The sequence below is a fragment of the Rugamonas violacea genome (assembly GCF_016461825.1).
In the GTDB taxonomy this organism is placed as follows: Bacteria; Pseudomonadota; Gammaproteobacteria; order Burkholderiales; family Burkholderiaceae_D; genus Rugamonas.
In genome coordinates this window covers 11,202-57,298 of sequence record NZ_JAEMNU010000149.1, presented here as the reverse complement: position 1 = coordinate 57,298, position 46,097 = coordinate 11,202, and the positions used below count along the sequence as shown (strand labels likewise).

Sequence of the window (46,097 nt, the reverse complement as noted above, 5' to 3'; positions counted from 1 at the left end):
TCAAGCGGATGGCTTACGGTTTCCGGGACTCCGCATACTTCTTCCTCAAAATCAAGGATGCCTTCCCCGGCAAACCGCGATGAACCTTTTTTTATTGGCGGCGAGGCGGCGCCGGGGCGAAAAAAAAAGCGGCGAGCCCAAGCTCGCCGCCGTGTTGCGGCGGGCGGCGCGAGCCGCCCGCAGTTTGCTGCTGAGATTACAGGGTGCCGCGCACGCCCAGGTAGTAGCGACGGCCGATCGGATCGTACACGCTGGCGTTGGTTTCGGCGCCGGTGGTGTTGCCGCTGATTCCGGTGATGATCGGTGGCGCCTTGGCATCGAAGGCGTTGTTGATCCCCAGGTACAGTTCGACGCTCTTGTTGGCGGCATAGGTGAACTGGAAGTCGTTATAGGTCTTCGAGCCGACCTTGACCGAACCGGCTGGCAGGTGGTTGCCGGCAAGCCATTGGTCATCCAGCGCGCTTGGGCCGGTGTAGGAAGTGGTCGAGGTGACACCCCACGCACCCCATTTGTAGGCCAGGTTGATGACGGCCTTGTTGCGGGCAAAGCCGACTTCACCGGTGCCGGAGTCTTCTGGCACCCCTTTCAGCGGAATGTCATAGAAGTCCTTCAGATAGGTGTAGGCGACGTTGGCGCTCAGACGTCCCGGGCCGACCTTGTCCGACCACGACAGGGTCATGTCCACACCTTCGGTGCCACGGCCACCGTTGTTCTCGGAGCTGGCGTCGATATAGGTGATGGCGCCGATGTTGGTGTCGCCCGAGGTGGAGGTGCGGCGGGTGATGAGTTTGCACAAGCTCGTGTTGCTGCCGCCATAGCATTGGGTCAGGGTCACTGTGCGCGGCGTGGTCACGATGGCGTCGGCAATCTTGATGTTGAAGTAATCCGCCGTGAAGGTGAACTTGCTCAGCATCGGGATGGAGCGCGGAGTGATGACGACGCCGAGGGTGGTCGAACGGCCTTTTTCCGCCTTCAGGCCGGCATTGCCGCGGTCATAGCCGCTGATGCCTTGCTGGTCGGCCTGGCTCAGCGTGAACGTGCCGCCGTTGCTCTTCATGTTGGCCAGCACGTAAGGGTTGCTACGGCAGGCATCGGCGGCCGCGCCGACCGAGGTCAGCTTCAAGCCGTCGCAAGGGTCGGTCAGATCGTTCGGGAAGGTCTGGCTAGGCGGTTGGTACAACTCGCTGATGTTCGGCGCGCGGGTCGACAGGGCACGGGTGCCGCGGAACTTGATGTCGGACACGGGCGACCATTCGAGGCCGGCGTTCCAGCTGTTGGTGACGCCGACGGTCGAGTACTTGCCGTTGCGGAAGGCGCCGGTGAAGGCCAGCGACTTGGCGAACGGTTGGTCCTTGAGCAGCGGGACGCGGGTTTCGGCGAAAAATTCGCGCACGTGGAAGCTGCCCACGGTCGGCGGGATGGCGTTGCCGGCGTTCAGGCCGGCCTGGGTCAGCGGGTCGGCGACACTGCTCGACGTTTCCTCGCGCCATTCGAAGCCGACGGCCAGGCCGACCTTGCCGGCCGGCAGATCGAAGATCTCGCCGCTGATCGAACCGCCGGCCAGTTTCTGGGTGACGGCCGTTTCCAGCGAGGACGGCGCGATGATGTATTTCAGCGCTTCCGGGCTGATTTTGCCGGCGCCGAAGATATTGGCCGGAACGCAACCGAGGGCGCGGGCGTTGGCGTCGGCGCAGATCACGTCGGTGGTGCTGTTGTTGTGGTTGTCGTCGTTGACGTCGGTCACGGCCTCGAGGGCGTTGCGGAAGTTCAGCACGTTGACCTGGCCGGTCGAACCCTGCGATTCCTTGGTCTTGCCGTAGACGATATAGGTATCGTAGTTCCAGTCCTTGACCGTGCCTTTCAGGCCGGTGGCGATGCGGAAGGTGTCGCGTTCGGCGCCCGAGGTGCGCAGGCCCACTTCGGACATGCGGCGGGTGAAGCTGTAGTCGCGCAGGCCGTCGCCGTCGTTGTCGGTGATGCGGTCGAACAGGTACTGCGGCACCAGCGGGTTGCGCATGATGGCGCCCTTCTGGCCGCCGATCAGCATTTCGGCCGGCACCTGGCCGCCGGTGGCTTTGTAGATGTCGCCCGACTTCAAGGCGAACGGTTCGGTCGCGGTGCGCGTCTTGGTCGAGGCGAAATTACCCTCGAAATAGGCGCTGACATTGTCGTTGAACGTGTGGTTGCCCGTGGTGGCGATCAGGAAGCGTTCGGTCGGTACGGCGATGGTGCGATAGGCCGAGCGATTGAAGCCGGTCGGCGCGCCCTTGGCGCCGTTGGTGTCGACCGGGATGACGTTGCCGGCGGCGTCGTAGGTGAACTTGCCGGTGTCATGGAAGAAGGTGCCGGCCGGAATGTAGCTGGAGTAGAACGGACGGGTCGGCTTGAAGACGCCGGACGGGTCGCCGTCTTCGACCGAGGTGAACTGGTCGACCGCCGAGGCGGCGCGGTCGCGCGAGAACACCGCGCCTTGCTTGGAGTAGCCCAGGTGGCCCATGACGTTGCTGGCGCCGTCGGCGCTGCTGGTGCCGAAGGTCAGCGAGAGTTTTTTCTTGAAATCGTCGCCTTCCGAGCTGCGGCCGGTCTGCGCGTCGAAGGCGACGCCGTTGAAGTTGCGTTTGAGAATGATGTTGACGACACCGGCGACGGCGTCCGAACCGTAGGTCGCCGAGGCGCCGCCGGTCAGCAGTTCGACGCGCTCGATGAAGTCGGTCGGGATGGTGTTCAGGTCGACGGCGCTGCTGCCGGGCACGCCGGAGACGAAGCGGCGGCCGTTGACCAGCACCAGGGTGCGTTCATCGCCGAGGTTGCGCAGGTTGACGGTGGTGACGCCGCCGCCCGAGGTCAGGAAGTTCGAGTTGTTGCGGCTCAGCGTGGGCGTGCCCATGGTTGGGTTTTTTTGCAGCAACTCTTGCAAGTTGGTGGCGCCGGACGCGGCGATGTCGGCCGAGCTCAGGATCTGCAGCGGGGTGGCCGAGTCGGCGTTCGGGCTCAGCAGGCGCGAGCCGGTCACCTGGACTTTTTGAATCGCCTGCGGGGCTTCTTGTGCGAATGCCGCCTGCATGCTCAGTGCAACGCCGCCGACGCAGATCATGCGGACCGAGCGTGCCAAAACCGTTTCCTTCATCATTCCCAAACTCCTCAAAGATGTGTAGAGTATTTTTTGCTATTGTTGTTAAAATTTTTTTTAACGATGCACTGTACCGAGCGTGGATGGGGCTGTAAATATAAAAAACCAATATTCGCGAAAAAGCAACAGTAATTTTATTGCATTGAGTTATTTGTAATTTTCTTGGCGGGCGGCGCGCGGGCGCAGGGCGGGCGACAGCTCACACCACCTTTTATCAGCATGTGCCGATGCCAATCCGCCATGCCGTTTTTATCTCCGGATGTCGCGGTCGGTGGGGTTGTTACGACTGCGGCATGGTGCGCGACTATTCAAAGAAGAAGAATATCGTCCACGAAGTTCACACACATCCATCGAATATGCCGAGGCGACGGAATTGGATGGAGCGGCGGCGAAAAATTCCACCATGCGGCGCGTCAGGGCACTTCGAAAAACCACCAAGTTGTCGTTCCGCATCGGCGGACCGCGTAGGCGGGAACCCATGCTGAGCCAATGGAGATGCGGGGTATAGATTCCCGCGTGCGCGGGAATGACGGTTTTCGAGGTGGCCGTTATTGGATGGTCGCGATATTGCTCGAAAAATCACAAAATATTTGATTGGGCAATATTCTTTGCTCACTCGGCCGGCCTGCGCAGGCGAGTGGAGGGCAATATAAAAGTTGCTATTGAAACCGCGCCGCAGCTTGCCGTCATTTCCGCCGAAATATTATCTTGTCGCCTCCCGCGCGGCTTGCCGGCGCGCCGTGCCGTTTCCTTGCGGTGCCGGCGGGGCATGACTGATAAGCCAAATTGTTGCTTGTACACGCCAAAAATTGGCATGTGGAAGGCGCAAAAACGCGTCTGCGCTTTGCCATTTGTCTAGGCAAGCAAATACCCGGGTGGTACGGGAGAGGTCGTTGGGGAGGCCGCCGGGGGAGCGCGCGGCGGTGGGCCGGGGCGGCCTCAGGAACGCTGGCGTTTCAGCCGCCAGCGCAGGCGCAGATCGTGGAATATCGGGCCGGCGGCCATCACGGCCAATAAGGCGGCGGGGAATATCGTGGCGGAGAAACCAATGTGCTTAAAACCCAGGGCGCCGCTGACGCCGCCAATGAAGAAGAAGCCGATCAATAATCCATGGGCGCGCAATTTAAGGTGGTTGGCACGCACCTGTAAATCGGGTAATTGCAGATGGTTATAATATATGAGCTTACCCAGTTCTATGCCGACATCGGTGGATAAGCCGGTGATATGGGTGGTGCGGATGGTGGCGCCGGAGGCCTTGGTGATAATGGCGTTCTGCAGCCCCATAATAAAGCACAATAATAAAACCGTCACCGGTGCGAGAATGTCGCCGAGCGCGGATAAAAAGCTGCCGGCGAGGCCGAACAGCAGCAACAGGCTGGCCTCGACCATCAGGCTGAGCGCGTATTCGCTGCGCAGGTGTTTGCGCCTGGCCCAGTTGACCATCAGGGCGGTGCTGGCGGCGCCGGCCAGAAACGCCAGCCAGGCGGCCAGCGCGGCCAGCACCAAGCTGAGGTGGCCCAGTGCCAACTCGTCGGCCATGCTGGAGACGATGCCGGTCATGTGTGAGGTGTAGCGACCGATCGCCAGGAAACCGCCGGCGTTGACGGCACCGGCGACAAAAGCCAGCAGGCAGCCCAGATGCAGATCGGAGCGGCGGTTGCGGCGCCGACTGCTCAGGCTGGATATATAGTGCAGGGGCATGCGGCGGCCTCCGGATGGCAGGCCGCGCCGCCGGCCTGTGGGATTACTTGTAGATGCCCGAGCCGACCAGCATGTCGTCGACCTTCTCGACGTAGCCGGCCTTGGCCTCGACCGCCTTGGTCACCGGATTCGGCCATTTGAACTCGACCCAACCCTTGCCCTTGGCCTTGGCCAGATCGATCATTTCCTTGATCATCGCCTTGCCCTCGTTGTCCTTGAGGCCGATCAGCGGCTTGCCGACCATCTTGGGATTGTTGCCGTGGGCCAGGGCCACGCCGTTCAGGTCGTAGACGTAGATGTACAGGTCGCGGTCGTGAAAGGTGGTGTTGCCGGTGTCGGAGAAGGCGGCGAAAGCCTTGTCCTTGCCGTCCGACTTGATCAGGGCGGCGGCCTTCTTGACCATCGCGACGGCCTCGTCGGCCGAGCCCTTGTCGGCGGCCGAGGCCGCCAGTGGCAGGGTGAGCATACTGAAGCTGATGGCAAGCGCGCCGAATACTGCTTTCATGTCCGTCTCCTGGCAAATATCAATGGTGTAAGTGGGTGGTGGCGGGCCGGCGCGACGCGCTTCTTTTCCCTACGGCAAATATTACTCGCATTGATATATTTCCACTGTTGTTAAATGGCAACGTCCTGTTCGAAGATGCTCAACCACAGTTGGCGCACCTGGGCCGCGTGCGTCGCCACCAGCGCCGGGTCGACGCGGGCCAGATCCTGGCCCTGCAGGCGCAATTGGTGTTGCAGGCGGCGCAGCTGGCGGTAGGCGTCGCCGACCCCGGCGGCCAAGCTCGGGGCGATCAGGGCGAGCTCGCCGCACATCTTCAACAGGGCGATATTGCCGTAGTTCGCCGTGAGTTGCGGGTAGTTGGCGGCATATTGCAACACCAGATATTGGACGATGAACTCGATGTCGATCATCCCGCCGGCGTCCTGCTTGAGGTCGAACAGCTCGGAGCGGTGGGCGTGGGCCTGGGCCATCTTTTGCCGCATGGCCAGCACCTCGCGCTTCAGTCCGCCGTCCAGCGGGCGCCGCTTGCGCAGCACCTGCTGGCGGATCTGTTCGAAGCGTTCGCCGATGGCGGTGTCGCCGGCGCAGAAGCGGGCCCGGGTCAGCGCCTGGTGCTCCCACATCCAGGCGGCGTCGTTCTGGTAGCGTTCGAAGGCGGCGACGCTGGAGACCAGCATGCCGCTGGCGCCGTCCGGCCGCAGCGCGGTGTCGATGTCGAACAGGATGCCGGCCGAGGTGTGCGAGGTCATCCAGGTGATGAAGCGCTGCGCCAGCTTGGCGTATTGGCCCGGCGCGTCCTGGTCGTCGTCGTCGAACAGGAAGATCACGTCGAGGTCGGAGACGTAGCCCAGTTCCTTGCCGCCCAGCTTGCCGTAGGCGATCACGGCGAAGCGCGGCACCTCGCGGTGGCGCGTCGCCACCGTGCGCCAGACCGCCTGGACGGTGGCGGCGACGATGGTGTCGGCCAGCGCCGACAGGTGGTCGGCCAGCTTTTCCACCGTCAGGTCGCCGGCCAGGTCCTGCGCCAGCAGGTGGAACAACTGGGCGTGGTGGACCTCGCGCAGGATGTCCATCTGCCGCTCGGTGTCGCCGGCGGCGCCGTCGAGCTGGCGTTCCAGGTCGAGCGCCAGCGCGGCCTGGTCGAACACGGCGTTGCGCACGCGGTCGTCGAGCAGCTCGTCGAGCAGGATCGGGTGCTGGCTGAGGAAGGTGGCGGCCCAGCCGCTGGCGCACATCATGCGGATCACCCGCTCCAAGGTGTGCGGGTATTCGGTCAGCAGCGACAGGTAGGCCGAGCGGCGGGCGATCGCCTCGAAGAAGTCGAGCAGGCGGCCCAGCGTGGCCTGGGCGCTGGCGCCGCTGGACTCGGCGCTGCAACGGGCGATCAGCGGCAGCGCCGTGTTGACCAGGGCCAGCAGGCGGTTGCGGCTGGCCTCGGGCATCGACTGCAGGCGCGGCGCCTGCCAAGTGGTGATCAGGCGCTTGGCGGCGCCGGCCGGGTCGGCGAAGCCGAGGGCGGCGAAGCGCGCCTCGATGGCTTCGCGGTTGTCGGGATCGGCGCACTCGTTGCTGGAACCGGGGTCGATGTCGCCGTCGGCGGCGGCGCTCTTGTCGGCGAACATCTCGTCGAACTGGCCGGCGACGAAGCTGCGGTGGGCCTCGATCTGCGCCAGCAGGCTGGCGGTGTCGGCCAGGCCCATCATGCGCGCCACCAGCAGGCGGTCGTCCTCGTTGGCCGGCAGGGTGTGCGTCTGGGCGTCGTCGAGGTATTGCAGGCGGTGCTCCAGGTTGCGCAGGAAGGTGTAGGAAGCCAGCAGTTGATAGACGATGGCGTGGCTTAGCAGGGATTTGTCGGCGATGGTGCGCAAGGTGGCGCGGGTCGAGCGGTCGCGCAGGTCGGCGTCGCGGCCGCCACGGATGAGCTGGAACACCTGGGCCAGGAACTCGATTTCGCGGATGCCGCCACGGCCCAGCTTGACGTTGTTGCTGCGGTCCGGGTGCAGCCGCTCCTGGCGGTTGACCTCGGCGCGGATCTGCGCGTGCATGTTGCGGATGGCGTCGATGACGCCGAAGTCGAGGTAGCGGCGGAACACGAAGGGGCGCACGATGGCGTCGAGCGCGGCGATGTCCTCGGCGGCGCCGCTGACGGCGCGCGCCTTGACCCAGGCGTAGCGCTCCCATTCGCGGCCCTGGACGATCAGGTAGCGCTCGACCATGTTCAGGCTGGCGGCCAGCGGGCCGGAGCCGCCGTTCGGCCGCAGCGCCATGTCGACGCGGAAGGTGAAGCCGTCCTCGGTGATCTCGGCCAGCGCGGCGATCAGCTTCTTGCCCAGGCGGACGAAGTACTCGTGGTTGGACAGGCCGCGCTGGCCCGGCCCGGCGGCGGTGTCGCCGTCTTCCGGGTAGACGAAGATCAGGTCGATGTCGGACGACACGTTGAGTTCGCCGCCGCCCTGCTTGCCCATGCCCAGCACGATCAGCTGTTGCAGCCGGCCCGACTCGTGGCCGATCGGCGCGCCGTGGGCCGCCGTCATCTCGGCCTCCAGCTCGGCCAGGTGGCTCTGCACGGCGAAGTCGGCGAAGCGGGTCATGGTCGTCACCACCTCGGCCAGGTCGGCGCGGCCCTCCAGGTCGCGGCGGATCAGGCCGCACACCAGCAGATTGCGCAGCCGGCGCATGGCCCGGCCCAGGGGCAGGCCGCCCTCGGCCTCCTTTGCCAAATAGTCAGCAAAATTCAGCTGGGCAAGCGATAATTGCGCCAATTCATCGGACTTGGCGGCGCGCCCGGGCGCGGCGGCCAGCCAGCGCTGGTAGAAACGGGAGGCGGAGGTCAGGGAAATGGGCGGGGTGGGGCTCATGGAATCCGGAAAGAACACATAACACATCGTGGGCGCGGGATTGCACCGGGTATGCGGTAAAATTGCCGCGCAGGCTGAAAACGCTTGCACCCCGGCACCACCGCAGTCCGAGGGCCATTGCTTGGATGCAAGTGCGCTATTGATTTTAGCGATTTATTTTACGCCGGGCCTGATTTATTAGCTTATTGATGCAAAAACCGGAACCGACCAGCGTGACAGACGAGGGACCATTGGCCCAGCGCTGGCACCGGCTGCGTGCCGCCTATCGGGTGTGCAACCTGGCCACCCACCACGTGCTGGGTTTCTGCGTCAAGCTGGTGCTGCTGCTGTATTTCCTCTTCGCCGTGCTGTTCCTCAGCCTGCGCTATGCCGTGTTGCCGAATATCGACCATTACAAGGGCGACATCGAACGGCTGGCCAGCCGCGCCGTCGGCAACCCGGTCAGCATCGCCCGCGTCTACGCCTCGTGGACCGGGCTGCGGCCCAATCTCTTCCTCGGCGACGTGGTGTTGCGCGATGCCCGGGGCAATCAAGTGCTGAGCCTGCCGAGCGTCTCGGCCACCCTGTCGTGGTGGAGCGTGCTGGCGGCCGACGTGCGTTTCGATTCGCTCGAACTGATCCGTCCCCAGCTCGACGTGCGGCGCGAGGCCGACGGCAAGCTGTACGCCGCCGGGATGTATTTCGACCCGGCCAAGCCGGGCGACGGCAAGGGCGCCGACTGGCTGTTGTCGCAGCGCGAGATCGTCATCCGCGAGGGCCGGCTGGACTGGACCGACCGGCAGCGCGGCGCCGCGCCGCTGACCTTGCAAAACCTGCGCCTGGTGCTGCGCAACCAATGGCGGCGCCACCAGTTCGCCCTGCAGGCGACGCCGCCGGCCGCGCTCAGCGCGCCGCTCGATGTGCGCGCCGACTTCGTCCACCCGGCCTTCGCCAAGCGCCTGTCCGACGTGGCGCTGTGGAAGGGCGAGTTGTACGCCGACCTGCGCGACGCCGACCTGGCGGCGTGGAAAACCTATCTCGACTATCCGCTCGACCTGCGCTCGGGCCGGGGCTCGCTGCGCGCCTGGCTCAGCCTTGACCACGCCCGCCTGGCCGGCTTCACCGCCGACGTCGGCCTGGTCGACCTGGCCGCCGTGCTGGGCCAGGACGTGCCGCCGCTCGACCTGCTGCGCGTGCAGGGCCGCGTCGCGGCCAAGGAAGAGATCGCGGCGGCGCCCAGCGGCGGCCAGCCCAGCGGCAAGCCGACCTTCGGCGCGCGCGGCCACAGCGTCAGCCTGAACGATTTCTCGCTGACCACCCGCGACGGCATCGCGATGGCGCCGACCACCTTGACCGAGCGCTACATCGCCGCCAGCCCGAGCAAGCCGGCCCGCACCGAGCTGAGCGCCAGCGTGCTCGACCTGCAAACCCTGGCCAGCCTGGCCGACAAGCTGCCGCTCGCCGAGCAGCAGCGCGGCTTGCTGGCCGAGTTGGCGCCGCGCGGCCGCTTGCTCGACGTCGCCGCCGAGTGGAGCGGCAGTTGGCCGGCGCTGCGCAGCTACCGCGTCAAGGGCCGCCTCGACGGCCTCGGCCTGCAGCCGCTGGCGGCCCGCCCGGCGCAGGCGAAGTCGGCCAAGACGCCGGCCGTCGCCGGCACGCCGGCCATGCCCGGCTTCGACAATCTGAGCGGCAGCATCGACGCCAGCGAGCAGGGCGGCAGCCTGAACCTGGACTCGCAGCAACTGGTGTTGCGTCTGCCGGCCTATTTCAGCGAGGCGGACATGCCCTTCGACAAGCTGGCGCTGCGCGCCCGCTGGTCCTTCGAGGGCAAGGAGGCGCTGCTGCTCCAGCTCGACGCGATGGATTTCGTCCAGCAGGGCCTGAGCGGTTCGCTCAGCGGCAGCCACCGCCTGCCGCTGGGCGGCAAGGGCGCCGGCGTGGCCGACTTCAGTGGCCGCCTGAACGGCTTCGAGCTGAACAAGATCGACCGCTACCTGCCGCTGCAGACCCCGCACGAGCTGCGCCACTGGCTCAGCGGCGCGCTCGAGGGCGGCGTGGCGCAGGACGTCGCGCTGCGCCTGCGCGGCGACCTGGCCCACTTCCCTTTCCGCGGCGACACCCCGGCCGAGCGCGCGCGCGGCGAGTTCCGCGTCGCCGGGCGTTTGGAGGATGGCAAGCTGAACTACGCGCCCGGCCAGTTCGCCGCCGACGGCAAGGCGCCGCTGTGGCCGCAGGCCGAGCATATCAAGGGCAGCTTCGTGTTCGAGCGCACCCGCATGGAAATTCGCGGCGACACCGCCACCACCGGCGGCGTCGCGCTGAGCGGCGTGAAGGCGGTGATCCCCGACCTGGGCGTGCACGACATGGTGCTCGACATCGACGGCGCCGCCGCCGGCCCGATGCAGGAATTCCTCAAATACGTGGTGGCCAGCCCGGTGCTGGAATGGATCGCCCACTTCACCGACGAGACCCTGGCCAGCGGCAACGCCAGGCTGGGCCTGAAGCTGCACCTGCCGCTGAGCCACCTGATCGAATCGAAGGTGCAGGGCAGTCTGCAACTGGCCGGCAACGACATCGTGTTGTTCAACGATCTGCCGCCGGTCCTGGCCTCGCAGGGCAAGATCGAGTTCAACGAACACGGCGTCAACCTGAACGCGCTGTCCGGCTATTTCCTCGGCGGCCCGGTGGCCATCTCCGGCGGCAGCCAGCGCGACAACAGCATCGCCGTCAAGCTGGCCGGCAGCCTCACCGCCGACGGCTTCCGCAAGAACTACCCGTCGCCGATGATGCAGCGGCTGGCCGGCCATTTCTCCGGCGCCACCCGCTACAGCGGCCTGGTGACGGCGCGCGAGCACCAGGTGACGGTGACGGTCGACTCGACCCTGGCCGGTCTCGGCCTGGACCTGCCGGCGCCGCTGCGCAAGGCGCCGGCCGATCCCTTGCCGCTGCACTTCGTGCTCAGCGGCGGCGGCGCCAATGAGGCCGGGCTGATGCGCGACGAGATCCGCGTCGCGCTGGGCGGCAATATTTCGGCGCGCTACCAGCGGCAGAAGCAGGGCAAGACGCCGTGGCGGCTGAGCCGTGGCGGCATCGGCGTCAACACCCCGGCGCCCGAGCCGGACAGCGGCATGGCCATGTCGCTGAGCCTGCGTTCGCTCAACGTCGACAACTGGCTGGACTTCGGCGCCGAAGTGGCGGGCAAGGCGGAACCGGCCAGGGCCGGCGCCGCCGAGGCCGCCGACATCGCCCAGTACGTCCTGGCCGACAGCATCGCGGTGCGCGCCGGCGAGCTGCTGATCGGCGAGCGCAAGCTGGAGAACGTGGTGCTCGGCGCCAGCCACCAGAAGGGCATGTGGCAGGCCAACATCGACGCCACCCAGGCCTCCGGCTACCTGACCTGGAACGAGTCGCCCAGCGGCGTCGGCCTGGGCAAGGTGACGGCGCGGCTGTCCTCGCTGATCATCCCCGAGTCGGCCGCCGACGACGTCAAGGAGCTGCTCGACGGCAAGAGCGCGGTGGCCACCATCCCGGCGCTCGACATCGTCGTCGAGCGCTTCGAGCTGTTCAACAAGCCGCTCGGCCGGCTGGAACTGCAGGCCAGCAACGCGCTGAACAATGTGCTGAACACCGGCGCGCGCGACTGGCGCGTCAACAAGTTGTCGCTGAGTAACGCCGACGGCGAGTTGAGGGGCACCGGCAAGTGGCTCGGCCGGGACGGCGTGCAGAACAGCAGCCTGAACTTCGTGCTCGACATCAACGACGCCGGCAAGCTGCTCGACCGTTTCGGCTTCGCCGGCACGCTGCGCAACGGCAAGGGCAAGCTCAACGGCGACATCGCCTGGAAGGGCCTGCCGTACTCCTTCGACATCCCCAGCCTGTCCGGCCAGATCAGCCTGAACGTCGAGAAGGGCCAGTTCCTCAAGCAAGACCCGGGCGCCGCCAAGCTGCTCGGCGTGCTCAGCCTGCAAGCCCTGCCGCGCCTGCTCAAGCTCGACTTCCACGATGTCTTCTCCGAGGGCCTGGCCTTCGACGGCATCACCGCCAACGCCGCCATCAACCACGGCATCGTCAAGACCGACAACCTGAAGATGCACGGCGTGGCCGCCACCGTGTTGATGGACGGCACCGCCGACATCGCCAACGAGACCACCAATCTGCACGTCGTGGTGATTCCCCAGGTCAACCTGGGCACCGCGCCGCTGGTCTATGCGCTGGCGGTCAACCCGGTGATCGGCATCGGTAGCTTCCTCGCCCAGCTGTTCCTCAGCGCGCCGGTGATGAAGGCGCTGACCTACCAGATGCAGATCACCGGACCGTGGAAGGCGCCGGTGGTGACCAAGCTGGAAGGTGGTAAATTGGAGGCCGCGCCGAAGGCCGGCAATTAGCCGCCGCGCCGCCGCGCCACATATAAGAACAGCCGATAAAAACCGCCCATAAGAACAGCCGAATAAACCGCCCATCGAACAGGACCGCTTTATGACCCCAATCGCCGCAATCCAAATGATTTCCTCGCCCTCGGTGGCGGACAACCTCGCCAGCGCGCGCCGGCTGATCGGCCAGGCCGCCGCACAGGGCGCCAAGCTGTTGCTGCTGCCCGAGTACTGGGCCATCATGGGCCTGTCCGACAGCGACAAGGTGGCCCACGCCGAGCCGCTGGGCAGCGGCCCGATCCAGGATTTCATGGCCGGCATGGCGCGCCAGCACGGTGTCTGGCTGATCGGCGGCACCTTGCCGCTGGCCAGCGACCAGGACGGCAAGGTGGTCAACACCACCCTGGTCTACGACCCGCAGGGCCGCCACGTCGGCCGCTACGACAAGATCCACCTGTTCGGCTTTTCCAAGGACGGCGAGTCCTATGACGAAAGCAAGACCATCGTCGCCGGCGCCGGCATCGGCACGGTCGAGACCGACTTCGGCAAGGTTGGCCTGTCGGTTTGCTACGACCTGCGCTTCCCCGAGCTGTACCGCGCCATGGGGCCGGTCGAGCTGATCGTGGTGCCGGCCGCCTTCACCCACACCACCGGCCGGGCGCACTGGGAGGTGCTGTTGCGCGCCCGCGCCATCGAGAACCAGTGCTATGTGCTGGCGGCGGCGCAGGGCGGCCTGCACCAGAACGGCCGGCGCACTTGGGGCCACAGCATGCTGATCGACCCCTGGGGCGAGGTCAAGGCTGTGCTGGCCGAGGGCGAGGGCGTGGTCTGCGGCGAACTCGATCCGGCCTTCACGGCCGGCGTGCGCAGCAGCCTGCCGGCGCTGAAACATCGCACCATGTGAAGACGCCGCGCCGGCCATCCACTACAATGGCATCCAAGCCAAGAACCGACACTGAAGAACCCTACCATGACTCCATTTGAACCCAACCTCTCCACCCTGGCCGTCGCGCGCGAACTGCTGCTGACGCCGTTCGGCCTGGACGAAGCCAAGCTGCTCAAGGCGCTCGGCAGCATGTTCACCCACAAGGTCGACTACGCCGACCTGTACTTCCAGTTCACCAAGAACGAGGGCTGGAGCCTGGAAGAGGGCATCGTCAAGACCGGCAGCTTCTCGATCGACCAGGGGGTCGGCGTGCGCGCCATCTCCGGCGACAAGACCGCCTTCGCCTATTCCGACGAGATTTCGGAGAGCGCGCTGCTCGACGCCGCCGCCGCCACCCGCACCATCGGCCGCTCCGGCGCCGGCAAGATCAAGGTCGCCGGCGCCATGCAGCAGCAGGGCGGCCGCGCGCTGTACCTGCCGCACGACCCGCTGGCCTCGCTCGACGCCACCGCCAAGGTCAAGTTGCTCGAACGGGTGGAAAAAATGGCCCGCGCCAAGGATCCGCGCGTGGTGCAGGTGATGGCCGGCCTGGCCGGTGAATACGACGTGGTGCTGGTGGCGCGCAGCGACGGCGTGCTGGCGGCCGACATCCGGCCGCTGGTGCGCGTCTCGCTGACCGTCATCGTCGAACAGGACGGCCGCCGCGAGATGGGGTCGTCCGGCGGCGGCGGGCGCTTCGATTACGCCTACTTCAGCGACGCCCTGCTCGAACAGTACGCCACCGAGGCGGTCAACAGCGCGCTGGTCAACCTGGACGCGCGGCCGGCTCCGGCCGGGCCGATGACCATCGTGCTGGGACCGGGCTGGCCCGGCATCCTGCTGCACGAGGCGATCGGCCACGGCCTGGAGGGCGATTTCAACCGCAAGGGCTCGTCGGCCTTCTCCGGCCGCATCGGCGAGCGCGTCGCCGCCAAGGGCGTCACCGTGGTCGACGACGGCACCCTGCCGGACCGCCGCGGTTCGCTGAACATGGACGACGAGGGCAACCCGACCCAGTGCACCACGCTGATCGAGGACGGCATCCTGAAGGGCTACATCCAGGACACCATGAATGCCCGCCTGATGAAGATGCCGGTGACCGGCAACGCGCGGCGCGAATCGTTCGCCCACCTGCCGATGCCGCGCATGACCAACACCTACATGCTGGCCGGCGACAAGGACCCGGCCGAAATCCTCGCCTCGGTGAAGAACGGCCTGTACGCGGTCAACTTCGGCGGCGGCCAGGTCGACATCACCAACGGCAAGTTCGTCTTCTCGGCCAGCGAGGCCTATATGATCGAGAACGGCAAGGTGACCTACCCGGTCAAGGGCGCCACCCTGATCGGCAACGGCCCCGACGTGCTCAACCGCGTCTCGATGATCGGCAACGACATGCGCCTCGACCCGGGCGTTGGCGTTTGCGGCAAGGAAGGCCAAAGCGTGCCGGTCGGCGTCGGCCAGCCGACCCTGCGCATCGACGGCGTCACCGTCGGCGGCACCGCCTGAGGCAGCCGTCCCGGCCGCACCGAACCGCCCGCCAGGGCGGTTTTTTTTCGCGCGGGCGGTTGCGCTCTTGTCTGCAACGCTTGTCTTTATTACTTTTTTTTATGTCTATCTTGCCGTCCAGTTATGTTGACGGCGTAGAATCGACAGCTTGCCGTAGCCACCGGGAGGCGCGATGAAACTGTCCTTGCAACGGGCTTTGAAGCGGTCGGCGCAGCGCGCCGTGGAGCATCCGGCGCGGCGCGGCCTGCCGGGCCGGGCGGCGGCCGGCGTCCCGGCCACGGTGGCGCCGTTGCGCGCGCCGGCCGGGCGGTCCGGCGTTGCCGCCGCGCCGGGCTTGGCCGAGCCGCCCGAGGGCGCCCCGCAGGAGCGGCGCCGCTTCGCCCTGCCGGGCAAGCTGCCGCTGATCAGCCAGACCTATCGCCCGGCCAACTTCGAAACCCCGGTCGAATATTTCCGCACGGCTATCACATCCAACCGGGCCTTTTTCGTGCGCAACCACCTGACCGGGATTGCCCGGACCAAGGCGGCCGACTGGTCGCTCAGTGTGGGCGGCGAGGGCGCCGCGCGCGCCGCGCATTTCACCTTGGCGCAGTTGCGCCGCGACTTCCCGCTGTGCGAGATCACCGCCGTCTGCCAGTGCGCCGGCAACCGCCGCAGCCTGTTCCAGCCCCGTGTGCCGGGTCTTCAGTGGGGCGTCGGCGCGATGGGCAATGCGCGCTGGCGCGGCGTGCGCCTGCGCGACGTGCTGGCCGCCGCCGGCCTGCTGCCGGAGGCGCTGGAGGTGGCCTTCGGCGGCGCCGACCATGCCGTGCTGGAACAGACAGCCGATTACGTCAAATCGCTGCCGCTGGCCGTGGCCCTGGACGAGAACACCCTGCTGGCCTTCGAGATGAACGGCCAGCCGCTGCCGCGCTGGAACGGCTACCCGGTGCGCCTGGTGGTGGCGGGCTGGAGCGCGACTTATTGGGTCAAGCAACTGGTGGCGATCCGCGTGCTGAACCGGGCCGAGGACGGTTTCTGGATGAACACGGCCTACCGCTTGCCGCTGGGCAAGTTCGACACCCCCCGTTTCGCCTCCCAGGTCGGCCGGGACGACGAGCCGGTCACCACGCTGCTGGTGAATTCCCTGATCACCGCGCCGCGCAGCGGCCAGCGCTGCGCCCGCGGCAGGCCGATCAAGGTGGCCGGCATCGCCTGGGACGGCGGCGCCGGCATCGCGCTGGTCGAGGTGTCGGCCGACCTGGGGGCGACTTGGCGCGCGGCCCGGCTGGGGCCGGACCTGGGCCGCTTTTCCTTCCGCGTCTTCACCCTGGCGCTGCGGCCCGGCGCGCCCGGTTCGCTGGTGCTGATGGCGCGCGCCGTCAACCGCGCCGGCGCCGGCCAGGCCGAGCAGCTGGTCTTCAATCCCGTCGGTTACCACCACAATGTGATCCAACGCGTCTACCTGGAGGTGCTGTGAGGCCCTGCTCGCGGGCGACGGGCGGCGCCGGGCGAAACCGGCCCCGAGCGGCAAACTGGCGTGAAGTCGAAGTAAATGCTTGCCAAGTTCGGGCTAGTGTTGTTATAGTCATTCCAACACTTACGGACGCGATCATGCACAGCTTCATTTTCTTTACCGGCTATTTTTACTTTAGCAATTCCAACCTCAAGGCGGTGGAGTAGCGGCCGGTTCACGTAGCAGCACAACGAGCTCCCAGCAGATTCCTAAAAACCGCCAGTGATGGCGGTTTTTTTTATCCCTACCAATAGTTCGACTTAGGAGAAACAGTATGCCCCGTACCGACGACTTGCGTATCCGTGAAATGAAGGAACTGACTCCGCCAGCGCATCTGATCCGCGAGTTCGCGTGCACCGAGCAGGCCGAGCAGACCGCTGCCGGCGCCCGCATCGCGCTGCACCGTATCCTGCATGGCCAGGACGACCGCTTGATGGTGGTGGTCGGCCCTTGCTCCATCCACGATCCGAAGGCGGCGATGGAATACGCCCACCGTCTGGTCAAGCTGCGCCGCGAACTGGCCGGCGAGCTGGAAATCGTCATGCGCGTCTACTTCGAAAAGCCGCGCACCACGGTGGGTTGGAAGGGCTTGATCAACGATCCGTATATGGACAACAGTTTCCGCATCAACGACGGCCTGCGCATGGCGCGCGAGCTGTTACGCAATATCAACGACCTGGGTTTGCCGGCCGGCACCGAATTCCTCGACGTGATCAGCCCGCAATACGTCGCCGACCTGATCAGCTGGGGCGCGATCGGCGCCCGCACCACCGAGTCGCAGGTGCACCGCGAGCTGGCCTCGGGACTGTCCTGTCCGGTCGGTTTCAAGAACGGCACGGACGGCAATGTCAAGATCGCCGTCGAGGCGATCAAGGCGTCCTCGCAGCCCCACCATTTCCTCTCGGTCACCAAGGGCGGTCACTCGGCCATCGTGTCGACCAACGGCAACGAGGATTGCCACATCATCCTGCGCGGCGGCAAGGCGCCGAACTACGACGCGGCCAGCGTCGACGAGGCTTGCAAGGCGATCGCCGCGCAGGGCCTGGCGGCGCGCCTGATGATCGACGCCTCGCACGCGAATAGCTCGAAGAAGCCGGAAAACCAGGTGCCGGTGTGCGCCGACATCGCCGCCCAGGTGGCCGGCGGCGACCAGCGCATCGTCGGCGTGATGATCGAGTCGCACCTGGTGGCCGGCCGCCAGGATTTGGTGCCGGGCAAGGAATTGGTCTACGGCCAGTCGGTCACCGACGGTTGCATCGACTGGGACAGCAGCGTGCAAGTGCTGCAAGGCCTGGCCGCCGCCGTGCGCCAGCGCCGCCTGCGCGCCGAGGACTAGGCGCCGCCGCGGCCGGTGCCCAGTCCTCGGCGCCGCGCCCGGCAAGAAAAAAAAACCCGCCGGTGCGAACCGGCGGGTTTTTTTACTCAAGCGTCAAGTGCTTAGAACTTGTACGAGCCGCTCAGGTAGAAGGTGCGACCGACCGCGCTGGCGTAGCGCGGATCGTAGCCCAGCTGGTGCGAGCCGGTGTTGCGCAGCGACAGCGGCGGGGTGCGGTCGGCCAGGTTGTTGATGCCGGCGGTCAGCTCGAAGTTCTGCATGACCTTGTACTGGGTTTGGAAGTCCAGGGTCGTATAGCTCGGGATCTGCAGTTGCACGTCGACGCAATCCTGTGCCGCGTCATTGGTATTGACGGCGCAGTTGTCGATGTCGTGGTGCTTGTCCTTGTAGCCGTTGCGGTAGTTGGCCGTCAGGGTGTGGGTGAAGGCGCCGATTTCGTAGGTGCCCGAAGCCTTCAGAACGTTGCGGAAGCTGACCTTGTCGTCGCTGCCGTATTCGTTCAGGCTGGTTTCCCACTGATCGCTGGTGCCCGGCGTGGTGTAGCGCGACTTGAGCATGTAGGTGCCGGCCAGACGGGCGGTCAGCTTGCCGTCGCCGATCTTGCTACGGTACATCAGGTCATAGTCGATACCCTGGTTCTCTTGGCGGCCGATGTTGATCGGCGCCAGGATGATGGCCAGCGACTTGATGCCGGTCGACGCCTTGGTCTTGGTGGTGTACAGGCTCAGGTACTTGTTCGGCTGGCTGGCGATCAGCGACTCGCTGACGCTGGTGACGGCGTCACGGATCTCGACGTTCCAGAAGTCCAGCTTGGCGCTGAAGCCGCCGGCCGGCTCGAACACCATGCCGAACGAGTATTGCTTGGATTTTTCCGGCTTCAGGTCGGCGTTGCCGCCTTTGAACACTTCCAATTGACCGCGGGTGTCGCAGTACTGTGCCAGCGGATGGTTGGCCAGACCGTTGGCGGCGCTCAGCGGGCAGTTGTAGGTGCCGCCGGTGACGCCGAAGTCGGCCTGCGGCTGACCGATTTCCTTCATGCTGGCGGCTTTGAAACCGGTGCCGTAGGCGGCGCGGAACAGCAGCGACTTGACCGGCTGGTAGCGGGTGCTGATCTTGTAGGTGGTGGCCGACTGGTCGTTGCCGGTGTTGCCACCCTTCAGATTGTCGGTCAGCTTGCTGACGCGGTCATAGCGCAGCGAACCGGTGATTTCCAGGTCCTTCATGACCGGCACCAGCACTTCGGAGAAGGCGCCGCTGTTGCTGCGCTTGTAGTCGAAGGAGGCTTGGTCGTCGTCGAACAGGATTTCCGAATGGCTGACGGCGGCGTTGCCCTTTTCCGAGTAGCTGGTGGTGCGGTAGTCGGCGCCGACGGCGATCTGCGACTTGCCGGCAGGCAAGGTGAACAGGTCGTGCGAGCCGTGCACGTCGAAGCCCTTCATCTTGATCTCGGTGTTGCTGTAGTTGCCGACGTACTGGGTGCCCTTCAGCGCGTCCTTCATGGCCGACGGCATTTCACCCAGCGCGTACGGGAACGGGTCGATCGAGCCGTTCGACAATGCCGCGTTGAACTTGTCGGCCAGCGGGAAGCCGCCGACGTAGTTGGTCGGCGATTTGTTTTCCGAGAAGGTGAAGGCGCCGTTGACGTCCCAGCCGAAGGCGTTGCCGTCGATACCGGCGACGATATGCGTGGTTTTGCTCTGGTAATCGTAGGCGCGGCCGCCCAGATCCTGCAGGCGGTATTTCACCGTGGCCGAGGTCATGCCGGCCAATTGCGCTGCCGTCAGGTAAGGCGCGACGTATTTGTTGAACAGCGGCGTGCCCTTGGCCAGCGAGAACTCGGCCGGGTAGGCGGCGATGTTGGCGTAGACGTGCGAGTCGTTCAGCGAAACGTCGGTGAACGCCTTGAAGCCGCTGTTGCCCAGCTTGATGCTGCCGGAGCCGTAGAAGCTGTCGCGCTGGATCTCGGGGGCGATTTCCACCGAGCTGGTGTAATCGAAGGTGCACTGACCGTCGCCCAGGTCGACGTGGCGGGCCGGGCACTTGCCGTTGATCTGCAGGTAAGGGTTGACGTTGACCGATTTGTTGGCGTTGGCGGCATCCTTGTAGCGGATGGTGACGTTCGGCGGGATCGAGCGCGAGGAACCGTTGAAGAACTGCAGCGGCTTGCCGGTGACCGGGTCGTTGAAGTTGATGATGCCGGTCTTGGCGAAGTCGCGCTGGAAGCCTTTCAGACGTTCGGTTTCCTGGTGGCTGGCCGCCAGGAAGACCGAGTAGCCGTCTTCGTCGATGTCGCCGAAGCCTTTGCTGATGCTGACCGTCTTGTCCTTGGCGCCAGGGCTTTGCGGCTTGCTGTACTTGGCGTCGATCTGCAGCGGCGCGGCGCCTTTTTTCAGGATGAAGTTGACCACGCCGGCGATGGCGTCGGCGCCGTACAGCGCCGAGGCGCCGTCGGTCAGCACTTCGATGCGCTCAACGGCCGACAGCGGGATGGAGTTGATGTCGATGGTGGTGCCGGAAGTGGCCGGCGCCATGCGGCGGCCGTTCAACAGCACCAGGGTGTAGGCCTCGCCCACATCGTGGATGGAGGCGGTGGTGATGCCGCCGCCGCCGCCGCCGACCGAATCGGCCGCCACGGTGAAACCTTGCATCACTGGCAATTGCTGGATGAAGTCGGTGACCGAGGTCACGCCGCTGCGCTGGATGTCTTTTTGGCTGAACGATTGCACCGGCAGGGATGCCTCGGCGGCAATGCGTTTGATACTCGAACCGGTGATTTCGACCCGTTGGATCGACTCTTTTGCAACTTCTTGCGCGTATGCCGCATGCATTCCCAGCGCCAAGCCGCTGGCGCAAATCAGGCGTACGGAACGGGACAACACTGTTTCCATCATCATTTTTAGAACTCCCAATATAAAACCATGAACGCGGGCGATTATTGTTATTTTTTGGTGCTTGAACCACCACCATTGAAAAAACGGCAAATGTTTTTTCAAGTGGCTATCAAATCATCCAGCACCCATGGTGTCAATCTGGAAAATTTGCGGCGATGTGTATTTGACATCGTTTCCATGCCAGTTTTTTATGCACCAAGTTTGTGCGTTTGCGCTCTAATTTTGTATTTTAGCGATTGTGCGGATATTTATTTGTTTAAAAATCATATATGTAGTTGTTTGTAAGGTGACTATCCGACTTGACGGAGCATTGTTGGTGCAGTAGGAAAACCCCCGTTGCTTGATTTTTCCACCAGCTGCGCGTTACTTTTTTGCGACAATGGCCAGTAATTGCTGCTTATTGATCAATATTGTTTTTATGTTTCGAGAGGCGGGAAAATGCCCCGCCGATGAGCCGAAACGGCAAGAAAAAACGACCCGGGCGCGTCGGCGGCCGGGTCGTTTGGGCAAGGGGGGCCGCGCGCCGCCGTCGGCTTCGACGACGCGTCGCGGCGCGTCGCGGACGGCGTCGGGGGACTTAGAACTGCTAGCCGGCCACCAGGTAGAACTGGCGGCCCAACGGGGCGGCGTAGCGGCCGTCGTAGCCCACCTGGTTGCCGCCGCCGGAGTTGCGCACCGAGAAAGGTGGACCTTGCTTGAGCAGGTTCTTGATGCCGGCCGTGACGCTCAGGTTCTTCACGTAGTTGGCCTTCAACTGGTAGTCGAGCGTGACGTATTCGAGGCTTGTTTCGATTCCTCGGCCTTGAGCGCGTTGGCGCCGCTCGCCGGGTTGCCGTTGGTCAGCAGGCCGCACTCGGACGAGCCCGGTTTGCAATAGGCCTTGCGCGGATCGCCGGTCTGGGTGATCGGGCATGAAAAAAGGGGCCGGCGGCGTTCCGGACGGAACGTCGCCGGCCCCCGGGGGCGGGCAGGGCGGGCGCCTCAGGCGCGTCGCTTAGAAGCTATAGCTGCCGCGCAGATACAGGGCACGGCCGACCGCGTCGGTGAAGCGCGGGTCGTAGCCCTTCTGGAACAGGGTGCCCTGGTTGGAGAACGGCGGTTCCTTGTCGAGCAGGTTCTTGACGCCGGCCGTCAGCACCAGGCCCTTGACGCCGGCATAGCTGCCCGACAGGTTCCACAGGCTGTAGGAGGAGACGTCGTGGTGGAATTGCTTGGGTACCGATGCCGGGTTCTGGTCGGTGTAGGAGGACTTGTAGGATTGCGCCAGCGTCGCGCTCCAGTCGCCCAGGCGCCAGTTCAGCGCGGCGTTGTGCTTCCAGCGGAACACCGGACGGTCGTCGCCGTAGTTGCCGACGTTGTGCTTGAACTCACCGTTGCGCTCGTTCTGGTAGTCGTACTTGTGGACGTAGGTGCCGTCCAGGGTGAAGGTGAAGTTGCCGTACTCCGAGCGCGGCAGGCGCAGCATCAGGCTCAGGTCGACGCCGTCGGTCTTGACTTCGCCCAGGTTCTCGTTCAAGTCCTCGACGGCGTAGGGCGTGCCGTCGGCATTGCGCAGGAATTTGAGCTTATATTTGGGGAAGTTGTCCAGGTTGTAGAGGGTCGCCTCGGGCAGCGCGCCGATCTTGTCCTTCAGGTGGATGTTCCAGTAGTCGATGGTCAAGGTCGCTTCCTTGATCGGTTCCAGCACCACGCCGAAGGCGAAGGTGGTCGATTTCTCCGGCTTCAGGTTGGCGTTGCCGCCCTGCAGCTTGAACTGTTGCAGATTGCAGTCGCGCAGCGGATTACCCAGCGGCAAAACCAAATTGCCGCCCGGGCACAGGATGGGGTCGTTGTACTCGTTGTTGGTGTCGTTCTTCGACGGCGGCGCGTTCTTTTCGAACAAGGTCGGCGCGCGGAAGCCGGTGCTGGCCGAACCGCGCAGCACCACTTCCTTGCTCGGTTGGTAGCGCAGGCCCAGTTTCGGGTTGGTGGTGCTGCCGACGTCGCTGTAGTCATCGAAGCGGGCGGCGAAGCTCACTTCCAGGTCCTTGATCAGCGGCAGGTTGACTTCGCCGAACACCGCCTTGATGTTGCGTGAGCCGGATTTCGACAGCGAACCGGACAGGCCGGAGCTGGTGGCCTGGCCGGCGATGTCGCGGTTGACGTTGAAGTCGGCCTTTTGGTGGCGCAGCTCGGTGCCGAAGGCGACCGCCAGTTTGCCGCCGGGCAGGTCCATCAATTCGCGGCTGGCCTTCAGGTCGAAGCCGGTGACGGTGTCCTTGGCGCTCTGCACCTCGCCGCGCAGGGCGGTCGAGTCCAGATAGGCCTTGCCGGCGGCGTCCTGCAGGCCGAAGGGGTTGAGGATGCCGTTGCGCACGCCGTCGGCGAAGGAGGAATCCTTGACATAGCCGCCGGTGAAGTCCTCCGCCGACTTGCTGACCGAGTAGCTCAGGCCGGTCTTGTAGTCCCAGCCGGCCAGTTCGCCTTCGAGCGAGCCGACCAGGCGGTCGGCCTCGCCCTTGGAGTCGATGCGGCGCTGGCCGGCCTCGATTGGCCGCCAATTGACCGATAAGGGCTCGCCCGACAGGCCGGGTTGGGCCGGCACGCCGCCCGAGTTGCCCGGATAGTATTTGCTGCTCTTCGGCAGCTCCAGTCCGGTCTGCGGCGGCGGCGCGGTGCGCGACATCACCTTGTTCTCGGCGTGCAGGAACTCGATCGAGCCGGTGTGGTCCTCGCCCAGCTTGAAGGTGCCCTTGCCGAAGAAGGCGGTGGTTTCCTGTTCCGGCAGATCGTCGATCTGCCGCGTGTAATCCTGGCGGCAAATGCCGTCGGCGCGCGGCACCGACAGCGGCGGCAGGCAGCCGCTGGCGAAGCCGGGGTTGCCCGAGATGCCGGCCTTGGCATCGTTGTAGTTGCCGGGGAAGGTGGTGCCGCTGGTGAGGAAGACGCCGTGCTCGGGGATCACGCCGGTCTTGGAGAACTCGCGTTGTTGCGAGGTCAGCACGGTTTGCTTGTGGTAGTCGGCCACGCCGAACAGGTTCCAGCCGTCCTTGTCCAGATTGCCGATGCCGCTCGACAGGTTGAGCCGCTTCTCGCCGCCGCCGTCCTTCTTCGGCCGCACCACCTCGCCGGTGATGGTGGTGGTGTTGACCGAGCGCTTGGTGATGAAGTTGATCACGCCGCCGATGGCGTCGGTGCCGTAGATGGCCGAGGCGCCGTCGCGCAGCACTTCGACGCGGTCGAGCGCGGTGATCGGGATGATGTTCAGGTCGACGCTGGCGCCGTCGTAGGGATGGTTGGCCAGGCGGCGGCCGTTGAGCAGCACCAGGGTCTTGTCGCCGCCCAGGCCGCGCAAGTCGGCCGAGGCCTGGCCGCCGGTGGGCAGGCCGCTGGAGTTGCCGCCGACGGCGTTGCCGGCGCCCATGCTGGAACCGTTCGACGGGATGCGGTCGAGCACCTCGGCGGCGGTGGTCAGACCCTGCTTGATGAACTCGTCGGCCTTGATGATGCTCAGCGGGTTGGCCGTCTCCGACACCAGGCGCTTGATCGACGAGCCGGTCACTTCGATGCGTTGCATCTTGCCTTCGGCCGGGGCGTCCTGCGCCATGGCCGGCTGCGCCAACAGGCTGGCGGCGGCCAGGCCGCCGGCGCAGATGTTGCGGATGGAACGGCTTAACAGTGTTTCTTTCATCATTGCCCAAACTCCAAAAAGTAAATGTAGCGTGATTTTTTATAAGCTTTCCCAGCAGCACCCGATACGCCGGCATGCGTGGTGTAAGACGGTGGTTGAAAGAAGTGGAAGCGCTTTCAATGCTGCGATGGAACCATCGCCGCGCCATGGCTGTCAATTGTGAAAGCTTAGTATTTGTTTAAATACAACGGCGCGACACGACGCGGTGCGAAAGTCGTTGGTGTGTGGCAATGAATTCGGATAGGGTGGGACGCGCGGCCATGCCGGCACGCCGCCGGACGGGCCGGCGGCGGAGGGGATTGCAACGGTGGCGGGCTTAGAACTTGTAGGCGCCGCTCAGGTAGAAGCTGCGCCCCATGGCGCTGGAGTAGGACGGGTTGTAGCCGATCTGGTGCGAGCCGGTGTTGCGCAGGCTGAAGGGCGGATTGCGGTCGAACAGGTTCAGCACGCCGGCCGTCACTTCCAGGTTCTTCATCGGCCGGAACGCGCTCTGCCAGTCGAAGGTGGTGTAGCTCGGCACCTGCAGCGTGATGGCGTAGCATTCCTGGGCGGCGTCGGCGGTGGTGACGGCGCAGTCCTCGGCGTTCTGCGGCTTGTCGGTGTAGCCGTTGCGGTAGCTGGCGCTCAAGGTGTGGGTCCAGCGCGCCGCTTCAAACGAGCTGCTGGCCTTGACGATGTGGCGGAAGCTGACCGCGTCGTCCGAACCGTAGCGGTTCAGGCTGGTTTCCCACTGGTCGCTGGTACCCGGACGGGTGTATTGCGAGCGCAGCAGGTAGGTGCCGGCCAGGCGGTTGCTCAGCTTGCCGTCGAACAGGCGGATCTTTTGCGTCAGGTCGTAGTCGATGCCGCGATTTTCCACTTTGCCGATGTTGACCGGGCGCTTGATGATGGCCAGCACGTCCAGTCCGGTCGAGCTGATGTGCTTGGTGGTAAACAAATTGGCGTACTGCGCCGGGTTGGCGATGATGAGACCCTCGCTGGCGGTGCTGACCTGGTCGCTGATTTGCACATTCCACAGATCGAGCGACAGGCTGACGCCGCCGTCGGCCTCGAACACGGCGCCCATCGACCATTGCTTGGAGTGCTCGGGTTTCAGTTCGGGGGTGCCGACCTGGACCATTTCAAACTGGCTGCGGCCGGCCTCGCAGTATTTGGCCAGCGGATGGCCGGCCATGCCGTTGGCCGCCGTCAGCGGGCAGGCGTAGGTGCCGCCGGTGACACCGAAGTCCTCCAGCGGGCCGGCGATCTCGCTCATGCTGGCGGCGCGGAAGCCGGTGCCGGTGGCGGCGCGCAGCATCAGCTTGCTGGCCGGCGCGTATTTGGCGCTGACCTTGTAGGTGCCGGCGCTCTGTGTTTGGCCGATGCGCTGGCCGCTGAGCTGGTTGTCGACGGCGCCGATGCTGTCGTAGCGCAGCGAGGTGGTGATTTCCAGTTTCTTGCTCAGCGGCAGGATCAGCTCGGCATAGGCGCCGGCGTTGCTGCGCTGGTAGCTATTGTCGGCCTGGGCGCTGTCGAACAGGATGCCGGCCTGCTTGGCGACGTCGGCCTGCTCGGTCTTGAAGCTGTTGCGGCGGTAGTCGGCGCCGACGCCGAGCATGGCGCCGCCGCCCGGCAGCTGGAAGGCTTCGCGCGAGGCGCGCGCGTCGACGCCCTTCATGAGCACGGTCTGGGTGTTGTAGCGGCCGCTGAAACCGGTCGCGTTGAGGGCCGCGCGCATGCTCTGCGGCATTTGGCCGGGGGCGTAGGCGAAGGGGTCGAAGCTGCCGCTGTCGATCAGGGCGTTGAATTGTTTGTCGAGCGGGAAGCCGCCGAGGTAGACCTGCTGCTGCTGGTTCTTCGAATAGCTGAGCGCGGCGTTGAGGTCCCAGCCGAAGGCGCCGCCGTCGACGCCGGCCACCAGGTGGGTGGCCTTGGTGCCGTAGTCGTAGCCACGGTTGCCCATCTCGTACAGGCGGTACTTGGCGGTCACCGAGCTGACGCCGGCGATCTGCTCGGGCGTCAGGTAGGGCTTGATGTATTTGCCGAACAGCGGCGACGACGTCGACAGGGCGAAGTCGGCCGGGTAGGGCGCGATGCTGGCGACGATCTTGGCCTCGGTGTAGGCCAGGTCGTAGAAGGCCTTGAAGCCGGTGTTGCCCAGTTTCATGCCGCCCGAGCTGAACAGGGCGTCGCGGCTCTGCTCCGGGTTGATCTCGATGGTCGAGGTGTAGTCGTAGTAGCACTGGCCGTCGCCGAAGGCGTCGACGTTGGCCGGCGCGCACTTGCCGTTGATCAGCGCGTAGGGGTTCAGGTTGGCGGTGCGGCTTTTGCCGTCGGCGCCGGTGTAGTTGACGGCGGCGTTGGCCGGGATGGCGCGCGAGGAGCCGTTGAGGAACTGCAGCGCGCGGCCGTTGGCCGGGTCGGTGAAGTCGATCATGCCGGTCTTGGCGAAGTCGCGCTGCGCGGCCTTGAGCTGTTTCTGTTCGTCGTGGCTGAGCGAGACGAAGACGCTGTAGCCGTCGTCCTCCAGGTCGCCGAAACCCTTGCTGATGCTGATGGCCTGGCTGCGGCCGCCGGCTTTCTGCGGCGTGGCCAGCTTGGCGTTGACTTCCCACGGCGCGGCGCCTTTTTTCAGGATGAAGTTGACGACGCCGGCGATGGCGTCCGAGCCGTACAGCGCCGAGGCGCCGTCGGTCAGCACTTCGACCCGTTCGATGGCCGACAAGGGGATCGAGTTCAGGTCGATGGTGCTGCCCGAGTTGGAGGCGGCGACGCGGCGGCCGTTCAGCAACACCAGCGTGTAGGGCGCGCCGATGCCGTGGATGGAGGCGGTGGTGACGCCGCCGCCGCCGCCGCCGATCGAGTCGGCCGCCACCGAGAAGCCCTGCATCGCCGGCATCTGCTGGATGAAGTCGGTGACCGTGCTGACGCCGGATTTCTTGATGTCCTTCTGGCTGAACGATTGCACCGGCAGCGAGGACTCGGCGGCGATGCGCTTGATGCTGGAGCCGGTGATTTCGACCCGCTGCATGCTCTCGCCGGCTTCCTGGGCCAGGGCGGCGTGCATCGACAGGGCCAGGCCGCCGGCGAAGGTCAGGCGCAGCGAACGGGACAAGATTGTTTCTATCATCATTACGGATACTTCTTTCATGGGATGGGGTGGATTGCCGGCCGCCGGCGGCCGGAATCTTACAGGGCGCATATCAGACCACTCGGAGCCCGCCGCTGTCAATTTTTGTTCGGCAATTCCTGGTAAATTGGCATATATATGCCAATAAAATAGTAAATTTATAATGCTAAGCTGCGGGGTTTTGTCATTTTTTCAAAATAAAAAGTTATGGCTCCATTGCCTGTGGATATGCCATGCGGAAAGTTGGCCAGTGGACCAGGCTTTTGCGTTATCGTTACGCCAATTCGGCGGCGGCAACATAAGCCCGGCTAATAAAGAATAGGGATGGTTCATGTTTGCTTATATCGTGCGCCGGCTGTGGCAGATGCTGCCGACCATGCTGGGCGTGGTCTTGCTGGTGTTTATCTTGTTCAACTGGGTCGGCGGCGACCCGGCCTACATCCTGGCCGGCAAGATGGCGAACGCCGAGAGCATCGCCAACATCCGCCGCCAGCTCGGCGTCGATCAGCCCTACTATGTGCAGCTGTGGATCTTCATCCAGCAGATCGCCAGCTTCGACTTCGGCCACAGCTGGGCCACCGGCGAGAGCGTGGCGCAGATCATCGGCAGCCGGCTGGGGCCGTCGCTGACGGTGCTGCTGCCGCTGACCGTGCTGGAGACGGTGCTGGGCATCGCGCTGGCGCTGGCCATCGCCTTCGTGCGCGGCTCGCTGACCGACCGCGCGGTGATGGTCGCCTGCACCGTCGGCATGTCGATCAGCATCCTGGTCTACATCATCGTGTTCCAGTACGGCCTGGCCTTCAAGCTGGGCCTGTTCCCGGTGCAGGGCTGGGGCGATAGTTTCTGGGAAAACCTGCTGCGCTACGCCAGCCTGCCGATTTTGATCGGCCTGGCCGTGTCGATCGCGCCGACCTTGCGCCTGTACCGCAGCTTCGTGCTCGACGAGGTCAACCAGGACTATGTGCGCACCGCCCGCGCCAAGGGCCTGGGCGAGGCACGCGTGATGTGCTTGCACGTGCTGCGCAACGCCGCCATCCCCATCATCACCCATGTCATGGCCAACCTGCCGGCCTTGCTGATCGGCGCCTTTTTGCTGGAGCGCTTCTTCGGCATCCCCGGCATCGGGCGCGAGGTGATCCTGGCCGTCGAGCGCAGCGACTTTCCGGTGATTAAGGCCATCACCGTCTACGTCGCCGTCGCCACGATGATCTTTAATCTGCTGACCGACCTGCTGTACCAGGCCGTCGATCCGCGCGTGCAACTGAAGTAAGGGGACGGCGGCTTATGGATTTGAGCAACATGCAACATTCTCCCGGCCTGTGGGCGCTGGCCTGGCGCCGCCTGCGCGCCGACCGCGTGGCGATGCTGGCGCTGGCCGTGGTCGCCGCCTTCCTGCTGATGCTGCTGCTGTCGGCCGGCGGGCTGATCGTCGCCGACTGGGAGGACGAGGTGGCCGTCAGCTACGCGCCGCCGGGCTTCGCCGCTGCTGCTGCCGCTGCTGCCGCTGCGCCGGCCGAGCCGGCGGAGCTGGCCGCCGCCGCGGCCGGCGCGCCGCGTCCGGCCAACGAGTTCGACCCGCTGGCCGAGGACTTGCGCCAGTTGCGCGCCGGCCATGGCGCCGGCGCCATGGCCGGCGCCGGCCCGGCGCTGCGCCAGACCTTGCCCTTCGGCGCCGACAAATGGGGCCACGACGTCGTCAAGAAGACCATCAAGGGCGCCGAGACCTCGATCGTGGTCGGCCTGGTGGCGGCCGCGCTGGCGGTCGGCCTGGGCACCTTGTTCGGCGCCGTCGCCGGTTATTACGGCGGCCTGGTCGACGATTTCTTCAACTGGTTCTACAGCGTGTTCACCGCCATTCCCTCGATCCTGATGATCTTGACGGTGGCCGCCGTGTTGCAGCAGAAGGGCGTGCCGACCATCGTGCTGATCCTCGGCCTGACCGGCTGGACCGCTCCCTTCCGGCTGATCCGCGCCGAGTACATCAAGCACAAGGCGCGCGAGTACGTGATGGCGGCCGACGCCATCGGCGCCTCGCACTGGCGCCGCATGTTCTCGCACATCCTGCCCAACGTCAGCCACGTCGCGCTGGTGCAGCTGTCGATCCTGGTGGTCGGCTTCATCAAGGCCGAGGTGATCCTCAGCTTCCTCGGCTTCGGCGTGCCGGTCGGCGTGGTGTCCTGGGGCAGCATGCTGAACGAGGCGCAGAACGAGCTGATCCTCGGCAAGTGGTGGCAGCTCAGCGCCGCCGCGCTGGCCATGGCCGTGCTGGTGACGGCCTTCTCGCTGTTGACCGATGCCCTGCGCGACGCGCTCGATCCGAAAGTGAAATAAGCATGGACCATTTGCTCGAAGTGCGCGATCTGCGCGTGCGGTTCCGCATCGACAAGCACAGCAGCGTCGAGGCCGTCAAAGGCGTCTCCTTCGTGGTGCCGCGCAACAGCACCGTGGCGCTGGTGGGCGAGTCGGGCAGCGGCAAGTCGGTCAGCTCGCTGGCGGTGATGGGGCTGCTGCCGGCCGGCCAGGCGCTGGTCGGGCCGGCCAGCCGCATCCTGTTCGCCGGGCGCGATTTGCTGGCGCTGGCGCCCGCCGCGCGCCGTCGCATTTGCGGCAAGGACATCGCCATGATCTTCCAGGAGCCGATGTCCTCGCTCAACCCGGTGTTCAGCGTCGGCTTCCAGATCGGCGAGGTGCTGCGCCTGCACCTGGGCATGAACCGCGCCCAGGCGCGCCTGCGCACCCTGGCGCTGCTCGACGAGGTCGGCATCGCCGACGCGGCGCGCAAGATCGACGCCTATCCGAACCAGTTGTCCGGCGGCCAGCAGCAGCGCGTGATGATCGCCATGGCCATCGCCTGCGCGCCGCGGTTGCTGATCGCCGACGAGCCGACCACCGCGCTCGACGTGACGATCCAGCAGCAGATCATCGAATTGCTGGCCCGGCTGCAAAGGGAGCGGCAGATGTCGGTGCTGTTTATCACCCACGACCTTGGCCTGGTGGGCGAGATCGCCGACAGCGTCATCGTCATGCGCCACGGCGAGGTGCGCGAGGCCGGCCCGGTGCGGCAGATCTTCGACCAACCGCGGGACGCCTACACGCGCGCGCTGCTGCACTGCCGGCCGCCGCTGGACGCCCGGCCGCGCCGCCTGCCGGTGATCGCCGACTATATGGATGGCGAGCTGAACGGCAAGCCGGGCGCGGCGGCCGGCGCGGCCGAGGACCTTGCGCCGGGATCGGCCGGCGTGGCAATCCCGGCGCCGGCGCCCGAGCGCGTGCGCGGCTACCTGCCCGGCGACGACAAGGTGCTGGTGGTGGAAAACCTCAGCAAGAGCTTCTTCCTGCGCGAGGGCTGGTTCGGCCGGCGCGAGTTCCAGGCGGTCAAGAACGTCTCCTTCACGCTGGCGCGCGGCAAGACGCTGGGCGTGGTCGGCGAATCCGGCTGCGGCAAGACCACGGTCGGCCTGACCCTGCTGCGGCTGCACCAGGCCAGCGGCGGCCGCGCCATGTTCGAGGGCAAGGACCTGCTGGCCATGCCGGCGCGCGAGTACCAAGCCTACAAGCGGCGCATCCAGATCATCTTCCAGAATCCCTACGCCTCGTTGAACCCGCGTTTCACGGTGGGCCAGATCCTGCTCGAACCGATGCGCATCCACCGCATCGGCGCCGACGACCGCGAACGCGGCGCCACCGCCCGCCGCCTGCTCGACCGGGTCGGCCTGCCGGCGGCCGCCATGCACCGCTATCCGCACGAGTTCTCCGGCGGCCAGCGGCAGCGCATCGCCATCGCCCGCTGCCTGACCATGCAGCCGGAGATACTGGTGTGCGACGAGTCGGTGTCGGCGCTGGACGTGTCGGTGCAGGCCCAGGTGCTGAATCTGTTGCAGGACCTGCAGGACGAGTTCGGCCTGTCCTACATCTTCATCTCGCACGACCTGGCGGTGGTGCGCTATATCGCCGACCAGGTGATGGTGATGCACCAGGGCGAGGTGGTCGAGCTGGCCAATTCCGACGAGCTGTACCGCAATCCCCGCCACCCCTACACGCGGGCCTTGCTGGCGGCCATTCCGCGTGGCGTGGCGGCGCCGATTTGACTGTGGCATGGCGGCGCCGGCGGGCTTTTCCGGCCGCCGCCCGGCGTTTTTTGAGATAAGATAGAAGAATGTCGAACCTAATACTCCTGCTGCAAGAATATGGCGTGCTGATCGTTTTCGCCGTCGTGCTGGTCGAACAAATCGGCCTGCCCATTCCCGCCTTTCCGATCCTGATCGTGGCCGGCGCCCTGGGCGTCGACGGCGACTTCAGCTGGCCCGCCGTGCTGGCGGTGAGCCTGCTCGCCTGTCTGATCAGCGATTGCTTCTGGTTCGGCGCCGGCCGCTACTATGGCAAGCGCATCCTCAAGCTGCTGTGCCGCATCTCGCTGTCGCCCGACTACTGCGTCAGCCAGACCGAGGACAATTTCAAGCGCTGGGGGCCGAAGGCGCTGATCGTCGCCAAGTTCATTCCCGGCTTTAACACCATCGCCCCGCCGCTGGCCGGCGCCATGGGCACCAGCAACGCCACCTTCCTCGGCTTTAGCGTGCTCGGCGGTTTGCTGTGGAGCGGCACCGGCATCGCCATCGGCGCCTACTTCCACACCAGCGTCGACCAGGTGCTGGGCATCCTCAGCACCATGGGCACCACCGCCCTGATCGTGCTGATCGTGTTGCTGCTGTTGTTCATCTCGTTCAAATATGTCGAGCGCAAGCGTTTCCATCAATCGGTGGAGATCGAGCGCATCAGCATCCAGGATTTGCAACAGTTGATGGCGCAGGGCCAGGAGCCGGTGCTGGTCGACGCCCGCAGCGCCACCGCGCAGATGATGGAGCCGGCCGTGCCCGGCGCCGTGCTGTTCAACGGCGGCGATCCGCTGACGGCCTTGGCCGCCTTCGGCAAGGACCAGCACATCGTCGTCTATTGCAGCTGCCCCAACGACGTGACGGCCGCCCATGTGGCCAAGCAACTGCTGGCCCACGGCTACCATCGCGCCAAGCCGCTGCATGGCGGCCTGGAAGCGTGGAACCTCGCCTTCGCCCGCGCCCGCCTGGAGGCGGAAGAACTCAGCCAGGGCATGCCGCAGTAAGTTTTCGGCCGCCAGGGCGCCGCCGCTGCCGGCCAAGCCCAGAGGCAAAGTGCCGGGGTCAGACCCTGCGGGGTCCGACCCCCGGTGCCTGCCCGGGTTTTTGGTTTGCGCCGCCATCCGGTCAAGCAGTTAAATTCCGCCCAACAGTCCCGCGTCCATGCCGGCCACCCGCCGCCTTTTTCATCCCATATCTTCGTCCTGCGGGACGCGCCCATGGCCGCAGGTGTCTGCCGCCCCCGGCTATCGGTCGATGCTGTTCGGTAGTCATACTACGAGTCAAATATTTCAAATTGTAATTTTTTGTTCTGAGTGTGGCTTGCGATGTACTAAAACTACAAACAGACCTTGCGTGCTAAGTGAAGAATCCTTTAAGCTTGAGCATCCTTTCTCTTTCCTCGATCATGACAGCCCAGTCCCTTCCAACGTCGTCCGCTTCCACCTCCGGTTTTGCCAACGGCCCCCGTTTGTTGGCCGACATCGGCGGCACCAACGCGCGCTTCGCGCTGGAGACGGCGCCCGGCAAGATCGAGCTGATCGAGGTGCTGGCCTGTGCCGACTATCCGACCCTGGCGGCGGCCCTGCTGGCCTACCTGGCCTCGCCGGCCGTGACGGCGGCCGGGGTTGCCGACGTGCGTTTGGGGGCGATCGCCATCGCCAACCCGGTCACCGGGGATATGGTGCGCATGACCAACCACCACTGGGAATTCTCGATCGAGGCGCTGCGCCTGGCCTGCGGCTTCGACACCTTGGTCGTGGTAAACGATTTCACCGCCTTGGCCCGCTCGCTGCCCTTGCTGTCGGAGGCGCAGAAACGCCAGGTCGGCGGCGGCGCCGCCGTGGCCGACAGCGCCATCGGCCTGATCGGCGCCGGCACCGGCCTCGGCGTGTCCGGCCTGGTGCCGTCGCGCAGCGGCTGGACGGCCCTGCTCAGTGAGGGCGGCCATGTCAGCTTCTCGCCGATGAACGAGACCGAGGTGGCCATCCTGCGCTTCGCCTGGCGCGAGTTCGACCACGTCTCGGCCGAACGCCTGATGTCGGGCGTCGGCCTGGAATTGATCTACCGCGCCCTGGCCGAGCACACCGACCTGCCGGCGGAGAACCTGTCGGCGCCGGAAATCGCCCGCCGCGCCCTGGCCGGCGAGTGCACCCTGTGCGACGAGGTCATCGAGGCCTTCTGCTGCATGCTCGCCACCGTCGCCGGCAACATCGCCGTGACCCTGGGCGCGCAGGGCGGCATCTATATAGGGGGCGGCATCGTGCCGCGCCTGGGCCAGCGCTTCGACCGCTCCGGTTTCCGCGCCCGCTTCGAGCAGAAGGGCCGCTTCGCCAAATATCTGGCGCAAGTGCCGATCTTCGTCATCACCGCCGAGTACCCGGCTTTTGTTGGCGTATCCGCAATTTTGTCGGAAAAGCTTTCCTTGGCGTAAGCTGTGTTACATATCCCGTAGCGGAAATGCGCTTTTCGCGCTTTTATCAGGTACAATTCGGATTGTTGGATGAAACGGTATTGATCGTTGGTATAGTTGCACGTGCGTTTTCGCCCGAAAACGGCGTGCCTGGATCGCGTTTCACTTTGAAATCAACGGTCACTGCTGCTGTGTCGCAGGCCGTCGGTGGCATGTCTCTCCACCTGTAACACTCCCGCTCGGCGCGCATCGGCCCGGGCGTCGGACAAACAGCTTCAGCGAGTACTCCTTCCTGGCGACACGGCGTGTCGGCCAACGGCCTTACTGAATGTGATTGATTTCTTTCTTGCATTTGATGCAACCACAAGATTGCTATGGATACAGTTGAGGCGAAAAGAGTCCTCGAAACCGCGTTGCTGTGCGCGCAAGAGCCCTTGTCGATACATAGTCTGAAAAAACTATATGTCGAGCTCGATGACCAGGGCAGGCCGCGCGGCGCCGGAGTGGGTGCCGATACGATCAAGGACTTGTTGGAGCAGTTGCGTTTGGACTGGGCCGGCAAGGGTATCGAAGTGGTCAGCCTGTCGACCGGCTGGCGCTTCCAGAGCCGCCCCGAGATGAAGTTGTACCTCGACCGCCTGAGCCCCGAAAAGCCGCCCAAGTATTCGCGCGCCACCATGGAAACCCTGGCCATCATCGCCTACCGGCAACCGGTGACGCGTGGTGATATCGAGGAGATCCGTGGCGTCGCCGTCAATTCACAGACGATCAAGATGTTGGAAGACCGTGGTTGGGTCGACGCCATCGGCTATCGCGACGTGGTCGGGCGGCCCGCCTTGTTGGGCACCACCAAGCAGTTTTTGGATGATTTGGGTTTGCATTCGCTGTCCCAGCTGCCGCCTTTGCAGCAAATCAGCGACATGCAGGGCAGCAAGCCGGATATGGAAGCGCTGGAGGCGGCCTTGCAGGAGAATTTTGACAGAGCGGCTGAAGATGCCGCCCAACATGTTGGTACGGAAAATGAGGAGCTTGTGGCCGACGACGTCACGGCAAGCCCGGACGCCGGCCACGATGCTTTCGTTGTAGATGAAGCACCTACTCACGACCCCGCGCCAGATTTAACGGTTGACGCTGAGCACAACCAAGAAATGAATAATGAACAATCCTAATATCGAAGAGACAGTCCCGGGCGCAGTCGCCGCCGAAGTGGCCGCTAAACCGAAGCGTCGTACCAAGGCGCAGATCGAGGCCGACGCGGCCGTGGCCGCCGAGTCCGGCGCGCCCGTCGCCAAGCCGAAGCGCAAGCCGAAGGCCGAGGCCGTCGTCGTCGAGGGCGCCGCCGCCGTCGCCGCGCCCGCCGGCGAGGCCGCCGCGCCGGTCAAGAAGCCGCGCGCCAAGCCGGTTGCCAAGCCGGTCGAAGCCGCCGCGGCCGTCGTCGATGGCGCCGCACCGGCACAAGCCGCCCCGGCAGTGGAAGCGCCGGGCGCTCCTGTCGCGGCCGGCGAGCGCGGTCCGCGCCCGCCGCGCGGCCCACGCCAGATGCGCGAACAGCGCGCCGCCCGCCAGGCCATGATGCCGCGTCCGGAGCCGGTTGTCGCCGTCGAAGGCGAAGCCGCCGTCGAAGGTGTCTGGCCGGCCGACGGCAAGCCACGCCACGAGCGCGGCCCGCGCAACGACACGCGCGGCGCCGGCAAGGGTCCGCACAAAGGCAAGGGCGGCAAGCCGCAGCAACAACGCAGCGGCGCGCCGGCGGTGGACGACGCCGACGCGGCGTTCTCCTATGTCACCTCGGACGACTTCGACAGCGAAGAGCCGAAAGCGCGCTACCAGGCGCCGGCCAAAGTGGTGCGCCGCGATCTGACCTCGGACGACGACGCGCCCAAGCTGCACAAGGTGTTGGCCGAAGCCGGTCTCGGTTCGCGCCGCGACATGGAAGACTTGATCGTCGCCGGCCGCGTTTCGGTCAACGGCGAGCCGGCCCACATCGGCCAGCGCATCCTGGCGACCGACCACGTCCGCCTGAACGGCAAGCTGATCCAGCGCCGCGTCAGCAAGAAGCCGCCGCGCGTGCTGGTGTACCACAAGCCGGCCGGCGAGATCGTCAGCCACGACGACCCGGACGGCCGTCCCTCCGTGTTCGACCGTTTGCCGACCATGAAGGCCGGCAAATGGCTGGCCGTCGGCCGTCTCGACTTCAACACCGAAGGCCTGCTGCTGTTCACCACCTCGGGTGACCTGGCCAACCGCCTGATGCACCCGCGCTACCACATCGACCGCGAATACGCCGTGCGCACGCTGGGCGAGCTGGAAGAGGGCATGCGCCAGAAGCTGCTGGCCGGCGTCGAGCTGGAAGACGGCATGGCGCAATTCACCAAGATCGCCGATGGCGGCGGCGAAGGCATTAACAAGTGGTATCGCGTCATCATCGGCGAAGGCCGTAACCGCGAGGTGCGCCGGATGTTCGAGGCGATCGGCCTGACCGTCTCGCGCCTGATCCGTACCCGCTACGGCGCGATGAGCCTGCCAAGCAACCTGAAGCGCGGTCGCTGGGAAGAGATGGAAGAAAACGCCGTGCGCGACATGCTGGCGGCGTATGGCGTCGAGAAGAAAATTCCGGCCACCGCCGAGAGCCGTGGTCCGAAGGGCAACGGTCCGCGTCCATCGCGGCCGAACGAACGCGCCGAGCGGCCCGAGCGTGCCGAACGCGCCGAGCGCGCCGAGCGCGACGAGCCGAACTTCAACCGTCCGGACGTCAGCAACAGCAACGCCGATCCGTTCCCGAAAGGTCCGCGCGGCGGCATGGGACGCTCGCAAGGCGGCTTCCAGGGGCAGGGCCAGGGTCAGGGTCGTCCAGGCGGCGCCGGTCAAGGCATGGGCCGTCCGGGCGGTCGGCCGCAAGGCATCGGCGCCTATGCCGGCGGTCGTCCGCTGGGCGCGCCGCACGAAGGTCAATCCCGTGGCCCGCGCGGCCAGGGTGGTCAAGGCGGCCAGGGCGGCCAGGGTGGTCAAGGCGGCCAGGGCGGCCAGGGTGGTCAAGGCGGCCAGGGTGGTCAGGGTGGCGGCATGGGGCCGGGCGCAAAAGGCCCGCGCGGCCCACGCCAGCCCGATCCGTTGCAGACGACTTTTGGTTTCGGTAACGCTTCGGCGCCGCGCCGCAACCAGGCGCCGCGTGGCGGCGCCAGCGACCACGGCATGCCGCGTCGTCGCAAGGGTTAAACGCGCGGCCGGCGCGGCGCCGGCGTCTTTGTGGCGCCGCGCCGCGCCAGCCGCGAGGCCGCTGTTTTACTGGGCTGGCGGCCTGTGCGGCGGTGTTGTACGCCCGCCTCTGTCGCTAGCGCGGCATTGCGGAGCAGGCGATATGCGGTTATAATAACCAGCCTAGTAAAAGTCTTCGCAGGGTAATTTGCTGAGAGTGCTTTCATCTGGTTGGGAATATAGGAAGATGGGCAGATGCCCATTTTTTTTTTGGTGAACCGTTTTGAACGGTCCGTTTTCGTCTGAGAAACGGGCCTTGATCTGGAGAATTTTCTTGCAGCTGCCGGAATTAATTGAAAAGACCGTAGCCGGTCTGGGCTATGAGCTGGTTGATGTTGAACGGGCCGAGCGTGGACTGTTGCGCGTGTATATCGATTTCACCGCAGCCGATGCTGCCGAAAAAGGTCCGATCACCGTTGTGGATTGCGCCACCGTCAGCCACCAGCTGTCGCACGTGCTGACGGTCGAGAACGTGAACTACGAGCGTCTCGAAATCTCGTCGCCGGGGCTGGACCGCCCGGTGCGCAAGCTGGAGGATTTTGTGCGGTTTGCCGGATGCGAAGTCATCGTCAAACTGTGCGTGGCCATGCCGGATAGTAATAACCGGAAATCGTTCCAGGGGATCTTGCAAGAACCCCAGGGCGACAAATTGGCCTTGGAATTTGAAGGAAAAGATGGTCCGGCGATGTTGGAGTTTACGCTCGCCGATGTGGATAAGGCACGCTTGGTGCCGCAGGTGGATTTTAAGGGACGCAAAGCATGAGTCGCGAAGTTTTGTTATTGGTAGACGCGCTGGCGCGTGAAAAAAACGTCGATAAAGATGTCGTATTCGGCGCGCTGGAATTCGCCTTGGCGCAAGCCACGAAGAAACGCTATGAAGGTGAAGTCGATATTCGCGTTTCGATCGACCGCGAGTCGGGTGAGTTCGAATCCTTCCGCCGCTGGCACGTGGTGCCGGACGAGGCGGGCCTGCAGTTGCCGGATCAAGAGATCCTGCACTTCGAAGCCAAAGAACAGATCGCCGACATCGAAGTCGACGACCACATCGAAGAACCGATCGAATCGGTCGAGTTCGGCCGCCGCTTCGCCCAGGACACCAAGCAAGTGGTCCTGCAGCGCGTGCGTGACGCCGAGCGCGAACAAATCCTGGTCGACTTCCTGGAACGCGGCGACTCGCTCGTCACCGGCACCATCAAGCGCATGGAACGCGGCGACGCCATCGTCGAATCGGGCAAGATCGAAGCGCGCCTGCCGCGCGACCAGATGATCCCGAAGGAAAACCTGCGTATCGGCGACCGCGTCCGCGCCTTCATCCTGCGCATCGACCGCAACATGCGCGGCCCGCAAGTGATCCTGTCGCGCACCGCGCCGGAATTCATCATGAAGCTGTTCGAGCTGGAAGTGCCGGAAATCGAACAAGGCATGCTGGAAATTAAATCCGCCGCCCGCGACGCCGGCGTGCGCGCCAAGATCGCCGTCTACACGGCCGACAAGCGCATCGATCCGATCGGCACCTGCGTCGGCATGCGCGGTTCCCGCGTCCAGGCCGTCACCGGCGAGCTGGGCGGCGAACGGGTCGACATCGTGCTGTGGTCGGAAGATCCGGCCCAGTTCGTCATCGGCGCGCTGGCCCCGGCCAACGTCTCGTCGATCATGGTCGATGAGGAGAAGCACGCCATGGACGTCGTGGTCGACGAGGAAAACCTGGCCATCGCCATCGGCCGCTCGGGCCAGAACGTGCGCCTGGCCGCCGATCTGACCGGCTGGAAAATCAACATCATGACGGCCGAGGAATCGGCCGACAAGGCAGCCCAGGAAACGGCCGCGGTACGCGCCCTGTTCATGGAAAAACTCGACGTCGACCAAGAAGTGGCCGACATCCTGGTGGAAGAAGGCTTTGCCAGCCTGGAAGAAATCGCCTACGTGCCGATCTCCGAAATGTTGGAAATCGAATCGTTCGACGAGGATACCGTCAATGAACTCCGTACCCGTGCCCGTGACGCGCTGGTCACCGAGGCGATCGCTTCGGAAGAGGGACTGGAAGGCATGGACGAGGCGTTGGTCGGTCTGGAAGGCATGGACCGCATCACCGCCGGCAAGCTGGGTCTGGCTGGTATCAAGACCGTGGTTGAATTTAGTGCGTTGGCCTACGACGAATTCGGTGCCATTTTGGCACTGTCCGCCGACCGCGCACGCGAACTGATTAAGAGTGAATTTGAAGATGTGACCGACGATGAGATGAAGTTGGTTGACTCAAAGTACGACGATCGTGCCAAGGCCCTCCAGGCCAAAGCATGGAGTCTTGCCGAATCCGCAAAGGCTTAATTTGAGTATCTTTATCATCTCCGCGACACATAGAAAAGAGGACTGAATGGCGAGTAACAACGTAGCCCAATTTGCCACCGAACTGAAGATGCCTGCAGATTTGCTGCTGACGCAGCTGCGTTCTGCCGGCGTCGAAAAAAGTTCGACGTCAGATCCATTGTCGAAAGATGATAAGGATAAGCTGCTGGATCACCTGCGTCGCACCCACGGCGCGGCGGCTGACACCGAAAAGAAAAAGATCACGCTGACGCGCAAAGAAACCACCGAGATCAAGCAGGCCGACGCCACTGGCAAGTCGCGCACGATCCAGGTCGCCGTCAAGAAGGTGCGCACCTTCGTGCAGCGCGACGACGTGCCGGCACCGGCAGTGGCGGCGCCCGCCGCCGCCGTGGCCGACCCGGCCGATATCGCGCGCCGTGAAGAAGAGGCCCGCAAGCAGGTCGAACTGATCGCCCGTCAAGAAGCCGACCTGCGCGAGAAGCAGGAGCATCTGGCCAAGCTGGACGCCGAGAAGGAAGCGCAGGCCAAAGCCAACGCCGAAGCCGAAGCGGCCGCCAAGAAGGAAGCCGACGCCGAAGCCAAGAAGGCCGCCAGCAAGGCCGCCGCCGCCGCGACCGCGGTCGCCGCCGGCAGCGAGCCGGCCGCCGACAGCGCCGCCGAAGAGAAGAAAAAAGCCGCCGCCGAGGAAGCCAAGAAGAAAGCCGCGCAAGCCGCCAAGGAAGCCGCCGAAAAGGCTGAGGCGACCGACCGCGCCCGCAAGGCCGTGGCCGACGAAGTGGCGCAGATCAAGGCGATGATGAACGCGCCGCGCCGCGCCATCAAGGCTCCCGAGCCGGTCGCCCCGGTCGTCGCCGTCAAGCCCAAGTCGCCTGAGGGCACGCTGCACAAGCCCGCCGACAAGAAGCCGGGCGAGAAGAAAGACGACAAGAAACCGGTCACCGCCGACAAGAAATCGATCAAATCGGCGAACGTCTCGTCGACCTGGTCGGACGACGCGAAAAAACGCGGCGCCCCGGGCAACTCGGCCAACAAGGGCCGTGGCGGTCCGTCGACCGGCCGCGACAGCTGGCGCGGTGGCGCCAAGGGCCGTCGTCCTTCGCACTCGGACGATCGCGAGACCAACTTCCAGGCCCCAACCGAGGCCGTGATCAAGGACGTCTACGTACCGGAAACCATCACCGTGGCCGAACTGGCCCACAAGATGTCGGTCAAGGCTTCCGAGGTCATCAAGCAGTTGATGAAACTGGGCCAGATGTGCACCATCAACCAGGTGCTGGACCAGGAAACGGCCATGATTCTGGTCGAGGAAATGGGCCACAAGGCCTTCGCCGCCGAACAGGACGATCCGGAAGCGCTGCTGGCCGACCAGGGTGAGCACGCCCACTTCGAATCGCTGCCGCGCGCGCCGGTGGTCACCGTCATGGGTCACGTCGACCACGGCAAGACCTCGCTGCTCGATTACATCCGCCGCGCCAAAGTGGCGTCGGGCGAAGCCGGCGGCATCACGCAGCACATCGGTGCCTACCACGTGGAAACCCCGCGCGGCACCATCACCTTCCTCGACACCCCGGGTCACGAAGCCTTCACGGCGATGCGTGCCCGTGGCGCCAAGGCCACCGACATCGTCATCCTGGTGGTGGCGGCGGACGATGGCGTGATGCCACAAACCAAGGAAGCGATCGCCCACGCCAAGGCCGCCGGCGTGCCCCTGGTTGTCGCGATCAACAAGATCGACAAACCGGGCGGCAACCTGGACCGCGTGACGCAGGAACTGGTCGCCGAGCAGGTCCTGCCTGAGGAATACGGTGGCGAATCGCCGTTCGTGCCGGTGTCGGCCAAGACCGGCGAGGGCATCGACGCCCTGCTGGAACAGGTGCTGCTGCAGGCCGAGATCCTGGAACTGAAGGCACCGATCGACGCGCCGGCCCGTGGCCTGGTGGTCGAGGGCCGTCTGGACAAGGGCAAGGGCCCGGTCGCGACGATCCTGGTGCAGTCCGGCACCCTGAAGCGCGGCGACGTGATCCTGGCGGGCTCCTCCTATGGCCGCGTGCGCGCCATGCTGGACGAGAACGGCAAGTCGATCAACGAAGCCGGTCCTTCGATCCCGGTCGAAATCCAAGGCCTGACCGAAGTGCCGCAAGCCGGCGAAGAAGTCATGGTCATGGCCGACGAGCGCAAGGCGCGTGAAATCGGTCTGTTCCGTCAAGGTAAGTTCCGCGACGTGAAACTGGCCAAGCAGCAAGCCGCGAAGCTGGAAAACATGTTCGACCAGATGGCCGAAGGCGAAGTCAAAAATCTGCCGATGATCATCAAGACCGACGTGCAGGGTTCGCAGGAAGCACTGGTCAGCTCGCTGCAGAAGCTGTCGACCTCGGAAGTGCGCGTGCAGGTGGTCCATGCGGCCGTCGGCGGCATCACCGAGTCCGACGTCAACTTGGCGGTCGCCTCGAAAGCGGTCATCATCGGCTTCAACGCCCGTGCCGACGCCCAGGCGCGCAAGCTGGCCGAGTCGAACGGCGTCGACATCCGCTACTACAACATCATCTACGATGCGATCGACGAAATTCGTTCGGCCTTGTCGGGCATGTTGGCACCGGAAAAACGCGAAACCGTCATCGGCCAGGTCGAGATTCGCCAGGTCATCCTGGTCTCGAAAGTCGGCGCGGTCGCCGGTTGCCTGGTCACCGACGGTGTGGTCAAGCGCAATTCCTCGGTACGCCTGCTGCGCAACAACATCGTGGTGTGGAGCGGCGAGATCGACTCGCTCAAACGCTTCAAGGACGACGCGAAAGATGTCCGCGCCGGTCTGGAGTGCGGCCTGTCGCTGAAGAACTACAACGACATCCAGGTTGGCGACACCCTGGAAGTGTTCGAAGTTCAGGAAATCGCCCGCACGCTGTAAGCGCTGTCGATTAGAGTGGTTTGACCGGGTGGACGGGCGCATAATTGCTCCCGTCCACTTGTTATTTAAAGAAAAGCAATTCCGAATTTATGGCTAAACATAGCAAAAACATCCCCGCGCGCGGCTTGCGCGTGGCCGACCAGATCCAGCGCGACCTGTCGGAAATCATCGCCTACGAGTTGAAAGACCCGCGGGTCGGCATGATCACCATCACCGAGGTGCAGGTCACGCCCGACTACGCCCACGCCAAGGTGTTCTTCACCATGCTCAAAGACAGCAAGGAAGACATCAAGAACACCTGCGACGGTTTGCACGCGGCGGCCGGCTACATGCGCGGCCAGCTGGGCAAGCGCCTGCACATCCACACCTTGCCGGCGCTGCACTTCGTGCACGACAGCTCGACCGCGCGCGGCATGGAATTGTCGCTGCTGATCGACCAGGCCAACGCCACCCGCTCCAAGGACGACGAGCAGGCGCAGCAAGAATCCACCGACAAAGACGCCGAGTAAGTTCGCGGCGGGCCGGCGCGGCCGGCCCCGGCCGCTTCAAGGGGCCCGTGGCGGCGCCGCGGCGGCTCGCCGTGCCCGCCGCGCCGGCTGTGCCGCCGCGCCCGGCCAGGCCCATTTTGAAGCACCCTCTGAGCGAATGCATATGAAGCAAAACCATCCGAAGCGAGTCCGCGACCTGGTCGACGGCGTGCTGTTGCTCGACAAGCCGGTCGGCTTTTCCAGCAACGACGCGCTGATCAAGGCCAAGCGCGTGCTCAACGCCAAGAAGGCCGGCCACACCGGCACCCTCGACCCGTTCGCCACCGGCCTGCTGCCGCTGTGCTTCGGCGAGGCCACCAAGTTCTCGCAGGACTTGCTGGAGGCCGACAAGAGCTACGACACCACGGTCCACCTGGGCCAGAGCACCGACACCGGCGACACCGAGGGCCTGGTGGTCGACAGCCGTCCGGTCGAGGTGACGGTGGCGCAGATCGAAGCCGTGCTGGCGCGTTTCCGCGGCCCGATCGCCCAGGTGCCGCCGATGTACTCGGCGCTCAAGCGCGACGGCAAGCCGCTCTACGAGTACGCCCGCGCCGGCATCACGCTGGAGCGCGAGGCGCGCAACGTCATCATCCACAAGCTCGAGCTGATCAGCTACGAGGCGCCGTTCCTCAAGCTGTCGGTGACCTGCAGCAAGGGCACCTACATCCGCGTGCTGGGCCAGGACATCGGCGAGGCGCTCGGTTGCGGCGCCCACCTGAACGCGCTGCGCCGCACCCAGGTCGGTCCGCTGACCATCGAGGGCATGCTGACGCTGGACGCGCTGGTGGCCCATGCGGAGCCGCTGAGCCTGCTGGCGCCGGTCGATGCGCTGCTGGCCAGCTTCCCGGCCGTGCAACTGACGGCCGAGCTGGCCAAGCGCTTCCTGCAAGGCCAGCGCCTGGCCTTGGGCAAGGATCTCGAGTCGCTGCCCGCCGCGCTGCCGGCCGAGCAGGGCAGGGTCCGCGTCTATCTCGACGACAAGCTGCTCGGCACCGGCCAGTTGGGCGAGTACAGCATCCTGGCGCCCGAGCGCCTGATCGCCACCGCGCACGGCTGAGCCCCCGCGCGGCCGTGCGGAATTGCGCTAAATCTTTGAATTTCTAGGATTTTTTGAACCCGAGCAAGAGCGCATGCTATACTACGCGGTTCCAGAAATTGGCAAGCAACCGAACACCTCCGTACACGCTGTACGCCCCCGCAGTTTTTCAGCAAATATAATGACCATGTCTACTACAAAACGCGCAATTCGCAACATCGCCATCATCGCCCACGTTGACCACGGTAAAACCACCCTCGTCGACAAACTGCTGCGTCAGTCCGGTACCTTCCGCGACAACCAGCAAGTTGAAACCCGCGTGATGGACTCGAACGACCTTGAAAAAGAACGCGGCATCACGATTCTGTCGAAGAACTGCGCCGTTGAGTACGAAGGCACCCACATCAACATCGTCGACACCCCAGGCCACGCCGATTTCGGCGGCGAAGTGGAACGTGTTCTGTCGATGGTGGACTCGGTTCTGCTGCTGGTCGACGCCCAAGAAGGCCCGATGCCACAGACCCGCTTCGTGACCCGCAAGGCGCTGGCGCTGGGCCTGAAGCCTATCGTCGTGGTCAACAAGATCGACCGTCCGGGCGCCCGTCCGGACTGGGCCATCAACGCCACCTTCGAACTGTTCGACAAGCTGGGCGCGACCGACGAGCAACTGGACTTCCCGGTCGTCTACGCCTCGGCCCTGAACGGCTACGCCTCGCTGGACGACAGCGTCCGCGAAGGCGACATGAAGCCGCTGTTCGAAGCGATCCTGAAGCACGTGCCTTCGCGTGACGACGATCCGGACGGTCCCCTGCAGATGCAAATCACCTCGCTGGACTACTCGTCCTACGTCGGTAAAATCGGTATCGGCCGCGTCTCGCGCGGTCGCGTCAAGACCGGCCAGGACGTCATCGTTCTGAACGGTCCCGATTCGACCCCGATCAAGGGCCGCATCAACCAGGTGCTGAACTTCAAGGGCCTGGAGCGCGTGCTGGTCGACGAAGCCGTCGCCGGCGACATCATCCTGATCAACGGTATCGAAGAAATCGGCATCGGCTCGACCCTCTGCGCACCGGACACCCCGGACGCGATGGAAATGCTGACCGTCGACGAGCCAACGCTGACCATGAACTTCATGGTCAACAACTCGCCACTGGCCGGCCGCGAAGGCAAGTTCGTCACCAGCCGTCAGCTGCGCGACCGCCTGGACAAAGAACTGAAAGCCAACGTCGCCCTGCGCGTCGCGCCGACCGACGACGACACGATCTTCGAAGTATCGGGCCGCGGCGAGCTGCACCTGACCATCCTGATCGAAAACATGCGTCGCGAAGGTTTCGAGCTGGCCGTGTCGCGTCCGCGCGTGGTCTACAAAATGGTCGACGGCGTGCGCCACGAGCCGTTCGAACTGCTGACCGTTGACGTCGAAGAAGCCAACCAGGGCGGCGTGATGGAAGAACTGGGCCGTCGTCGCGGCGACCTGCAGAACATGGAATCGGATGCCAAGGGCCGTGTGCGCCTGGAATACCGCATCCCTGCGCGTGGCCTGATCGGCTTCCAGTCCGAGTTCATGACCCTGACCCGCGGTACCGGTTTGATGAGCCACATCTTCGACGAGTACGCAGCGGTCGACAACACCCGTGGCGAAATGGCCGGCCGTCGCAACGGCGTGCTGATCTCGCAGGACGACGGCGCCGCCGTTGCCTACGCCCTGTGGAAACTGCAGGATCGCGGCCGCATGTTCGTGGTCCACAACGACCCGGTGTACGAAGGCATGATCATCGGCATCCACTCGCGCGACAACGATCTGGTGGTCAACCCGATCAAGGGCAAGCAGCTGACCAACGTGCGTTCGTCGGGTACCGACGAAGCCGTGCGCCTGGTGCCGCCGGTGCAGATGTCGCTGGAATACGCCGTTGAATTCATCGCCGACGACGAACTGGTGGAAATCACGCCTAAGTCGATCCGTCTGCGTAAGCGTTTCTTGAAAGAGAACGAGCGCAAGAAAGCTTCGCGCGACGCGTAATAGCGCCGTAGCAGCCGTGGGGGGGGGGGGGG

26 protein-coding genes are annotated in these 46,097 nt (G+C 64.9%); 18 read left to right on the top strand and 8 right to left on the bottom strand.

Going from position 1 to position 46,097, the window contains the following annotated elements; genetic code table 11:
• Window positions 1-196 precede the first annotated feature (196 nt).
• The 4 genes from H7U20_RS27775 to glnE form a co-directional block, all read right to left on the bottom strand.
• Entirely contained in the window at window positions 197-3,112 is a 2,916-nt protein-coding gene (locus H7U20_RS27775) for a TonB-dependent receptor domain-containing protein (protein WP_233411140.1), read from the bottom strand.
• A gap of 957 nt (window positions 3,113-4,069) precedes the next feature.
• Entirely contained in the window at window positions 4,070-4,831 is a 762-nt protein-coding gene (locus H7U20_RS27770) for a YoaK family protein (protein WP_199762374.1), read from the bottom strand.
• 43 nt (window positions 4,832-4,874) lie between these two features.
• Window positions 4,875-5,336, bottom strand: coding sequence for a cache domain-containing protein (locus H7U20_RS27765; RefSeq protein ID WP_199762373.1), 462 nt, complete (start codon window positions 5,334-5,336; stop codon window positions 4,875-4,877).
• 110 nt (window positions 5,337-5,446) lie between these two features.
• On the bottom strand, window positions 5,447-8,194 hold the full coding sequence (gene glnE, locus H7U20_RS27760; RefSeq protein WP_199762372.1) for a bifunctional [glutamate--ammonia ligase]-adenylyl-L-tyrosine phosphorylase/[glutamate--ammonia-ligase] adenylyltransferase: 2,748 nt from the start codon (window positions 8,192-8,194) through the stop codon (window positions 5,447-5,449).
• A gap of 188 nt (window positions 8,195-8,382) precedes the next feature.
• Here glnE and H7U20_RS27755 point away from each other — a divergent pair, with 188 nt between their 5' ends.
• The 5 genes from H7U20_RS27755 to aroG all read left to right on the top strand — a co-directional run bounded on the left by H7U20_RS27755 (window position 8,383) and on the right by aroG (window position 17,805).
• Entirely contained in the window at window positions 8,383-12,558 is a 4,176-nt protein-coding gene (locus tag H7U20_RS27755; RefSeq protein WP_199762371.1) for a YhdP family protein, read from the top strand.
• A gap of 91 nt (window positions 12,559-12,649) precedes the next feature.
• Window positions 12,650-13,447, top strand: a complete 798-nt coding sequence (locus tag H7U20_RS27750) for a carbon-nitrogen hydrolase family protein (RefSeq protein ID WP_255522894.1) — start codon at window positions 12,650-12,652, stop codon at window positions 13,445-13,447.
• 66 nt (window positions 13,448-13,513) lie between these two features.
• Window positions 13,514-14,974 (top strand): metalloprotease TldD, encoded by a 1,461-nt coding sequence (gene tldD / locus H7U20_RS27745; RefSeq protein ID WP_199762369.1) that lies wholly within the window; start codon window positions 13,514-13,516, stop codon window positions 14,972-14,974.
• A gap of 172 nt (window positions 14,975-15,146) precedes the next feature.
• Window positions 15,147-16,433 (top strand): molybdopterin-dependent oxidoreductase, encoded by a 1,287-nt coding sequence (locus H7U20_RS27740; RefSeq protein ID WP_199762368.1) that lies wholly within the window; start codon window positions 15,147-15,149, stop codon window positions 16,431-16,433.
• A 310-nt stretch (window positions 16,434-16,743) separates the two neighbouring features.
• Window positions 16,744-17,805, top strand: coding sequence for a 3-deoxy-7-phosphoheptulonate synthase AroG (aroG, locus tag H7U20_RS27735; protein WP_199762367.1), 1,062 nt, complete (start codon window positions 16,744-16,746; stop codon window positions 17,803-17,805).
• A gap of 101 nt (window positions 17,806-17,906) precedes the next feature.
• Here aroG and H7U20_RS27730 read toward each other — a convergent pair whose 3' ends face one another.
• The 4 genes from H7U20_RS27730 to H7U20_RS27715 all read right to left on the bottom strand — a co-directional run bounded on the left by H7U20_RS27730 (window position 17,907) and on the right by H7U20_RS27715 (window position 27,478).
• Window positions 17,907-20,684, bottom strand: a complete 2,778-nt coding sequence (locus H7U20_RS27730) for a TonB-dependent receptor domain-containing protein (protein WP_370593270.1) — start codon at window positions 20,682-20,684, stop codon at window positions 17,907-17,909.
• 598 nt (window positions 20,685-21,282) lie between these two features.
• Entirely contained in the window at window positions 21,283-21,549 is a 267-nt protein-coding gene (locus tag H7U20_RS27725; RefSeq protein WP_233411139.1) for a TonB-dependent receptor, read from the bottom strand.
• Between the two features lie 141 nt (window positions 21,550-21,690).
• Window positions 21,691-24,369, bottom strand: a complete 2,679-nt coding sequence (locus H7U20_RS27720; RefSeq protein ID WP_199762365.1) for a TonB-dependent receptor — start codon at window positions 24,367-24,369, stop codon at window positions 21,691-21,693.
• Window positions 24,370-24,682: 313 nt separating this feature from the next.
• Complete coding sequence (locus H7U20_RS27715; protein ID WP_199762364.1) at window positions 24,683-27,478, bottom strand: TonB-dependent receptor plug domain-containing protein; 2,796 nt, start codon at window positions 27,476-27,478, stop codon at window positions 24,683-24,685.
• Between the two features lie 328 nt (window positions 27,479-27,806).
• Here H7U20_RS27715 and H7U20_RS27710 point away from each other — a divergent pair, with 328 nt between their 5' ends.
• From H7U20_RS27710 to typA, 13 genes are all read left to right on the top strand, one after another.
• Window positions 27,807-28,745, top strand: coding sequence for an ABC transporter permease (locus H7U20_RS27710; protein WP_199762363.1), 939 nt, complete (start codon window positions 27,807-27,809; stop codon window positions 28,743-28,745).
• Between the two features lie 29 nt (window positions 28,746-28,774).
• On the top strand, window positions 28,775-29,806 hold the full coding sequence (locus H7U20_RS27705) for an ABC transporter permease (RefSeq protein WP_199762362.1): 1,032 nt from the start codon (window positions 28,775-28,777) through the stop codon (window positions 29,804-29,806).
• Between the two features lie 2 nt (window positions 29,807-29,808).
• Complete coding sequence (locus H7U20_RS27700) at window positions 29,809-31,563, top strand: ABC transporter ATP-binding protein (protein ID WP_199762361.1); 1,755 nt, start codon at window positions 29,809-29,811, stop codon at window positions 31,561-31,563.
• Window positions 31,564-31,631: 68 nt separating this feature from the next.
• Entirely contained in the window at window positions 31,632-32,591 is a 960-nt protein-coding gene (locus H7U20_RS27695; RefSeq protein WP_199762360.1) for a VTT domain-containing protein, read from the top strand.
• Between the two features lie 401 nt (window positions 32,592-32,992).
• Window positions 32,993-34,018 (top strand): glucokinase, encoded by a 1,026-nt coding sequence (locus tag H7U20_RS27690; protein WP_199762377.1) that lies wholly within the window; start codon window positions 32,993-32,995, stop codon window positions 34,016-34,018.
• A gap of 353 nt (window positions 34,019-34,371) precedes the next feature.
• A complete protein-coding gene (scpB, locus tag H7U20_RS27685) occupies window positions 34,372-35,166 on the top strand; it encodes an SMC-Scp complex subunit ScpB (RefSeq protein WP_199762359.1) in 795 nt (264 codons plus the stop codon).
• Entirely contained in the window at window positions 35,153-37,213 is a 2,061-nt protein-coding gene (locus H7U20_RS27680; RefSeq protein ID WP_199762358.1) for a pseudouridine synthase, read from the top strand. The genes scpB and H7U20_RS27680 overlap by 14 nt, the downstream gene beginning before the upstream one ends.
• A gap of 313 nt (window positions 37,214-37,526) precedes the next feature.
• Entirely contained in the window at window positions 37,527-38,015 is a 489-nt protein-coding gene (rimP, locus tag H7U20_RS27675) for a ribosome maturation factor RimP (protein ID WP_199762357.1), read from the top strand.
• Window positions 38,012-39,577, top strand: coding sequence for a transcription termination factor NusA (gene nusA / locus H7U20_RS27670; protein WP_199762356.1), 1,566 nt, complete (start codon window positions 38,012-38,014; stop codon window positions 39,575-39,577). The genes rimP and nusA overlap by 4 nt, the downstream gene beginning before the upstream one ends.
• Before the next feature lie 46 nt (window positions 39,578-39,623).
• A complete protein-coding gene (gene infB / locus H7U20_RS27665; protein WP_199762355.1) occupies window positions 39,624-42,479 on the top strand; it encodes a translation initiation factor IF-2 in 2,856 nt (951 codons plus the stop codon).
• An 89-nt stretch (window positions 42,480-42,568) separates the two neighbouring features.
• Window positions 42,569-42,988: a 30S ribosome-binding factor RbfA gene (rbfA, locus tag H7U20_RS27660; protein WP_199762354.1), complete on the top strand. Its 420-nt coding sequence runs from the start codon at window positions 42,569-42,571 to the stop codon at window positions 42,986-42,988.
• Window positions 42,989-43,130: 142 nt separating this feature from the next.
• Window positions 43,131-44,066 (top strand): tRNA pseudouridine(55) synthase TruB, encoded by a 936-nt coding sequence (truB, locus tag H7U20_RS27655; protein WP_199762376.1) that lies wholly within the window; start codon window positions 43,131-43,133, stop codon window positions 44,064-44,066.
• A gap of 166 nt (window positions 44,067-44,232) precedes the next feature.
• Window positions 44,233-46,065, top strand: coding sequence for a translational GTPase TypA (gene typA, locus H7U20_RS27650; RefSeq protein WP_199762353.1), 1,833 nt, complete (start codon window positions 44,233-44,235; stop codon window positions 46,063-46,065).
• Window positions 46,066-46,097: the final 32 nt, after the last annotated feature.

What these genes read in the sequence shown, in the direction of transcription:
- infB (WP_199762355.1), top strand. Translation starts at nt 39,624, where the DNA reads ATGGCGAGTAACAACGTAGCCCAATTTGCCACCGAACTGAAGATGCCT.
- H7U20_RS27700 (WP_199762361.1), top strand. Translation starts at nt 29,809, where the DNA reads ATGGACCATTTGCTCGAAGTGCGCGATCTGCGCGTGCGGTTCCGCATC.
- glnE (WP_199762372.1), bottom strand. Translation starts at nt 8,194, where the DNA reads ATGAGCCCCACCCCGCCCATTTCCCTGACCTCCGCCTCCCGTTTCTAC.
- H7U20_RS27755 (WP_199762371.1), top strand. Translation starts at nt 8,383, where the DNA reads ATGCAAAAACCGGAACCGACCAGCGTGACAGACGAGGGACCATTGGCC.
- H7U20_RS27750 (WP_255522894.1), top strand. Translation starts at nt 12,650, where the DNA reads ATGACCCCAATCGCCGCAATCCAAATGATTTCCTCGCCCTCGGTGGCG.
- H7U20_RS27705 (WP_199762362.1), top strand. Translation starts at nt 28,775, where the DNA reads ATGCAACATTCTCCCGGCCTGTGGGCGCTGGCCTGGCGCCGCCTGCGC.
- H7U20_RS27765 (WP_199762373.1), bottom strand. Translation starts at nt 5,336, where the DNA reads ATGAAAGCAGTATTCGGCGCGCTTGCCATCAGCTTCAGTATGCTCACC.
- typA (WP_199762353.1), top strand. Translation starts at nt 44,233, where the DNA reads ATGTCTACTACAAAACGCGCAATTCGCAACATCGCCATCATCGCCCAC.
- H7U20_RS27695 (WP_199762360.1), top strand. Translation starts at nt 31,632, where the DNA reads ATGTCGAACCTAATACTCCTGCTGCAAGAATATGGCGTGCTGATCGTT.
- tldD (WP_199762369.1), top strand. Translation starts at nt 13,514, where the DNA reads ATGACTCCATTTGAACCCAACCTCTCCACCCTGGCCGTCGCGCGCGAA.
- H7U20_RS27720 (WP_199762365.1), bottom strand. Translation starts at nt 24,369, where the DNA reads ATGATGAAAGAAACACTGTTAAGCCGTTCCATCCGCAACATCTGCGCC.
- H7U20_RS27770 (WP_199762374.1), bottom strand. Translation starts at nt 4,831, where the DNA reads ATGCCCCTGCACTATATATCCAGCCTGAGCAGTCGGCGCCGCAACCGC.
- nusA (WP_199762356.1), top strand. Translation starts at nt 38,012, where the DNA reads ATGAGTCGCGAAGTTTTGTTATTGGTAGACGCGCTGGCGCGTGAAAAA.
- scpB (WP_199762359.1), top strand. Translation starts at nt 34,372, where the DNA reads ATGGATACAGTTGAGGCGAAAAGAGTCCTCGAAACCGCGTTGCTGTGC.
- H7U20_RS27680 (WP_199762358.1), top strand. Translation starts at nt 35,153, where the DNA reads ATGAACAATCCTAATATCGAAGAGACAGTCCCGGGCGCAGTCGCCGCC.
- H7U20_RS27740 (WP_199762368.1), top strand. Translation starts at nt 15,147, where the DNA reads ATGAAACTGTCCTTGCAACGGGCTTTGAAGCGGTCGGCGCAGCGCGCC.
- H7U20_RS27690 (WP_199762377.1), top strand. Translation starts at nt 32,993, where the DNA reads ATGACAGCCCAGTCCCTTCCAACGTCGTCCGCTTCCACCTCCGGTTTT.
- H7U20_RS27715 (WP_199762364.1), bottom strand. Translation starts at nt 27,478, where the DNA reads ATGATGATAGAAACAATCTTGTCCCGTTCGCTGCGCCTGACCTTCGCC.
- aroG (WP_199762367.1), top strand. Translation starts at nt 16,744, where the DNA reads ATGCCCCGTACCGACGACTTGCGTATCCGTGAAATGAAGGAACTGACT.
- rbfA (WP_199762354.1), top strand. Translation starts at nt 42,569, where the DNA reads ATGGCTAAACATAGCAAAAACATCCCCGCGCGCGGCTTGCGCGTGGCC.
- H7U20_RS27710 (WP_199762363.1), top strand. Translation starts at nt 27,807, where the DNA reads ATGTTTGCTTATATCGTGCGCCGGCTGTGGCAGATGCTGCCGACCATG.
- truB (WP_199762376.1), top strand. Translation starts at nt 43,131, where the DNA reads ATGAAGCAAAACCATCCGAAGCGAGTCCGCGACCTGGTCGACGGCGTG.